Annotated in this window: 53 protein-coding genes and 1 pseudogene; 27 read left to right on the forward strand and 27 right to left on the reverse strand. The window is 71.7% G+C overall.

The features are described 5' to 3' along the window. Positions 1-95: 95 nt before the first annotated feature. Positions 96-1,097 (forward strand): Rossmann-fold NAD(P)-binding domain-containing protein, encoded by a 1,002-nt coding sequence (locus tag OG730_RS03540; protein ID WP_327302756.1) that lies wholly within the window; start codon positions 96-98, stop codon positions 1,095-1,097. A gap of 21 nt (positions 1,098-1,118) precedes the next feature. On the opposite strand, the gene OG730_RS03545 is transcribed toward OG730_RS03540, so the two are convergent. From OG730_RS03545 to OG730_RS03555, 3 genes are all read right to left on the reverse strand, one after another. Next, positions 1,119-1,334 (reverse strand): cation transporter, encoded by a 216-nt coding sequence (locus OG730_RS03545; RefSeq protein WP_327302757.1) that lies wholly within the window; start codon positions 1,332-1,334, stop codon positions 1,119-1,121. Beyond that, positions 1,331-2,368 carry an urease accessory protein UreH domain-containing protein gene (locus OG730_RS03550; RefSeq protein ID WP_327302758.1) on the reverse strand — a complete coding sequence of 346 codons (1,038 nt, stop codon included), beginning with the start codon at positions 2,366-2,368 and terminating at the stop codon, positions 1,331-1,333. The genes OG730_RS03545 and OG730_RS03550 overlap by 4 nt, the downstream gene beginning before the upstream one ends. A 99-nt stretch (positions 2,369-2,467) precedes the next feature. After that, on the reverse strand, positions 2,468-2,983 hold the full coding sequence (locus OG730_RS03555) for a hypothetical protein (protein ID WP_327302759.1): 516 nt from the start codon (positions 2,981-2,983) through the stop codon (positions 2,468-2,470). 172 nt (positions 2,984-3,155) lie between these two features. Here OG730_RS03555 and OG730_RS03560 point away from each other — a divergent pair, with 172 nt between their 5' ends. Then, positions 3,156-3,689: a hypothetical protein gene (locus tag OG730_RS03560; protein ID WP_327302760.1), complete on the forward strand. Its 534-nt coding sequence runs from the start codon at positions 3,156-3,158 to the stop codon at positions 3,687-3,689. Here the strand turns inward: OG730_RS03560 and OG730_RS03565 are convergent. The 3 genes from OG730_RS03565 to OG730_RS03575 all read right to left on the reverse strand — a co-directional run bounded on the left by OG730_RS03565 (position 3,668) and on the right by OG730_RS03575 (position 7,130). Next, positions 3,668-5,635 carry an NAD-binding protein gene (locus tag OG730_RS03565; RefSeq protein ID WP_327309138.1) on the reverse strand — a complete coding sequence of 656 codons (1,968 nt, stop codon included), beginning with the start codon at positions 5,633-5,635 and terminating at the stop codon, positions 3,668-3,670. The two genes, OG730_RS03560 and OG730_RS03565, sit on opposite strands and share 22 nt — an antisense overlap. Positions 5,636-5,728: 93 nt before the next feature. Further along, a complete protein-coding gene (locus tag OG730_RS03570; RefSeq protein WP_327302761.1) occupies positions 5,729-6,079 on the reverse strand; it encodes a hypothetical protein in 351 nt (116 codons plus the stop codon). Between the two features lie 151 nt (positions 6,080-6,230). Beyond that, entirely contained in the window at positions 6,231-7,130 is a 900-nt protein-coding gene (locus OG730_RS03575) for an alpha/beta hydrolase (RefSeq protein WP_327302762.1), read from the reverse strand. 80 nt (positions 7,131-7,210) lie between these two features. Here OG730_RS03575 and OG730_RS03580 point away from each other — a divergent pair, with 80 nt between their 5' ends. Then, positions 7,211-7,669: a MarR family winged helix-turn-helix transcriptional regulator gene (locus OG730_RS03580; protein WP_327302763.1), complete on the forward strand. Its 459-nt coding sequence runs from the start codon at positions 7,211-7,213 to the stop codon at positions 7,667-7,669. Positions 7,670-7,724: 55 nt separating this feature from the next. On the opposite strand, the gene katG is transcribed toward OG730_RS03580, so the two are convergent. Continuing rightward, on the reverse strand, positions 7,725-9,956 hold the full coding sequence (katG, locus tag OG730_RS03585; protein ID WP_327302764.1) for a catalase/peroxidase HPI: 2,232 nt from the start codon (positions 9,954-9,956) through the stop codon (positions 7,725-7,727). A 381-nt stretch (positions 9,957-10,337) separates the two neighbouring features. Here katG and OG730_RS03590 point away from each other — a divergent pair, with 381 nt between their 5' ends. Then, on the forward strand, positions 10,338-10,748 hold the full coding sequence (locus OG730_RS03590; RefSeq protein ID WP_327302765.1) for a Fur family transcriptional regulator: 411 nt from the start codon (positions 10,338-10,340) through the stop codon (positions 10,746-10,748). A gap of 127 nt (positions 10,749-10,875) precedes the next feature. On the opposite strand, the gene OG730_RS03595 is transcribed toward OG730_RS03590, so the two are convergent. Further along, a complete protein-coding gene (locus tag OG730_RS03595) occupies positions 10,876-11,331 on the reverse strand; it encodes a MarR family winged helix-turn-helix transcriptional regulator (protein WP_327302766.1) in 456 nt (151 codons plus the stop codon). Between the two features lie 93 nt (positions 11,332-11,424). On the opposite strand from OG730_RS03595, the gene OG730_RS03600 reads away from it, so the two are divergent. After that, positions 11,425-11,757 (forward strand): rhodanese-like domain-containing protein, encoded by a 333-nt coding sequence (locus OG730_RS03600; protein WP_327302767.1) that lies wholly within the window; start codon positions 11,425-11,427, stop codon positions 11,755-11,757. A gap of 35 nt (positions 11,758-11,792) precedes the next feature. Continuing rightward, positions 11,793-12,371: a YceI family protein gene (locus OG730_RS03605; protein ID WP_250738298.1), complete on the forward strand. Its 579-nt coding sequence runs from the start codon at positions 11,793-11,795 to the stop codon at positions 12,369-12,371. A gap of 78 nt (positions 12,372-12,449) precedes the next feature. Here OG730_RS03605 and OG730_RS03610 read toward each other — a convergent pair whose 3' ends face one another. Then, positions 12,450-13,037 (reverse strand): TetR/AcrR family transcriptional regulator, encoded by a 588-nt coding sequence (locus tag OG730_RS03610; protein WP_327302768.1) that lies wholly within the window; start codon positions 13,035-13,037, stop codon positions 12,450-12,452. 378 nt (positions 13,038-13,415) lie between these two features. Here OG730_RS03610 and OG730_RS03615 point away from each other — a divergent pair, with 378 nt between their 5' ends. The 6 genes from OG730_RS03615 to OG730_RS03640 all read left to right on the forward strand — a co-directional run bounded on the left by OG730_RS03615 (position 13,416) and on the right by OG730_RS03640 (position 18,814). Continuing rightward, positions 13,416-14,600 carry an aminotransferase class I/II-fold pyridoxal phosphate-dependent enzyme gene (locus tag OG730_RS03615; RefSeq protein ID WP_327302769.1) on the forward strand — a complete coding sequence of 395 codons (1,185 nt, stop codon included), beginning with the start codon at positions 13,416-13,418 and terminating at the stop codon, positions 14,598-14,600. Continuing rightward, complete coding sequence (locus tag OG730_RS03620; protein ID WP_327302770.1) at positions 14,590-15,102, forward strand: DUF6190 family protein; 513 nt, start codon at positions 14,590-14,592, stop codon at positions 15,100-15,102. Before OG730_RS03615 ends, OG730_RS03620 begins: the two co-directional genes overlap by 11 nt. A gap of 10 nt (positions 15,103-15,112) precedes the next feature. After that, positions 15,113-15,892 carry a dihydrodipicolinate synthase family protein gene (locus OG730_RS03625; protein WP_327302771.1) on the forward strand — a complete coding sequence of 260 codons (780 nt, stop codon included), beginning with the start codon at positions 15,113-15,115 and terminating at the stop codon, positions 15,890-15,892. Beyond that, positions 15,886-16,743 (forward strand): iron-containing redox enzyme family protein, encoded by an 858-nt coding sequence (locus OG730_RS03630; protein WP_327302772.1) that lies wholly within the window; start codon positions 15,886-15,888, stop codon positions 16,741-16,743. Before OG730_RS03625 ends, OG730_RS03630 begins: the two co-directional genes overlap by 7 nt. Continuing rightward, positions 16,740-18,053, forward strand: a complete 1,314-nt coding sequence (locus OG730_RS03635; protein ID WP_327302773.1) for a methyltransferase domain-containing protein — start codon at positions 16,740-16,742, stop codon at positions 18,051-18,053. The genes OG730_RS03630 and OG730_RS03635 overlap by 4 nt, the downstream gene beginning before the upstream one ends. A gap of 77 nt (positions 18,054-18,130) precedes the next feature. Then, complete coding sequence (locus OG730_RS03640) at positions 18,131-18,814, forward strand: DsbA family oxidoreductase (protein WP_327309140.1); 684 nt, start codon at positions 18,131-18,133, stop codon at positions 18,812-18,814. A gap of 74 nt (positions 18,815-18,888) precedes the next feature. Here OG730_RS03640 and OG730_RS03645 read toward each other — a convergent pair whose 3' ends face one another. The 4 genes and pseudogenes from OG730_RS03645 to OG730_RS03660 form a co-directional block, all read right to left on the reverse strand. Continuing rightward, positions 18,889-19,785, reverse strand: a complete 897-nt coding sequence (locus OG730_RS03645; protein WP_327302774.1) for a geranyl diphosphate 2-C-methyltransferase — start codon at positions 19,783-19,785, stop codon at positions 18,889-18,891. Positions 19,786-19,799: 14 nt separating this feature from the next. Further along, positions 19,800-21,107 (reverse strand): family 2 encapsulin nanocompartment cargo protein terpene cyclase, encoded by a 1,308-nt coding sequence (locus OG730_RS03650; RefSeq protein ID WP_327302775.1) that lies wholly within the window; start codon positions 21,105-21,107, stop codon positions 19,800-19,802. Between the two features lie 97 nt (positions 21,108-21,204). After that, positions 21,205-22,617: a family 2B encapsulin nanocompartment shell protein gene (locus tag OG730_RS03655; RefSeq protein ID WP_327302776.1), complete on the reverse strand. Its 1,413-nt coding sequence runs from the start codon at positions 22,615-22,617 to the stop codon at positions 21,205-21,207. Positions 22,618-22,814: 197 nt separating this feature from the next. Continuing rightward, a pseudogene (locus OG730_RS03660) lies at positions 22,815-22,937 on the reverse strand (pyridoxamine 5'-phosphate oxidase family protein); the annotation flags it as partial. A gap of 513 nt (positions 22,938-23,450) precedes the next feature. Here OG730_RS03660 and OG730_RS03665 point away from each other — a divergent pair. From OG730_RS03665 to xdhC, 3 genes are read left to right on the forward strand one after another with little or no spacing between them, the layout of a single operon-like run. Then, positions 23,451-24,962, forward strand: a complete 1,512-nt coding sequence (locus OG730_RS03665; protein WP_327302777.1) for a xanthine dehydrogenase small subunit — start codon at positions 23,451-23,453, stop codon at positions 24,960-24,962. Continuing rightward, positions 24,959-27,379, forward strand: coding sequence for a xanthine dehydrogenase molybdopterin binding subunit (xdhB, locus tag OG730_RS03670; protein ID WP_327302778.1), 2,421 nt, complete (start codon positions 24,959-24,961; stop codon positions 27,377-27,379). Before OG730_RS03665 ends, xdhB begins: the two co-directional genes overlap by 4 nt. 1 nt (position 27,380) lies before the next feature. Next, a complete protein-coding gene (xdhC, locus tag OG730_RS03675; RefSeq protein WP_327309141.1) occupies positions 27,381-28,247 on the forward strand; it encodes a xanthine dehydrogenase accessory protein XdhC in 867 nt (288 codons plus the stop codon). A gap of 57 nt (positions 28,248-28,304) precedes the next feature. On the opposite strand, the gene OG730_RS03680 is transcribed toward xdhC, so the two are convergent. From OG730_RS03680 to OG730_RS03695, 4 genes are all read right to left on the reverse strand, one after another. Further along, the gene (locus tag OG730_RS03680) at positions 28,305-29,498 is read right to left on the reverse strand and encodes an MFS transporter (protein ID WP_327302779.1); all 1,194 of its coding nucleotides are present in this window, start codon (positions 29,496-29,498) and stop codon (positions 28,305-28,307) included. A 38-nt stretch (positions 29,499-29,536) separates the two neighbouring features. After that, positions 29,537-30,046, reverse strand: coding sequence for a hypothetical protein (locus OG730_RS03685; RefSeq protein WP_327302780.1), 510 nt, complete (start codon positions 30,044-30,046; stop codon positions 29,537-29,539). 125 nt (positions 30,047-30,171) lie between these two features. Beyond that, positions 30,172-31,365, reverse strand: a complete 1,194-nt coding sequence (locus OG730_RS03690) for a serine hydrolase domain-containing protein (RefSeq protein WP_442814817.1) — start codon at positions 31,363-31,365, stop codon at positions 30,172-30,174. Positions 31,366-31,500: 135 nt separating this feature from the next. After that, positions 31,501-33,348: a glycoside hydrolase family 35 protein gene (locus OG730_RS03695; protein ID WP_327302781.1), complete on the reverse strand. Its 1,848-nt coding sequence runs from the start codon at positions 33,346-33,348 to the stop codon at positions 31,501-31,503. A gap of 159 nt (positions 33,349-33,507) precedes the next feature. Between OG730_RS03695 and OG730_RS03700 the strand changes: the two genes are divergently transcribed. From OG730_RS03700 to OG730_RS03715, 4 genes are all read left to right on the forward strand, one after another. Next, the gene (locus tag OG730_RS03700; RefSeq protein ID WP_327302782.1) at positions 33,508-34,662 is read left to right on the forward strand and encodes a LacI family DNA-binding transcriptional regulator; all 1,155 of its coding nucleotides are present in this window, start codon (positions 33,508-33,510) and stop codon (positions 34,660-34,662) included. Between the two features lie 129 nt (positions 34,663-34,791). Beyond that, positions 34,792-37,218: a polysaccharide lyase 8 family protein gene (locus OG730_RS03705; protein ID WP_327302783.1), complete on the forward strand. Its 2,427-nt coding sequence runs from the start codon at positions 34,792-34,794 to the stop codon at positions 37,216-37,218. A gap of 110 nt (positions 37,219-37,328) precedes the next feature. Further along, positions 37,329-38,036, forward strand: a complete 708-nt coding sequence (locus OG730_RS03710; protein ID WP_327302784.1) for a heparin lyase I family protein — start codon at positions 37,329-37,331, stop codon at positions 38,034-38,036. A 209-nt stretch (positions 38,037-38,245) separates the two neighbouring features. Further along, a complete protein-coding gene (locus OG730_RS03715; RefSeq protein ID WP_442814818.1) occupies positions 38,246-39,349 on the forward strand; it encodes an IS110 family RNA-guided transposase in 1,104 nt (367 codons plus the stop codon). 43 nt (positions 39,350-39,392) lie between these two features. On the opposite strand, the gene OG730_RS03720 is transcribed toward OG730_RS03715, so the two are convergent. Then, positions 39,393-40,283, reverse strand: a complete 891-nt coding sequence (locus OG730_RS03720; RefSeq protein ID WP_327302786.1) for a GNAT family N-acetyltransferase — start codon at positions 40,281-40,283, stop codon at positions 39,393-39,395. A 176-nt stretch (positions 40,284-40,459) separates the two neighbouring features. Between OG730_RS03720 and OG730_RS03725 the strand changes: the two genes are divergently transcribed. Both OG730_RS03725 and OG730_RS03730 read left to right on the forward strand, forming a co-directional pair. Further along, positions 40,460-40,726, forward strand: coding sequence for a hypothetical protein (locus OG730_RS03725; protein ID WP_327302787.1), 267 nt, complete (start codon positions 40,460-40,462; stop codon positions 40,724-40,726). Between the two features lie 75 nt (positions 40,727-40,801). Next, on the forward strand, positions 40,802-42,115 hold the full coding sequence (locus OG730_RS03730) for a hypothetical protein (RefSeq protein WP_327302788.1): 1,314 nt from the start codon (positions 40,802-40,804) through the stop codon (positions 42,113-42,115). Positions 42,116-42,169: 54 nt separating this feature from the next. Here the strand turns inward: OG730_RS03730 and OG730_RS03735 are convergent, their stop codons facing one another. From OG730_RS03735 to OG730_RS03745, 3 genes are all read right to left on the reverse strand, one after another. Then, positions 42,170-42,313, reverse strand: a complete 144-nt coding sequence (locus tag OG730_RS03735) for a hypothetical protein (protein ID WP_327302789.1) — start codon at positions 42,311-42,313, stop codon at positions 42,170-42,172. Between the two features lie 149 nt (positions 42,314-42,462). Continuing rightward, a complete protein-coding gene (locus OG730_RS03740) occupies positions 42,463-43,119 on the reverse strand; it encodes a fasciclin domain-containing protein (protein ID WP_327302790.1) in 657 nt (218 codons plus the stop codon). Between the two features lie 96 nt (positions 43,120-43,215). Then, positions 43,216-44,793 (reverse strand): molybdopterin-dependent oxidoreductase, encoded by a 1,578-nt coding sequence (locus tag OG730_RS03745; RefSeq protein WP_327302791.1) that lies wholly within the window; start codon positions 44,791-44,793, stop codon positions 43,216-43,218. Positions 44,794-45,118: 325 nt separating this feature from the next. On the opposite strand from OG730_RS03745, the gene OG730_RS03750 reads away from it, so the two are divergent. After that, a complete protein-coding gene (locus tag OG730_RS03750) occupies positions 45,119-46,405 on the forward strand; it encodes a class I SAM-dependent methyltransferase (RefSeq protein WP_327302792.1) in 1,287 nt (428 codons plus the stop codon). 19 nt (positions 46,406-46,424) lie between these two features. After that, positions 46,425-47,231: an alpha/beta fold hydrolase gene (locus tag OG730_RS03755; RefSeq protein WP_327302793.1), complete on the forward strand. Its 807-nt coding sequence runs from the start codon at positions 46,425-46,427 to the stop codon at positions 47,229-47,231. A 43-nt stretch (positions 47,232-47,274) separates the two neighbouring features. On the opposite strand, the gene OG730_RS03760 is transcribed toward OG730_RS03755, so the two are convergent. The 5 genes from OG730_RS03760 to OG730_RS03780 form a co-directional block, all read right to left on the reverse strand. Next, positions 47,275-47,793, reverse strand: coding sequence for a hypothetical protein (locus OG730_RS03760; protein ID WP_327302794.1), 519 nt, complete (start codon positions 47,791-47,793; stop codon positions 47,275-47,277). After that, positions 47,790-49,070, reverse strand: a complete 1,281-nt coding sequence (locus OG730_RS03765) for a molybdopterin-dependent oxidoreductase (RefSeq protein ID WP_327309143.1) — start codon at positions 49,068-49,070, stop codon at positions 47,790-47,792. Before OG730_RS03765 ends, OG730_RS03760 begins: the two co-directional genes overlap by 4 nt. A gap of 351 nt (positions 49,071-49,421) precedes the next feature. Beyond that, on the reverse strand, positions 49,422-49,676 hold the full coding sequence (locus tag OG730_RS03770; protein WP_327302795.1) for a hypothetical protein: 255 nt from the start codon (positions 49,674-49,676) through the stop codon (positions 49,422-49,424). Positions 49,677-49,731: 55 nt separating this feature from the next. Then, complete coding sequence (locus OG730_RS03775; protein WP_327302796.1) at positions 49,732-50,247, reverse strand: STAS domain-containing protein; 516 nt, start codon at positions 50,245-50,247, stop codon at positions 49,732-49,734. After that, complete coding sequence (locus tag OG730_RS03780; protein ID WP_327302797.1) at positions 50,240-50,674, reverse strand: ATP-binding protein; 435 nt, start codon at positions 50,672-50,674, stop codon at positions 50,240-50,242. The genes OG730_RS03775 and OG730_RS03780 overlap by 8 nt, the downstream gene beginning before the upstream one ends. A 385-nt stretch (positions 50,675-51,059) precedes the next feature. Here OG730_RS03780 and OG730_RS03785 point away from each other — a divergent pair, with 385 nt between their 5' ends. Genes OG730_RS03785 through OG730_RS03800 form a run of 4 tightly spaced genes read left to right on the forward strand, consistent with a single transcriptional unit; the run spans position 51,060 to position 54,677 of the window. Further along, positions 51,060-52,649: a PP2C family protein-serine/threonine phosphatase gene (locus tag OG730_RS03785; protein ID WP_327302798.1), complete on the forward strand. Its 1,590-nt coding sequence runs from the start codon at positions 51,060-51,062 to the stop codon at positions 52,647-52,649. 8 nt (positions 52,650-52,657) lie between these two features. Next, positions 52,658-53,719, forward strand: a complete 1,062-nt coding sequence (locus OG730_RS03790; protein WP_327302799.1) for a cobalamin B12-binding domain-containing protein — start codon at positions 52,658-52,660, stop codon at positions 53,717-53,719. Further along, positions 53,716-54,144, forward strand: coding sequence for an STAS domain-containing protein (locus OG730_RS03795; protein ID WP_327302800.1), 429 nt, complete (start codon positions 53,716-53,718; stop codon positions 54,142-54,144). Before OG730_RS03790 ends, OG730_RS03795 begins: the two co-directional genes overlap by 4 nt. A 41-nt stretch (positions 54,145-54,185) precedes the next feature. Further along, positions 54,186-54,677, forward strand: coding sequence for a MarR family winged helix-turn-helix transcriptional regulator (locus OG730_RS03800; RefSeq protein WP_327302801.1), 492 nt, complete (start codon positions 54,186-54,188; stop codon positions 54,675-54,677). Positions 54,678-54,758: 81 nt separating this feature from the next. Here OG730_RS03800 and OG730_RS03805 read toward each other — a convergent pair whose 3' ends face one another. Next, a complete protein-coding gene (locus OG730_RS03805) occupies positions 54,759-55,076 on the reverse strand; it encodes an STAS domain-containing protein (protein ID WP_327302802.1) in 318 nt (105 codons plus the stop codon). Positions 55,077-55,846 lie beyond the last annotated feature (770 nt).

Here is a 55,846-nt window from a genome sequence, read left to right on the forward strand (position 1 = left end):
GGGGACGGGCGGCGGCCGGGACAGCGGGGGCGCAGGCCCTGCGCTGTCGGCGAACCGGCCTCGGCATCCGGCGCGGGCGGTGCTTGGGTGGCACCATGGAGATCCTCATTCTGGGCGGAACGGCATGGCTGGGCCGGGAGTTGTCCCTGCAGGCGATCGAACGCGGTCACCAAGTGACCTGCCTGGCACGCGGCGAGAGCGGCTCCGTCGCGGACGGGGCCAGGCTCGTGGTGGCCGACCGGCGCGCCCCTTCGGCGTACGAACCCCTCCTGGACCGCGCGTGGGACGCGGTCGTCGAGGTGTCCTGGCAGCCCGGTTTCGTACGCGGGGCGCTGGCCGCGCTCGCGGACCGGGCAGCGCACTGGACCTACGTCTCCTCAATCAGTGCCTACGCCTCCCACGCGGCCCTGGACGCCGACGAGTCCGCGGCCCTGCTGGCCCCGGTCGACACCGACGAGGCCGACCGCCCGGTGTACGGCGAGGCCAAGGTCGCCTGCGAGCAGGCCTCCGCGGCCGGCGTCGGCGACCGGCTCCTGATCGCCCGCGCCGGCCTGATCGGCGGCCCGGGCGATCACAGCGACCGCTCCGGCTACTGGGCGGCCCGCGCCGCCGCCGATCCGGTGGGGCCGATGCTGGTCCCCGACGAACCGGACCTCGCCACCCAGGCCGTCGACGTACGGGACCTCGCCGGCTGGCTCCTGGACTGCGCGGCGAAGGGAACCACCGGCACCTACGACGCGGTCGGCCCCGTGGTTCCCTTCGCGCGGTGGATCGAACTGTCCCGCGCGGCCGGAGGCCACACCGGTCCGGTGGTCCGCGCCGGCTCCGAGTGGCTGCTCGCCCACGGCGTGGCCGAGTACATGGGCCCCGGTTCGCTGCCGATGTGGGTGGTCGAGAAGGGCTGGGAAGGCTGGGCGGCACGGAGCGGGGCGGCGGCGCGCGCGGCGGGCCTGCGCCAGCGCCCGCGCGCCGAGCTGCTGGCCGACACCCTGCGCTGGGAGCGCGCTCGGGGCCTGGACCGGACCAGGCGCGCGGGCCTCGGCCCCGGCCGCGAACGCGAACTGCTCGACGACCTCGCGGCCGGGGCCGGGGCATAGGCCGGCTGGGGCCCGTTCGGGCTACCGCGCGCGTTCCGCCCGGTATCCCGCGGCGGCGATCGCCGCGATGACGGCGGCCGGATCGACGGGCCCGTCCGTGTCGACGACGGTGCGGCCCGTCCGCGGGCTCGTCGCGCTGGCGGCGACTCCCGCCAGCTCCTCCACCTCGTCGTCGATCAGCAGGCCGCAGCTGTTGCAGTGCATGCCGGTCACGGTGAACTCCATGCGTTCCTTCACGAGGTGGCCTCCCGGCTCTCGAAGGTGATCCGGCCGCCGTACATGCCCATGCCGCAGCTGTACTCCAGCGTCCCCGGCCGCCGGGCGCCCAGGTCGATGCCGGTGGTCCCGGTCGTGGGGAGGATCTTCTGGATGCCCAGGTCGGGGATGACGAACGCGCGGACACAGCCGCCCGTCCCCCGCGTGGCGACGACCAGGGTGGTGGGGACTCCGGCCTTCGCCGTGACGGCGGCCGGGGCGTAGGCGTTCGTACGGGCCCGGATGGTCACGGTCTGGGTGCCGTCCGGGTGGAGCACCACCGTCTCGGGCGCCACCTCGGCGGCGACCGCCGCCGGGGCCGCGGTGGGCCACCAGCCGCCGAGCCGAAGCCCGCCGCCCAGGGTCCACACCGCGACGAGCAGCACGACGGCGGCGGTCGCCAGGGTCAGCCGCCCCTGCCACAGCCGGGCCGCGGAGCGCAGGAAGAAGCCGAGGGCGGCGAAGAGCGGGCCGGTCCCCAGGACGAAGCCGGCCATGACGGCCGCTCCCGCGAGCGGGCCGCCGGAGGTGACGGCGAGGAGTTCGACGCTCAGGGTCACCCCGCAGGGGATCAGCACGGTCAGGAAGCCGAGTACGGCCGGGGTGGTGACGGCCGTGCTCCGGGCCGAGCGGCGGACCCGCCGGCCCCAGGAGGCGGGTGTGCGCGGCACGAAGCGGCGTACCGCGCGCACCCCGAACATGTCGAGGGCGAACAGGAGCATCAGCACGCCCGCACACAGCATCAGCACGGCCCGGGTGCGGGGGCCGGGCTGGACCGCGGCTCCGATCAGGCCGAGGGCGGCGCCGAGGAGGGTGTGGGACAGGAGCTTGGCGCCGAGGAAGGCCCCGACGGGGGCGAAGAGGCCGCTGCGCCGCCACCTCTCCTCAGACCGCTCCGTGGACCGGCGGCCGACGGCCCCGGCGAGCAGACCTCCCTGAACGGCGGCGCAGGAGGCGCCGCCGGCGAACAGACCGGTGGTGACACCGGTGACGAACAACGCGGTGGACGAAGCCATGGGGAACGGACTCCCTGTACATCGAGTGCGGCAGTGGATCAGGACACGGCGAAGCACCCCGGTCGCCCGGTGCACGGGCGGGTACGGGTGCGGGACCGGTCAGGTCCGGCTGACGCAGAGGGAGTCGAGATCGGGCGCTCTCGGGCGGGAGCGTTCCGGGGACGGTGCGGGGCCCGGGTGACCGGGAACCACGGACTGCGTCCCCCATATGGCCGAACCCGCGAGATCTCCCGCGGGACCCGCCGGCACGGTGGGCGCGTACGCCGAGGCCAGCGGGCAGTCCTGCCCCGAGGCGGAACAGCCCCCCTCGCTCCCCGAGCCCTCGGCCGTGCCCGCGGCGGCGCTCTCCGGGCCCCGGTCGATGGCGTGCATCCCGGCCATCGCGGGCGGCCCGTCCATGGCGTCCATGGCGGGCGGCTCTGCCATCGCGGACATCCCCACCATCGCGGGCATCCCGGCGATACCGGCCGTCCGGGCCGTCCCGGCCGACCGCGCGCCCGCCGCGTGCCCCGCGAACGCGGGGTGCGTGAACAGCCCGCCGCACACGAGCAGCAGCACCGCCACGACGCCCGCGACGACGGCCGAGGCGCGGCGAAGGGGGCGTATGGGCTGCATGTCCGCGATGCTACGACAGCCGCCCGGCGCCCTCCCGAACCGGGGCGGCGCAAACCCGTCCGACACCCGTCGCGCCGGCCGCTCCGCCGTTACTGTGTGGCCATGGAGACCTCCACCACCGCGCGGGTGAAGTCCACCGGCGTTCACGGCGACCGGGCCTGAGGCCCCCGCCATGGATGCGCCCCTCCACGGCGCCTGGCTGCGGACCGGGATCAGCCGGGACGGCGGCCCGCTCCGGGAAACCGAGCACGTCGTATGGCTCCAGACCGACACCCTCTACGCGGACAGCCGAGGGTTCGCCGGAACCACCTCGTACGACGGCCGCCGGGTCACCTTCCACCACCACGTGGGCGCCCCCGGCCACGACGTCGGAGTCCTGCGTCCCGACGGCAACCGCCTGGTCGAAATGGGCACCAACCCCGACGGCAGCACCTTCCTGGAGGTGTGGTCCCCCCTGCCGTACGCCCAGGGCCCCACGGGCTGCTGGTTCGCCGCGGGCACCCAGACCGTGCGGGTGGGCCACCACGTGGTGCACGTCGACGCCGCCGGGCACGGCTCGCACCACGTCCTCCTGCGCACCGACCCCGTCCCGTCCGGGCCGCCGGCGCCGACGGACCAGACCGATCAGCCCGATCAGGCGGACCGGCAGTACCAGGGGCACCAGGAACACCAGGGGTACCGGGCTCAGCCGGACGAGCCCGCCTGACCCCCTCCGGTGTCCGCGGCGCCGGCCGTACGGGCCTGCGCGCGGCCGAGCAGTTCCGCCAGGCCGCGCCGGGTGGCGGCAATGACCACCCGGTCCTGCGGCCGCAGGACGTAGCCCGGGCGCAGGGCCCACACCAGGGCGGGCTTGCGGGCATCGTCGTAGCCCGGCTGCGTCCCGAGGTCGGGGCGGCGGTTGGCCGGGGCCGCGGAGTCCAGGGCGATCACCCGCCAGGAACCGGGCCGGAACGATTCCTCGATGGTGCGGCCCTCCAGCAGCGGATGGCCGGCCACCTCCAGCGCCGCGAACACGAGCACCCTGCGCTCCACCGGGATGGCGCCGAGCACCCGGCGGCCCATCATCGCCCCGGCGAACGCGGGCGCGGCCAGATGGGAGACGCTGCGGCTCCGGGTGAGGGCCGCCGGGTGGGCTTCGCGCAGGGTGCGGTAGACCGCGGTGGCGAACTCGTTGTCGTACAGGCGCATCACCACCCGTACGTCGGGCTTCACCGAGCGGGCGTAGAGCGCGGCCTCCAGGTTGGTGGTGTCCGAGCTGGTCACCGCCAGCAGGGCGTGGGCGCGGTGGATCCGGGCGGCCTCCAGGACCCCCTCGTCGGTGACGTCGCCGACCACCACGGGCACGTGCAGCCGGCGCGCGAGGGCGATTCCGCGGGCCAGGGGGTCGGACTCCACGCACACCACGGGGATCCCCAGCTCCCGCAGCCGCGCGAGCACCCGGGTACCGACCTTGCCGAGGCCGAGCAGCACGACGTGGCCGGAGAGTCCGCGCGGCGGCCTGCGCAGGGCCGTCGCGGTGCGGAAGGCGCCCAGGGCTTCGAGGGCCGCCGCGACCAGGATGGGCAGCAGGAGCAGCCCCACGAACCCGGCCAGGATCTGCAGGAGTTGGCGTTCGGGCGGCTGGTCTAGCGCGGGGTCGTTGATCGCGAAGACGTCGAGCAGGGTCAGGTAGACGGCGTGCAGCGGGGCGTCCCCCGTGACCAGGGAGGAGGCCACGGCGAGGGCGCCGACGGCGGCCGTGATCCCGGCGAGCGACCAGCGGAGCCTGCGGGAGAAGAGCGAACCGACCGGCAGGGAGACCTGGTTGAGCCGTCGGCCGTCCGGCGCGGGCGTCGCGTGGGAGACCGCTTCGAGCGCGACGATCCCGCGCCCGGTGGCGGCGGCCACGGACCGGTCGTCCGGGAGCAGTTGGGGTCCCCGGTCCCCGCCGATCTCCGATCCGTCCGCGCCGGCCGGATCGACGGAGGTGGCGGACAGCAGGGCCAGGGTGCACAGGCCCGGGTCGGCGACCTCGCCGCGGCCGGGGGGCGTGCGTTCGACCGCGCGCAGGAGCAGACCGTCGGCCTGGATCACCTTGCTGGTGCCCGCCACGGCGGAGGCGGCGAGTGCGGGGGCGGCCGTATCGGCGTCGGAGAGCACGGTCGTGGCGGAGTCCAGCGCGCGCAGGTCGATGCCTGGTTCCGCGACGAGCGCGGCCTGGTCGAGCAACTCCTCGAGGTGCTGGCCGAGTTTGCGGTTGTAGAGGCGGATGACGAGCCGCAGCCTGGGGTTCAGCCGGCGGGCCACGAGGGCGGCCCGTACGTTGGTCTCGTCGTCCTCGTAGACGAGGGCCAGCGCGGCCGCCCGGGCGACCCCGGCGGCGGCCAGGGCCTCTTCGTCGGGGGCCGGCGCCTCCAGAACGCGCAGTTCGGGTACGGCCGCTTCCCCCGCGCCGGCCCGGTCCCCGGCGGCCGTACGGATCCGCGCGGCCGGGAACCGCCCCAGCAGCGCACGCCCGGCCCCGACCCGGGCGCGGGTCCGGTCCTGCCCGGGGACCGCTCCGGGGCGCACCTCGCGAGCGGCCGGCACGACCAGCGTCACCCGCTCCTCGTACACCTCGCGGAGTTCGGCGGCCAGCCGGTGGGCGAGCCCGTCGTCCCCGCACACGACCATCAGGTCGGCGGATTCGGTCGGTTGGGGATGCGCGGAAGGTGAGGACACCTCCCCAGCATGCCGTGTCGGCCGCCGCGGCCCGGCGCCGGTCCGTCAGTGGATGACGGTGAAGCTGCGCCAGGGCAGGGCCTCGGGGGCGGTGACGTTCGAGAGGGTCGTGGCCACGTAGGTGCCGTCGCGCGGGTCGAGCTTGCGGCAGTCTTCCGTCTGGTACAGGACCACGTCCACGAGGGTGTTGTTCTCCACGTGCGTCGCCCCCTTCGGCAGGGCGATCCGGTGGCAGCCCTTGACCGAGGTGTTGCTGTAGCTCACCTCGACCGGCGAGTCGTGGCCGCGGAATTCGAGCATCCCGACGGTGCTCCGGCCCAGGCCCGAGCAGGCGGTGGCCGTCAGCAGCAGCGCTGCCGTTCCCGCGATGATGCTGATACGCCTGCTGTGGGACATGGCGCGGTCCTCGTCTGTGCGGTGATGGCGGTCCTACGCACAGACTGCCCCGGCGCGCCGCGCACGGCTCCCGCTGCTCGGCCGTCCGGGTGAACGCGGCGCGCTCGCCCGGGTGCCCGGTTCCATGGCGAACGGTTCCATGATGAACGGCTCAGGTGCGGGCCAGCGCGTCGGTGACGAAACGTGCGGCGCGGTCCAGGGCCGCGTCGGCCTCGTCCAGCATGCCCTCGAAGGTCTGGAAGACGTGGGGGACGTCGGCGGTGACGTCGAGCTGGACGCCGACCCCGGCCGCTGCCGCCCGGACGGCGAACCGGGTGGAGTCGTCCAGCAGGACCTCGTTGGCACCGGCCTGGAGGAGCAGCGGGGGCAGCCCGGTCAGGTCGGCGTGCAGGGCCGGGCTCAGCAGCGGCTGCGCGGGGTCCTGTCCGGCCAGGTAGTGGCCGAAGACGACGGCCAGTTCCGCGCGGGTGAAGAGCGGGTCGGCGTCGTGCTTGGTGGTCATGGACTCGCCCGAGAGGGTGGCGTCCAGGCCCGGCGAGAAGGCGACCGCGGCGGCCGGCATCGGCAGTCCGGCCTCGCGGGCGGCCAGCAGGGTGGTGACGGCCAGACCGCCGCCGGCGGAGTCCCCGGCCAGGACGATCCCCTCGGCCGGGGCGCCCCGGTCCAGCAGGTCGCGGTAGGCGGCGAGACCGTCCTCGACGGCCGCGGGGAAGGGGTGCTCCGGGGCGAGCCGGTAGTCCACCGAGACGGCGCGGACCCCGGTCCGGCGCACCAGTGCGGCGGTGAGCCGCAGGGCGGTGTCGGGCGAGCCGGCGACCCAGGCCCCGCCGTGGAAGTAGAGGATCGTCCCGGCGGCGGCGCCGCCCTCGGGCTCGACGGTCAGGGCGGGAAGCCCGCCGAGGACGGAGGGCGTGACGACCACCCCGGCCGGAGCCGGGCCCGCGGTCATCTGGGCCTCGAAGTCCTTGCGCAGCCGCTCCGGCGGGAGGCTGCCGTCGAAGGGGGCCTGCCGCATCAGGGCGTCGATGGCCGTGCGCTGTGCCTTGCTCATGGGATCCTCCGGAGGAAGCGATGTTCTTCACCAGGAACTATATTCCTAGGAATATCATTCTCGAGAATCTGGAGCAAGGCATGACCGACCCGACGCAGGTGTTCATGGACCTCGTCCGCTACGAGACCAGGCTCTACAACGCGCTGGGCGAACGGCTGCGCGCGGAGCACGGCGTGACGATGGGGCAGTTCGAGTTCCTGCGCATCATCGACGGCCGGGAGGGCTGCCGGGTCAACGACCTGGCCGAGGAGGCCGCCATCACCGTCGGGGCGACCAGCAAGGGGGTGGACCGGCTGGAGGCCCTCGGCTGGGTGGTCCGGCGGCCCCATCCCGCCAACCGCCGCTCGTCCCTGCTGGAGCTGACCCCCGAAGGCCGCGAACGGCTGGCCGCCGCCACGCCCACGTTCGAGGACGGCCTGCGTTCCTGGCTCACCGGGCCGCTGACGGCCGGCTCGCTGGAGGGGTTCGCCGCCACCCTCGCCCTGCTGCGCGGCACGCTGCAGGACGCCTCGGCGGGCACGCCCGCCGGCGAGGCATAGGAAACGGCCCGGGCCGGCCGCGGGGTGCGCGGCCGGCCCGGGCCGGATGCCGGGATCAGACGAGGTCGAACCGGTCCAGGTTCATGACCTTGTCCCAGGCGGCGACGAAGTCCTTGACGAACTTCTCCTTCGCGTCGTCGCTCGCGTAGACCTCCGCGAGCGCGCGCAGCTCGGAGTTCGAGCCGAAGACCAGGTCGGCCCGGCTGCCGGTCCACTTGACCTTGCCCGAGGCGTCGTCACGGGCCTCGAAGGCGTTCGCGTCCTCGGAGGTCGGCTTCCAGGTCGTCCCCAGGTCGAGCAGGTTGACGAAGAAGTCGTTGGTGAGGGACCCGGGGGTCGCGGTCAGGACGCCGAGAGACGACTGCTGGTGGTTCGCCCCGAGCACCCGCAGGCCGCCCACCAGGACGGTCATCTCGGGGGCACTGAGGTTCAGCAGGTTCGCCTTGTCGAGCAGCAGGTACTCGGCCGGCAGCCGGCTGCCCTTCCCGAGGTAGTTGCGGAACCCGTCGGCCAGCGGCTCCAGCGCGGCGAACGACTCCACGTCGGTTTGCTCCTGCGAGGCGTCCACGCGTCCCGGCGCGAACGGCACCCGGATCTCGACACCGGCGTCCTTGGCGGCCTGCTCGACGCCCGCGCCGCCCGCGAGGACGATCAGGTCGGCCAGCGAGACCTCCTTGCCCCCGGTCTGCGCCGAGTTGAAGGAGCCCCGGATGCCCTCCAGGGTGCGCAGTACGCCTCCCAGCTCGTCGGGGTTGTTCACCTCCCAGCCGCTCTGCGGCTGGAGGCGGATGCGCGCGCCGTTGGCGCCGCCGCGCTTGTCGCTGCCGCGGAAGGAGGAGGCCGCCGCCCAGGCGGTGGAGACGAGCTGGGGCACCGTCAGGTCCGAGGCGAGGACCTTGGCCTTGAGGGCGGCGACGTCCGCGTCGTCGACGAGGGAGTGGGTCACCGCGGGAAGCGGGTCCTGCCACAGCAGGACCTCGGAGGGGACCTCGGGTCCGAGGTAGCGGACGATCGGGCCCATGTCGCGGTGGGTCAGCTTGTACCAGGCGCGCGCGAAGGCGTCCGCGAACTCGGCCGGGTTCTCGTGGAAGCGCCGCGAGATCTGCTCGTAGGCCGGGTCGACGCGCAGCGACAGGTCGGTCGTGAGCATCGTCGGGGCGTGGGTCTTCGACGGGTCGTGCGCGTCGGGTACGGTGCCCGCCCCCGCGCCGCCCTTCGGTCGCCACTGGTGGGCGCCGGCGGGGCTCTTGAAGAGCTCCCACTCGTAGCCGAAGAGGATGTCGAAGAAGGTGTTGTCCCAGGTGATCGGGGTGTTCGTCCAGATCCCCTCGAGACCGCTGGTGATGGCGTCGCCGCCCTTGCCGGTGCCGAAGGAGTTGGCCCAGCCCAGGCCCTGCGCCTCGATCGGGGCGGCCTCGGGGTCGTCGCCGACGCTCTCCGCCGGGCCCGCGCCGTGGGTCTTGCCGAAGGTGTGGCCGCCCGCGATCAGGGCGACGGTCTCCTCGTCGTTCATCGCCATCCGGCGGAAGGTCTCGCGGATGTCGCGGGCCGCGGCGAGCGGGTCCGGGGTGCCGTTGGGGCCCTCCGGGTTGACGTAGATGAGGCCCATCTGGACGGCGCCGAGGGGGTTCTCCAGCTCGCGGTCGCCGGTGTAGCGCTCGTCGTCGAGCCAGGTGGTCTCGGGGCCCCAGTAGACGTCCTCGTCCGGCTCCCAGACGTCGGCGCGGCCGCCGGCGAAGCCGAAGGTCTCGAAGCCCATCGTCTCCAGGGCGACGTTGCCGGTGAGGATCATGAGGTCGGCCCAGGAGAGGCTCTGGCCGTACTTCTTCTTGACCGGCCACAGCAGCCGGCGCGCCTTGTCGAGGTTGCCGTTGTCCGGCCAGCTGTTGAGGGGGGCGAACCGCTGCTGACCGGCTCCGGCGCCGCCGCGGCCGTCGCTGATCCGGTAGGTGCCGGCGCTGTGCCACGCCATGCGGATCATGAACGGGCCGTAGTGGCCGAAGTCCGCGGGCCACCAGTCCTTCGAGGTGGTCAGCACCTCGGCGATGTCCCGCTTGACCGCCGGGAGGTCGAGCGTGCCGAAGGCCGCGGCGTAGTCGAACCCCTCGCCGAGGGGGTTGGCCACGGCGGGGTTCTTGGCGAGGATCTTCAGGTTCAGCCGATCCGGCCACCACTGGCGGTTTCCGCCGCCCTGGGTCGGGTGCGGGGCCCGCTCGTGCGCGACCGGGCAGCCACCGCCGCCCTCCGCCTTCGCATCGGTGACGATTGCGTCATGGTTCTCAGACATGGGAATCCTTCCGGACCGGACCGGGGGTCACGGTGATCAGGAACTGCATGTAATGGAACATTTCTGGGGCACGGGAACCCGGTGACGGGCCCCGGTTTCACGGTCGTCCTGACGCCGGGGCGGTCACCGTCGCGGACGGTCTCACGTCCAGTCTCACGCTGCTCCGGACCGTTCCTGTCCCTTGGCTGTCAACGCGTCCGATCCTACGATGGACGCAATCCAAGTCAAGAACGACACCAACCCCGAATCGCGTCGGATCCCGGACCGCAGGCGGTAAGTTCCGGGACGTCCCCGCCGGGCCGTCCCGTCGAACCGCCCCGGCGAACCGCCGAACCGCCCTGCCGAACCCGTCCCCTCCGAAAGTGAAAGTGGTGAGCCTCTATGAGTGACCTGCTGGAGCGGCTGCGCGAGCGCGGCTGGCGGATGACCTCCCAGCGACGCGTGGTCGCGGAGGTGCTCGATGGCGACCACGTACACCTCACGGCCGACGAGGTGCACGCCCGCGCCGTGGAACGGCTGCCCGAGATCTCCCGGGCCACCGTCTACAACGCCCTGGGCGAGCTGGTCTCCCTCGGCGAGGTCATGGAGGTCACCACCGACGGCCGGGCCAAACGGTACGACCCCAACGCGCACCACCCGCACCAGCACCTGGTGTGTTCCGGCTGCGGCCTGATCCGGGACGTCCACCCCATCGGAGACCCGCTGGCCGGCCTCCCGGCCGCGGAGCGGTTCGGCTTCACGGTGTCCGGGGTCGAGGTCACCTACCGGGGACTCTGCGCCTCCTGCGCATGACACGGGCCGGGCCCGCCGCGCGATGCGGCGGGCCCGGCCGATTTCGCCCGTACGGGCATCCGCGCACGGCGCACGAGGTGGACGCCCGCTCCGCCCGGCACGGCGGGGCGCGGCACGCGGCCGGGCGTCAGCCCAGCTGGATGCCGGAGTCCGGCTGGGCGACCTTGAACAGCGCCCGCGCGATCACCGCGGCGTCCTCGTCGGTGAGGTGCGCGGAGAAGTGCTTCTGGATGCTGCGCATGTAGACCGGGGCCGTCGCCCGGTGGGCCTCGGCCCCCGCCGGGGTGATCACGGCCCAGGAGGACCGCTTGTCGTGCGGGTCGGGCAGCTTGTCCACGAGGCCCGCGCGCACCATCTCGTCGATCAGACGGCTGACCCGGGTGCGGCTGAGCACCACCCGGTTGGCCACCTCCTGCATGCGCAGCCCGTGCTCCCCCGCCGCTTTGAGCTCGAGCAGTACGTCGTACCACGTCAAGGGGATCCGGCCGTCGCGCTGCACGTCGCCCTCGATGGCGCGTACGGCGGTGTTGTGCGCGAGGAGCATCGCCCGCCACGCCTCGAGTCGATCATCCCGTTTGGTCACACCGCGATCCTACTCCCATTGCGTGCGCCCGCACATACTTGTTAAGGTGCGTGCGTACGCACTTATTGATCCTTGATTTTCGGAGGCTGGCACATGGCGGTTCAGAACCTCTCCCGTGACGAGGTCAAGCAGAAGCTCGACAGCGGCAAGGCCGCGGTCGTCGAGGCGCTGCCCGAGCAGTACTACAAGGAGGCGCACCTGCCGGGGGCGCTGCTCCTCCCCGTCGACGACGTCGACCAGCTGGCCCCCGGCCTGCTGCCCGACAAGGACGCCGAGGTCATCGTCTACTGCACCGGCACGACCTGCTCCAACTCGGGGATCGCGGCCGAGCGCCTCGCGGAGCTCGGCTACTCGAAGGTCTTCACCTACAAGGACGGCAAGGAGGACTGGATCGGGGGCGGGCTCCCGACCGAGTCCGGCGTCTGAGCACCACGCCCACACCCGAGCAGGAGGAACGGACGATGACCAGTAGCGCGACATCCCCGACCCGCACCGTGGACGGGGTCGAGCTCCCGGCCGTGGGCGACTGGAAGGTCGACCCGGGGCACGCCGAGGTCGGCTTCCTCGGCCGGCACTTCATGCTCACGAAGGTGCGCGGCCGGTTCACCGGCGTCGACGCCACCGTCTACATCGGCGAGCGGCCCGAGGACAGCAAGGTCACCGCGGTGATCGACATGGCCAGCGTCAACAGCGGGGACACGGCCCGGGACGACCACCTGCGGTCCGCCGAGTTCTTCGACGTGGCCGAGCACCCCCAGGCGACCTTCACCTCGACGTCGGTGAGCTGGAACGGTACGAGCGGCACGCTCGCCGGCGATCTCACGATCAAGGGGTTCACCCGCCGCGTGGAGCTCGACGTCGACTACCTGGGTCACGCCAAGGACCCGTGGGGCAACGACCGCACGGTCTTCTCGGCGCGCGGCAAGATCAACCGCGAGGACTGGGGCCTGACCTGGAACATGGCCCTGGAAACCGGCGGGTTCCTGGTCTCCAAGGAGATCGAGCTCTCGCTGGAGATCGAGGCGGTCAGGGAGGTCTGACGTCCCGCACGTCGACCCGCCGGTCCCGGTACGGCCTCCGCCGTGCCGGGACCACCTCTGCCCGAACCTCCGTCCCGCTCAGGCCTCCAGGACCCGCCGCACCATCTCGCCGAGCGCGCCCCGGATCCGCCCGGGGGTGAAATCGCTTCTGCGCAGCGCCTGTTGGAGGTCCGCGTCGACCATGGCGAGCAGCAGGTGCGAGGTGCCCTGGGCGTCCAGCTCCGGCCGCGCCTCGGCCAGCAGGACGGACAGGTGGCGCTGCCACAGGCAGTAGGAGCCGATCTGGTACCGGACCCCGGGCGCGGTGGTCTCCGAGAGCCGCACCAGCTCCAGGTTCGTGTCGAGCAGGTCCAGGTACGTGTCGAAGAAGGCGGTGATCCGCGTGCTCGCGTCGGCTCCGGGGCCCAGGGGCGGCGGCCCGAACAGCATCCTGCCCTGGAGTTCGCTCTCCTGGGCGTCGAGCAGGGCCACGGCGAGCCCGGACTTGCTCCCGAACCGGCGGAACAGCGTTCCCTTGCCCACGCCCGCGCGCGCCGCGATGGCGTCGAGGGACACGTTCTCGACGCCGTGCTCGCCGAAGAGTTCGGCGGCGACCGCCAGGATGCGGTCACGATTTCGCGCCGCGTCCGCCCGCTCGCGGACCGGCTTCCGGATGAGTTCGGTCACTTCAGGTGACCCTCTGGTCATGCTGTGTCTTCGTCCGTGACGTCGTAGGTCCGTCGGTCGTCGCGAGTGTACCCATCTCGGACATCGCGCGCGCCTGGTGGGCAGCGACCACACCTAACCCCCAACTGCCGTTCTTCGCCGTTTGTTTGCTTGCCCGCGTGAACACCATGTGTCAGGGTCGTTGCCGAAACGGACCGCAGTCCGCTTACGGGGGACCACCATGACACAGCTCAAGGGCCGCCGCACTGCGTTCCCTTCAGGAGCCGGCCGCCCACGGGAGAGTTCCGTCAGCCCGAGCGGCAGCTGATCCCGCCCACAGCGAGCACAGCCGAGCGCGCACCACTCCCCCTGGCACGCCCGCCCCCGACCGGAGGAAGCATGACCACGCACCCCAGCCCGACCGGCCCGGACCATCAGCTCCTCGACCTGACCCAGCACGAGATCCAGGCGCTGCGCACCAGGTTCAACCTCGCCGACGCCCACACCCACCAGCAGCAGTCGGACAGCCAGCGCGAGATCGTCGCCCGGCTGCCCGAGCTCTGGTACGAGGCGGAGCGCGGCCTGCAGGCGACGGCCGAGGAGCGCTTCATCGAGGCCTTCTTCACCCTGCACCGCCAGGACACCGCCCTGGCCAAGAACAAGACCCTGCTGTCCTACGCCGCTTCGATCTCGACGATGGTCGCCGGCATGTACCTCAAGCGGCAGCGCAAGTCGGTCACGCTGGTCGAGCCCTGTTTCGACAACCTCTACGACGTGCTGAACAACATGGGCGTGCCGATGTACCCGATCGAGGAGTCGGCGCTCCACGACCCGGACCGCATCTACTCCGAGCTCAAGCGCCTGGTCCGCACCGACGCCCTGTTCCTCGTCGACCCGAACAACCCCACCGGCTTCACGCTGCTCCAGCACGGCCGCAAGGGCTTCGAAGAGGTGGTCCGCTTCTGCAAGGACCACAACAAGCTGCTGGTCATCGACTTCTGCTTCGCCTCGTTCACGCTCTACGACGAGAAGCTCGCCCGCTTCGACGTCTACGAGCTCCTCGAAAGCTCCGGCATCTCCTACCTGGCCATCGAGGACACGGGCAAGACCTGGCCCGTCCAGGACGCCAAGGCGGCCATGATCACGGCCAGCGACGACATCCGCGAGGACGTCTACAACCTGCACACCAGCGTGCTGCTCAACGTCTCCCCCTTCGTGCTCACCATGCTGACCCAGTACGTCCGGGACTCCACCCGCGACCAGCTCGGCTCCGTCCGCGAGGTGCTCACCCAGAACCGCGAGGCGATACGCAAGGCCATCGACGGCACGATCCTGGAGTACCAGGAGCCCGTCGCCGGAGTGAGCGTCGCCTGGGCGCGCATCAACCACCCGGAGCTGACCGCGACCGAACTGCAACGGCTCCTGGCCGAGGCCGAGGTGTACGTCCTGCCCGGCCGGTTCTTCTACTGGAGCCAGCCCGACCGCGGCGAGGCCTTCGTCCGGTTCGCCCTCGCCCGCGACCCGCAGGTGTTCTCCGACGCCATGGCCCGGATGCGCGAGGTGCTCGACCGCCATGCCGTCTGACACGCACGTCCGTGAGGAGTACGCCGACGCCGCGCTCTTCCTCGGCATGAACGGCGAGGACGAGGACGTACGCCGCGCCTGCAAGGCCTTCTTCGTGGAGCGGCTCGACGGCCGGATCGTCATGAGCCTGGAGCAGGTGGGCCGCTGCGACGACGTCATCTGGGGCTTCTCCCGCGAACTCCAGGACGCCTACTACCCGTTCATGGACAACCTGCACACCGTGATGGACATCCGGCGGCTCGGCTACGAGGAGGCCGACGTCCTGCGCGCCACCGGCGCGGAGCTGCCCCGGTCCCTGCCGGTGCACGAGCGGCTGCTCCTCGGCATGGTCGAGGGCCGGGGTGGGCTGCTGCATACGGCCAGCCCGCGCCTCGCGGCCACGACCGGGTTCGCGCTGCGCGCCGTGGCCGACGCCGACGGACCGGAAGCCCGCTTCCCCGAGCCGCTGGAGAGCCTCTACCAGCAGTCCCTCGCCCTGCGCGTGCCCGCCCAAGCCCTGTGACGGAGGACCGATGATCACCGGAATGACCACCGCGCTCGTCACCCCGGTCGACGCGGCGGGCGAGATCGACGAGAAGAGCATGGCCCGCCTGATCGCGACCGTACGGCCTTACGCGGACGCCCTGTTGCCGGCGTTGAGCACCGGCGAGGGGGGCTCCCTGTCGGACCGTCAGTGGCGGGACACGCTGACCGCCGCCGTCCGGTACGCCGACGGGCTGCCCGTTCTCGCCGGCATCCTGCGGCCCACCACGGCCGGGGCCCTGGACCTGGCCCGCGGCGCGGGCGGGCTCGGCGCCGCCGCGGTCGTGGTCACCACCCCGTACGGGGCGGACGTGACCCAGGAGGAGATGCTCCGCCACTTCGAGGCCGTGGCCGCGGCCGGACTTCCCGTGATCGTCTACCACGAGTCGGCCGTCTCCGGGAACACCCTCGAACTCTCCACCCTGCTGCGCGTCTGCGCGCTGCCGGGGGTGGCCGGGGTCAAGGACTCCGCCGGGGAACCCGAGTTCACCCGCGCGCTGATCGCCGCCGGCCCGGGCGTGCCCGTGGTCCAAGGTCTCGAACACCTGCTGCTGGAGTCCGGGCCCGTCGCAGGCTGCGTCGTCGCGCTGGCCAATGTCGAACCCGAGCTCTGCAAGGCCCTGTTGACCGACCGCGGCGCGGACCGGGCGGCGCAGCTGCACGCCGCGTACGCACGGTACGGACTGGACCGGGACGACTGGTACCGCTCGCTGAAGACCGAACTGCTGCGGCGCGCCGTGATCGAGACCGACCGGGAGGTCCCGTGCTGAACGTGACACCGAAGCCCGCCAACAGCCCTGACAGCCCCGACAGCCCGCACAAGCGGCTGTTCCTCCACAACCGCGCCCTCCAGACGTCCACCGTCCTGGCCCGGATCGAGGAGCTGGAGGCCGCCTGGATCGAGCCCCTCGTCGAGGACCTCGCCGACCGCACGCCGCCGCTCGCCGGCCGCGCCGAGTGGAAGGAGCGCCTGGACGGACTGCTGGCCCTGGAACGCGAGGGCAGCCCGGCCGGAAGCTATCTCGCCGAGAAGGCCACCCGGGCGCAGTTCGCGCACGTGGTGCGGGAGTTCGCGCTCGACGGACTCACCGAGGCGCAGAACTTCTTCCCGGCGGTACCCCGGCTGCCGGTCCGGGCGCAGATGGCCGTGATACGGGTGCTCATCGACGAGTTCGGCTGCGGAAACCTCCAGCAGACCCACTCCAAGCTCTACCTCGACCTGCTCGCCGAACTGGGGCTCCCCCAGGAGCTGGAGAGCTTCCTCGACACCACCGGCGACGAGACGTACGCGTTCCTCAACGTCTTCTACTGGCTCACCCAGCGCGCCGCGGACGTCGAGTACTTCCTCGGCGCGCTCGCCTACCTGGAGGCGAGCATCCCCGACGCCTTCCGGGTGCAGGCGCGCGCCTGCGCCCGGCTCGGGATCGCGCGGGGCAGGTACTACACCGAGCACCTGCACATCGACACCTTCCACATGCGCGAGATGCAGACCGCGATCAAGGAGTACGAAGCGGCGCGCGGTCTCGACGCGACGAAGCTCTGGATCGGGGCGCGGCTGCTGTCCGGGCTGATCGGGGGCGCCTTCGACGCCGCCGTCGAGCGCGCGCGGGAGGTGGCATGAGCGACGCCGTGCTGGAAGAACTGCCGGGCGACCGGGTGCGGGTCCGGGTCGCGGGCCGGGAGTTCGTGATCGACGCCGCCTGTACGCACCGGCTCGGCCGGCTCGTCCACGGTCAGGTCAACGCCCGCACCCTGCGCATCACGTGCCCGCTGCACGGCACCGGCTTCGACCTCGCCACCGGCTGCCCGGTGGCCAGCCCGTCGGCGGAGCCGCTGGCGGTGCACCACACGGGCGTGCTCGGGCAGTTGTACGAGCAGCAGGAGGTCTGGCTGCCCGCCTCCGAGCGGCTCCTCGAATGGGACGACGGCTTCCACGACCTGATGCTGGGCGACCGGCTGCGCATGGCCGCGTACAAGGCGGCGATCACCGAGGCCGTGCGACCGGGCGCCACCGTCCTGGACCTGGGGACCGGTACCGGCATCCTGGCCCAGTGGGCGCTGGAGGCGGGAGCGGCCCGGGTCTACGGCATCGACCTCAACGAGAAGATCCTCCGGACCGCGACGCGGCGGCTCACCGAAGCCGGGTTCGGGGACCGCTTCCATCCGCTGCGCGGGTTCTCCTTCGACATCGAGCTGCCCGAGCGGGTGGACCTGATCATCTCCGAGATCATGGGCAACCTCGCCGACAACGAGAACTGCGTCGCGATCCTCGACGACGCCCGCCGCCGCTTCCTGCGGCCGGGCGGCGCGATGCTTCCGGTGGCCGTGGAGAGCTATCTCGTACCGGTCGCCGCGGAGGCGGCGCACACGGCGGTGCGCGACGGATCGCCGCAGGACGCCGGGGGTCCGGCCGAGTTCGCCGAGCTGCTGAAGGGGCGCGGGGCACGGGACGCCTTCGACCTCTACTACGACGCGATCATCCCCGTCGGCGGCCAGCTCTCGGCGCCGCGGCTCGTGCGCCGGTACGCCTTCGAGGGGACGCACGGCGCGCACGAGACCTCGTACGAGGTTCCGCTCGTGTACACCGTCCAGCGGGCGGGGCTGTTCACCGGCTTCAAGGGCTACTTCGTGGCCACCCTCTCGGACACGGTGGCCCTGGACATCTCCGGCGACGAGGTGGCGGCGCAGGATCCGCGGGCCCGTACGACCTCGGACAGCTGGAAGCACGCCTACCTGCCGGTGCGGGACGCCGTGCCGGTGCGGCCGGGCGACCGGATCGCGCTCACCCTCTCCAGGCGGCACCCGGCCGACAGCGGATCCGGATCCTTCGGGCAGGTCTACGCCTGGGAGGGCGCGGTCGTCTCCGGGGACGTCACCGTGGCCCGGTTCGCGCACAGCACCCGGCCCGACCAGGAAGGATCGATCCCGTGACCACGACGACCACAGCTACGGCAGCGACCGCGGCGACCACGACCGGCACGACGGGCAGCACGCTCACCGACCCGCGGCTGCCCGCGACGCCCGACACGATCAGCGTCTACACCGATCTGAACTGCTCCTTCGCCCACGTGGCCGTGCACCGGCTGCACGAGACCCGGCGCGAACTGGGTCTCGAGGGGCGGATCTGGTTCGACTTCCGGGCCTTCCCCCTGGAGCTGTTCAACCGGGAGGTCAACGCCCGCCCCGGCGTCGACTCCGAGATCTCGGTGCTCGGCGCGCTCGAACCGGAGGCCGGCTGGCGGCTGTGGCAGGGGCCCGACTGGACCTACCCGGTCACCACCCTGCCCGCGCTCGAAGCGGTGCACGCGGCCAAGTCCCAGTCCATGGAGGCCAGCGAGCGGCTCGACCGCGCGCTGCGCCGGGCCTTCTGGGCGGAGGGCCGCTGCATCTCGATGCGCCACGTCATCCTGGACGTGGCCGCCGGGACGGGCGCCGTCGAGGTGGACGGGCTCGCGCACGCCCTGGACACGGGCTCGGCGCGGGCCGCCGTGACGGCCCAGTACGAGTCGGCGCGCGAGGGCCGGGTCAACTGCAGCCCGCACGTGTTCCTCCACGACGGCACCGACATGGCCAACCCCGGCATCGAGGCGCACTGGGTGAACGGCGACTTCGGCGAGGGCTTCCCTGTGATCGACCGGGACCGCCCGGAGGTGTACGCGGAACTCCTCGCGCACGCCGCGCGGCTCCTCTGAGGCCGCGCCCGGGTCCGGGCCCGCCGGGGGGCGGGCCCGGACCCGGGCGGTGTCGTCAGGCGCCGGCGGCTCCGTCAGACGCGGTCGGCCGCGATCAGGAGGTACTGGAAGGAGCCGTCCTTGTAGGACTCGATGAACGCCTCCTCGATGCCGGTGACCAGCGAGGACGTGGCCCGCAGCTCCCAGTAGGGCAGGGTCGCCGGAGTCAGGTCGATGACCGCCTGCGGCACGAGGCGGTTGTCCGCCATGGAGCGCAGGTACTCCCGGCGGGAGTGGATGTTGCACTCGAAGTGGGCGTTGATCTGGGAGACCCACTTCGAGGGCTGGCCGTACCGCGGGTTCCAGCAGCCGGTGATGGTCACGTACCGGCCGCCGACCTTCAGGACGCGGGAGTGCTCGGCGAAGAGGTCGTCCAGGTCGACGTACATGCTCGACTCGTTGTTCCAGGACCCCGCGGCCTGCCCGGTCTCGAAGGGCGTGCCGAGCATGTTGCAGACACGGGCCCGCACGTGGTCCTCGATGCCGAGTTCACGGGCGCGCTGGTTGGCGAAGTCCGCCTGCTTCGCGGAGAGGGTGACGCCCTCGACCTTGGCTCCGAAGCGCTGGTGGGCCATCACCATCGAGCCGCCGCGGCCGCAGCCGGCGTCCACGAGCGTGTCCTCGCGGCCGATGGGACCCAGGTGGTCCAGGAGGAGTTCGGCTTGCGCCGACTCCAGCCGGTGGAGCTCGGCGACCAGCTTCTTCTCGTACGCGCCGTCGTCGGCGTCACCGAGGGCGGCGTGGTCCACGTCGCCGATGCCGTAGTGGTGGTGGTACAGGCCGTCCACGTCGCCGAGGCGCAGGTTCACGGGCCTGGCCTCGTTGTTCCAGTAGCGGGCGATGTCCCCCTGGTAGGGGGTCGCCGGACCCGGAATGACCACGGGGGCCGGGGCGGTGCCGTTGGAGGTGGTGGTCAGGTCGATGCTGGTCACTAAGAGGTCCGTCCTTACCAGAAGTCGGGCAGGCTGTAGCGATAGGTATTGGTCTGGTGCCAGTAGTGGTTGCCGTCGACCCAGACGGCGACTCCCCGCAGGAAGCGCAGCACGCTCGGGACGGGGCAGGCCGCGGCCAGGGCGGCGGCCTCCGCTTCGAAGGCGTGCATGAGGTCGTTGTGGACCTCGACCGCCTTCAGATAGCCCTCCTTGTCGGAGGTCCCCTCCCGCTCGGCGATCACCACGGGAAGGTTCATGTGCCGCCCCGGGGCCGCCAGTTCCTTGGTGTAGGAGTACAGGTCGTTGACGATGGTGGTGGCGTTCCCGGCGAGTGCGATGACCCGTTGCATGGCCGCCTGGGCGTGCAGGTCGGCCGGGAGTTCGTACCCGCCGACGGTGTCCGTGATGGTGGGGCAGGGGCGGAAGTTGTTGAACTGCCGCATGGCCAGGTACTCCCACACCTCGGGGACGTACTCCGTCTGGCTCCAGGCCGCCTCGGCGAGGTAGCCCAGGTGCAGCCGGGCCATGTCGTGCCGGTAGCGGTCCGCCTGCGAGGGGCTCGCCTGCCGGAGGAAGTACTCCATGGCGGAGCGGTAGGCGCGCCGGGGCGCGTCCGACCCGAGGGACTCCGCCCAGGCGGGCTCGTACTCCTTCGTCGTGTGGAGGGGGTCGATCGCGGTGTGCGCCAGCAGGAGTCGTCCGCCGAGGCCGATCGGCGAGCCGCCGTGGTCCTCGCAGTAGCAGTCGTCGACGGCGTTCTCGGCGACCATCAGCCGGGTGGCGACCATCAGGTGCTCGATGGTGGGGGCGTCGGGGTGGCAGGCCACCATGTAGCGCCCGACGTGGAAGCCGTCGAACTGGTTCTCCCAGGCATCGGGGAACAGATCGACCTCTTCCACCGCCCAGGCCTTGATCCGGCGGCTGACCTCCTCCACCCGCACCGGGTCCGGCTCCGGCACGGGGTGGTGGTAGAGGCCCGGGATCGGATGTCCGGCCACGGGGGTCGTGGGGACCGCCGGCTCCGGATCCGGCGCGGGGGCGGGCGGCGCGGGGGCGGGCGGCGCGGGGGCGGGCGGCGCGGGTACGGGCGGCCCCTCCCGGCGGGCCGGGTGCAGGCCCTCCGTGCCCAGGCCGCTGGGTCCGCCCAAGAGCCGTTTCAGGGCGGCGCTCGGTGCGGGTGGAGCGATGGACGGCGACGGGGCGGGCGGGGCGGGCAGGCCTCCGGATGCGGGGACCTTGACGCCGCCGAGGACGTGGGCCCCGAACTGGGCGGCGGCGCCGGGCAGGCTCGACTGCAGAGGGGAAGGCCCGGGCTCGGGCATCCGTAACTCCTTGAGGTGGGTGGTCCGTCCCGGATCCCGGGCGCGCTCGGCCGGCCCGGGAGGCTCCGGGCCGTCGTCGTACGGGTCCGCCGGCCGGTCAGTCGCTGCGGCGGGCGATCTGGACGTTCTCCAGGACGCCGAGGGCGTCGGGCACCAGGATCGCGGCGGAGTAGTAGGTGGTGACGAGGTAGGAGATGATCGACTTCTCGTCGATGCCCATGAACCGGACCGACAGGCCGGGCTCGTACTCCTCGGGCAGGCCGGTCTGGCGCAGTCCGATGACGCCCTGGTTGTCCTCGCCGGTGCGCATGGCGAGGATGGAGCTGGTGTTCTCCTTGGTGATGGGGATCTTGTTGCAGGGCAGGATCGGGACCCCGCGCCAGGCCGGGACCTGCTGTCCGCCCACGTCCACGTGGTCCGGGTAGAGCCCGCGGGCGTTCATCTCGCGGCCGATCGCCGCGATCGTGCGAGGGTGGGCGAGGAAGAGCTTGGTGCCGCGGCGGCGGCAGAGCAGCTCGTCCATGTCGTCCGGGGTGGGCGGGCCGGAGTGGGTCTGGATCCGCTGCTTGAAGGCGGCGTTGTGTAGCAGCCCGAACTCCCGGTTGTTCACCAGCTCGTGTTCCTGGCGCTCGCGCAACGCCTCGATGGTGAGACGGAGTTGCTCCTCGGTCTGGTTCATCGGCCCGTTGTAGAGGTCGGCGACCCTGGTGTGGACCCGCAGGACGGTCTGGGCGATGGAGAGTTCGTACTCGCGCGGCTTCGACTCGTAGTCGACGAAGGTACCGGGCAGTTCGGCCTCGCCGGTGTGGCCGGCCGACATCGCGATCTCGGCCTCGCCGTGCTTGTTCTGCCGCTGCAGGGGCAGCGAGCTGAACCGCTGGATGTGCTCCTGGAGGTGCGGCGCCCCGGACACGATGCCGGCGAAGTCGGCGCGGGAGAGGGTGAGCAGGGTGCCGGGGGTCTCGGCGGTGGCCGTGTAGTCCCACCGGGCGTCGGAGTCGAGCAGGGCGTTCTCGCCGAACCGGTCGCCGTCGGCGAGCACCGCGACGGAGATCTCGTCGCCGTACTTGCCGGCGGAGGTCTGGCTGATCCGGCCGTGGGCGATCAGGTGGATCTCCTCGGCGGCCGCGCCCCGCTCGACCAGCACCTCACCGGCACGGAAATCGCGCTGGACGCAGCGGCCGGCGAGCGCCGTCAGCACTTCCTCGTCGTCGAAGCCGCGCAGCAGGGCGAGTTCGCCGAGTTCGCGCGGGATCACCTGGACGCGGGCACCGTCCTGGACGAACTCGATGCTCCCGTCGCCGACGGTGTAGCTCAGCCGGCGGTTCACCCGGTAGGCGCCGCCCTTGGTCTCCACCCAGGGCAGCATCCTCAGCAGCCAGCGGGAGGTGATCTCCTGCATCTGCGGGGCGGACTTGGTCGTCGTGGCAAGGTTGCGGGCGGCCGACGTGCCCAGGCTGGATTGCTTGGGCGGATCCAGCTGTGCTTCCGGGCTGGTGTCAACGGTCATCGGTCGAGCTCTCCTTCATCGGCTTCCTCAGCGGGAAAGCAGGACGAACGCCTGGGCGTCCGTCCAGATCCCGGGGAACCGTAACGGCGGAGATCACTGGTCGACCGTGAAAAAACGTTGCCGTTGCTTCGTTCCGGTGATCCTGCCGCTCACGGGGTTTGATCGCCGGACCAACGATTTCAAGCCGGGGCGGCACAGCCTGACCGTCGGTTGGCGAGAATGTTGCGGAAGCTGTCCGCCCGGCGGTTTCCGGGGCGGTCCGGGATCACGAGGGTGGTGTCGTCCAGGACCTTGGCGAAACCGGCCGGGTCGCCCTTGGGCTCCTCGAACGCTCCGGTGTCCGCAGCCACTGACCCGCCCCCGCCTGCTCGTCCGCGGCCTTCCGCCGCTGCCCTACCGCGACTATGCCACTGGTTCCGCGTACGAAAGGAGGGCCCGCCCGAGCAGCGGTCTTCAGGGAATCGTCCCCATTGATGCTTGACCGATCAACCTTCGGCACGTAACTTCTACCGCACCAACTCGTGAGCCACTGGAAGGGGGCGAAGCCGGATGTCCACCATCTCCGCACCGCTTCGCCTCACCCACCAGACCGCTTGGGCTCCGGGTCGAGTAGCACACGGCTGCTGAAGCGGCCCTTCCCCGGCGTGCCCTCTCGTGGCCCCGGCGGTTTTTCGTACCACCCTCTCCTTCACCACCCCTGCCACTCTTACGGCACTTCGTTGCGTGCCGATTTGTCGCGCTCCCGGTTATCGAGCCGCGACCACAACGAGAAAGCTCCTGCACATGGCGACTAGGACAGTCCGATCGAACGCGCCCCGAAACGGGGACGTACCGTGGTAGCGGCGCGCATCACGGTCAACGGGAAAGAAACACCGATCGCTCCGGCAGCGGCCCACACCACGGTGCTGGACTTCCTGCGCGACCGCGGCCTGACCGGCACCAAGGAGGGCTGCGCCGAGGGTGAGTGCGGCGCCTGTTCGGTGCTCGTGGCCCGGCCCGGGGTGAACAAGCCCACCGACTGGGTGGCGGTCAACGCCTGCCTGGTTCCGGCCCTGGCGCTCGACGGTCAGGAGGTCGTCACCTCCGAGGGCCTCGCCACCGTCGACGCGTCCGGCGCGGCCACCGCGCTGCATCCCGTACAGGAGGAGATGGCCGTCCGCGGCGGCTCCCAATGCGGTTACTGCACACCGGGGTTCATCTGCAGCATGGCCTCCGAGTACTACCGGCCGGACCGCTGCGCACACGCGGACGCGACCGGGGACCCGGCCGCGACTGGGCACCCGGCCGAGGCCGCGGACACGGCTCATGACGCCGACTCCGAACACGGTCCGAACGGTTTCGACCTGCACGCGCTGAGCGGGAACCTCTGCCGCTGCACCGGCTACCGACCCATCCGTGACGCGGCGTTCGCCGTGGGCGCGCCCGCCGAGGACGATGTCCTGGCGCAACGGCGCGAGCAGTCCCCGCCGGAGGCCGCCGCCACCGAATACACCCAGGACGACAGGGTGTTCCTGCGGCCCGGCACCCTGGCGGAGACGGTGCGGCTGCTCCGCGAGCGGCCCGGGGCCGTGGTGGTCGCCGGCAGCACCGACTGGGGCGTGGAGGTGAACATCCGCTCCCGCCGGGCTGATTGTGTGGTCGCCGTCGACCGGCTGCCCGAACTGCGGGAGCTGCGCGTCGAGTCCGATCACATCGAGATCGGAGCGGCTCAGACGCTCACCGAGATCGAACGCCGCCTCGACGGCAGCGTCCCGCTCCTGGCCGAACTGTTCCCGCAGTTCGCGTCCCGGCTCATCCGCAACAGCGCGACCCTCGGCGGCAACCTCGGTACCGGCTCCCCCATCGGCGACAGCCCGCCCGTGCTGCTCGCGCTGGAGGCCTCGCTGCTGCTGGCCGGCGCCGACGGCGAGCGCGAGGTCCCGCTCGCCGACTACTTCACCGGCTACCGGCAGAGCGTGCGCCGCCCCGGCGAGCTGATCCGCGCGGTGCGCGTCCCGCTGCCGCTGTCGCCGGTCACGGCCTTCCACAAGATCGCCAAGCGGCGCTTCGACGACATCTCCAGCGTGGCGGTCGCCTTCGCCCTCGACATCGAGGACGGGATCGTCCGCAAGGCGCGCATCGGCCTGGGCGGCGTGGCCGCCACTCCGATCCGCGCCCTCACCACCGAGGCCGCCCTGGAGGGCAAGGCCTGGACGGCCGAGACCGTCGAGGCCGCGGCCCGGGTCCTGCGGGCCGAGGGCACCCCGATGGACGACCACCGCGCCAGCGCCCTCTACCGCTCCGCGATGCTCGGCCAGAGCCTGAACAAGCTGTACGCGCAAACCACCGAGGCGGTGTCGTCATGAGCCAGTTGTCCGAGCGTCCCGAAAAGCCCGTCGTCGGTCTGTCGATGCCGCACGAGAGTGCGAACCTGCACGTCACCGGAGCGGCGCTCTACACCGACGACCTGATCCACCGCACCAAGGGCGTCCTGCACGCCTACCCGGTCCAGGTGATGAAGGCCCACGGCAGGATCACGGCGCTGCGCACCGAGCCCGCGCTCGCCGTGCCGGGCGTGGTCCGCGTACTGACCGGGGCCGACGTGCCCGGCGTCAACGACGCCGGGATGAAGCACGACGAACCGCTGTTCCCCGACACGGTCATGTTCCACGGCCACGCGGTCGCCTGGGTCCTGGGCGAGAGCGTGGAGGCGGCCCGGCTCGGTGCGGCGGCGGTCGAGGTGGAACTCGACGAAAGGCCGTCCGTGATCACCTTGCGGGAGGCCATCGAGACCGGGAGCTTCCACGGCGCCCGGCCCCGGATGGAGACCGGTGATGTCGGCGCCGGCTTCGAGGACTCCGCGCACGTGTTCACCGGGGAGTTCCAGTTCTCCGACCAGGAACACTTCTATCTCGAAACGCACGCGGCGCTCGCCCTCCTGGACGAGAACGGGCAGATGTTCGTCCAGAGCAGCACCCAGCACCCCTCGGAGACGCAGGAGATCGTCGCCCACGTACTCGGCCTGCACAGCCACGAGGTGACCGTGCAGTGCCTGCGGATGGGCGGCGGCTTCGGCGGCAAGGAGATGCAGCCGCACGGATTCGCGGCCGTCGCCGCGCTCGGCGCCAAGCTCACCGGCCGGCCGGTCCGGGTACGGCTCAACCGGACCCAGGACCTGACCATGTCCGGCAAGCGCCACGGGTTCCACGCCACGTGGAAGATCGGCTTCGACACCGAGGGCCGCATCCAGGCCCTGGACGCCACCCTGACCGCCGACGGCGGCTGGAGCCTGGACCTGTCCGAGCCCGTGGTGGCCCGCGCGCTCTGCCACATCGACAACACCTACTGGATCCCCAACGCCCGCGTCGCCGGCCGCATCGCCAAGACCAACAAGGTCTCCAACACGGCCTTCCGCGGCTTCGGCGGACCCCAGGGCATGCTGGTGATCGAGGACATCATGGGCCGGTGCGCGCCGCTGCTCGGCCTGGATCCGATGGAGCTGCGCGAGCGCAACTTCTACCGGCAGGGCCAGTCGACGCCGTACGGGCAGCCGGTCCCCCACCCCGAGCGGATCTCCGCCATCTGGCGGCAGGTCCGGGAGGACGCCGCCCTGGCCGATCGGGGGCGCGAGATCGCGGCCTTCAACGCCGCGCACCCGCACACCAAGCGGGCGCTGGCGATGACCGGGATCAAGTTCGGCATCTCCTTCAACCTCACCGCCTTCAACCAGGCCGGTGCGCTGGTGCTGGTCTACAAGGACGGCTCCGTCCTGATCAACCACGGCGGCACCGAGATGGGCCAGGGCCTGCACACCAAGATGCTGCAGGTGGCCGCGACCACGCTCGGCATCCCGCTGCACAAGGTACGGCTGGCCCCGACGCGCACCGACAAGGTGCCCAACACCTCGGCGACCGCCGCCAGTGCGGGGGCGGACCTCAACGGCGCCGCCGTGAAGAACGCCTGCGAGCAGATCCGCGAGCGGCTGCTCCAGGTGGCCGGCACGCAGCTGGGTACGAACGCCTCGGACGTGCGCATCATCGAGGGCGTCGCGCGCGCCCTGGGCATCGACAAGGAGCTGGCCTGGGACGACCTGGTCCGCACCGCGTACTTCCAGCGGGTCCAGCTCTCGGCGGCCGGCTTCTACCGGACCGAGGGCCTGCACTGGGACGCGAAGGCGTTCCACGGCTCGCCGTTCAAGTACTTCTCCTACGGGGCCGCCGCGACCGAGGTGGAAGTGGACGGCTTCACCGGTGCGTACCGGATCCGGCGCGTGGACATCGTCCACGACGTCGGCGACAGCCTCTCGCCGATGATCGACATCGGTCAGGTCGAGGGCGGTTTCGTCCAGGGCGCGGGCTGGCTGACGCTGGAGGACATGCGCTGGGACTCCGGCGACGGCCCGAACCGCGGTCGCCTGCTGACCCAGGCCGCGAGCACCTACAAGCTGCCGAGCTTCTCCGAGATGCCCGAGGAGTTCAACGTCAGGCTGATGGAGAACGCCACGGAGGAGGGCGCGGTCTACGGCTCCAAGGCGGTCGGTGAGCCCCCGCTGATGCTGGCCTTCTCGGTACGGGAGGCCCTGCGGCAGGCGGCCGCGGAGTTCGGGCCCGCCGGAATCAGCGTGGAGCTCGCCTCGCCGGCCACACCGGAAGCGGTGTACTGGGCGATCGAAGGAGCCCGCCGGGGCGGGCGGGCCTCCAAGGGCAACGGGGTCCTCTCCGATGCCGATGCCGATGGCGGTACCGGTGCCGATGCCGATGCAAGCGCCTTGAGCAATGTCTGACATGAGCTGGGTCGCCGCGGTCGCGCGGTTGCGGGCACGCCGGGAACCCGGCGTGCTCGTGACCGTAGCGACCGTGCGCGGCCACGCGCCCCGCCGGGCCGGTGCCAAGCTGGTCGTGGGGCGGACCGAGACCTGGGGGTCGATCGGCGGGGGCAACATCGAGGCCGTCGCCATCGACCGGGCCCGCGAGCTGTGCGGCGCGGCCGATCCGCAGACGGAGCTGATGGAGTTCGCCCTGAACGACAAGGTCACCAGCCGGCACGGCGTGCAGTGCTGCGGCGGAGCCGTCACGGTGCTGCTCGAACCGCTGCCGGTGGTCCAGGCGGTGGCCGTCTTCGGCGTCGGGCACGTCGGGCTGGAACTGGCCCGGATCCTGGCCCGTCAGGACCTCGACCTGCACCTCGTCGACAGCCGCCCCGACATGCTGACCGAGGAGCGGCTCGGTGTGCTGGCCGACGCGGTGGCGCAGGTCCACGTCCACCACACCCCGCTGCTGCCGGAGACGGTGCTCGGGGAGCTGCCGCCCGGCTCCCACGTGCTGATCATGACGCACGATCACGCCGAGGACGCCGCGCTGTGCGACGCCGCCCTGCGCACCGACGGTCTCGGCTCGATCGGTCTGATCGGCTCGTCCGCGAAGTGGTCGCGGTTCCGGCAGCGCCTGGCCACGGAGGGCGGTCATGACGCCGGCACCATCGACCGGATCACGAGCCCGATCGGACTGACCGAGATCACGGGCAAGGAGCCCGCCACGATCGCGGTGAGCGTCGCGGCGGACCTGCTCCGCACCTTCGAACAGGACCGGCACTGGGCGGTCCCTAACACCCTTGCCGAGGTGCCGTACCCCACGGTCGCCGGCAGCGCGTGAGCCCTCGCGGGCGCACGCGCCGCCGGCGGCCGGGCCGGGCCGGGTGGTTGCGTACGCTCAGTTCGCGGCGGCCCGCGCCGGGCGCCTGAGCAGGTAGCCGGCCGCGGCCAGGACGAGCACCGCCATACAGGCGATGAACACCAGTCCCGCGCCCTCCAGCCCGAGGGGTCCCTCCAGTAGGCCCACCCCGATCACGGGCAGCGAGATGCCCGTGTACGCCACCAGGAACAGCGTGGAGATCACGGCCGCCCGCTGATCGGCGGGAGACGCCCCGGCCACCGCGGACAGGGCCCCGCGGAAGGCCAGCCCCTGCCCGAGCCCGCCGACGAGGGCGCTCAGCACCACCAGCGCCAGCAGGTCCCACCACAGCGCGCCCGCGAGCAGCGCCAGTCCGGCGAGGAGCACGGCGCACCCCAGCGGCAGGGACCGCTCGACCCCGACGCGGCCGACGGCCAGCTGCCCGGCGGTGGAGGCGAAGAAGGCCAGGGCGACCACCAGCCCGCTCACGGCCCGGTTGTGCACGTCCAGGGACTCCGCGAGGAACGCCGGGCTGACGGAGGTGAACACCCCGAACAGGGCGAAGCCCACGAACGCGGCGGTCGCGGCCGGCCCGAACACCGCCCGCACCTGTGGGGGCAGCGCGGGCCGCTGCGGTCGTACGGTGCTGAGCGCCCGGCGCTCGCGCACGGTCTCCGGGAGGAGCAGCAGGACGACGGCCGCGGCCGCCACGAGCCCGAGGTGCACCACGAACGGCAGGTACAGCGGCCAGGAGGCGTACTGCGCGAGGACCCCGGCGAGCAGTGGGCCGCAGCCCAGTCCGCCCATGTTGGCGGCCGTCGCGACGAAGGTGGCCCGTGAGGCGCCGCCGGGCGGTGCCAGCTCCATCACGTACGCCGTGGCGGCCCCGGTGAACAGGCCGGCGGACAGACCGGACAGCAGCCGTCCCGCGTACAGCCAGGGCATCCCGTCGGCGCACAGGAAGCAGACGGCGCTCGCCGCGGCGAAGCCCAGTCCCGCCAGCAGCACCGGCCGCCGGCCCACGGCGTCGGAGGCGTTGCCCGCCAGCAGCAGGACGCCGATCACCCCGAAGGCGTACACGGCGTACACCACGGTCACCATCAGCGCGGAGAAGCCGAACTTCTCCTGGTAGAGCCCGTAGAGGGGGGTCGGCAGCGTGGTGCCGGCCATGCAGACGGCGAACACCGCCCCGCTCAGCAGGGTCGGGCTCCACCCTTGTCGATCAAGGTCCATGCCGCCGACCGTATCCCGTGGGGAGCCCGGGGCCCGCGTCAGTACACCAGCTTGTAGGTCACGTCCTTGGGGACGGGTTCCGGTGCGGTGTCGGTGTAGAGGAGCCGGATCGTGGTGAAGCGCCGCAGGTCGGGGTGGTCGGGCCAGGGCTGTGGATCGCCCAGGGTCACCGTGACCGGGTAGGCGCGGAAGCGGCCGGCCGCGCAGTACGGGCGGCAGTCGTTCACCATGTCGGTGCCGGTGGCCGTGGCGCTGCGCGGACCCCAGGTGTTCCAGCGGAGCCCGACGAGCCGGTTGTTCCCGTCGCCACAGGCGAGGAGGTACTCGGCGGGGCGCATCTGGGCCTGCGAGGAGCAGTCGACGACCACGACCGGATCCTGGGCCGGGTCCCGGGCCGGGTGGGCGACACCGGCGCCGGTGCGTGCGGACGAGGTCGCGGAGGCCGGGAGCACGGCGGCCGTCATCGCCGCCACCGCGCACAGCAGGGTGGCCGTCCGCACCGTGCGCCGGGATGCGTGTGCGGGGCGGCCACCTGCGGAAACGTTCACGGAAGACCTTCCTTGCCCTTGCCGCTCTGCCCGGCACCGGCACCACCGGGGTCTTCCCAGCTTCCCCCATGGGGGTGCGGCGCGCACCCGCGGGAACCGCGGGCGCACAGCTCACCTGCACAGCCTCACTTGCGCAGCAGGGCGCAGACGAAGTCCTCCTGGACCTCCCGGACCTGTTCGAGCAGGTCGGGGTTGATGGTGAGGGAGGTCTGCGTGGTGATCGAGAAGGTCAGCGAGCGCCGGCCGTCCGCCGTGGCCGCGACGAGCTGCGTGTAACCGGCCGTGTTGCCGGTGTGGCCGTAGACCGTTCCGCAGCGGGTGGTGTAGCGGAAGATCGCCAGGCCCGCCTCGGTGCGGCCGGGGCCGGGGGGCTGGGACAGGGCGCCCGGGATGAACCGGAACTGCTGGCGCCGGGTGCGCTCCGAGACGAGGGCGCCGCCCGCGTAGCCCCTGATGAACGCGGTCAGGTCCTTCGGCGTCGAGACGATCCCTCCGGACGCCCAGGCTCCCGAGGCGCCCACGGCCTCGCTGACGTCGACGGGTCCTTCGTCCGGATCGATCTGGTATCCGTGCAGGAAGGGGGTGGGCAGCCGGTAGCCCTGGGGCAGGCTCGTGGCCCGCAGGCCCAGCGGCTCGTAGACGAGCTCGCGCAGCAGCGTCTCGTACCGGCGTCCGGTGGCGGCCTCGGCCATGAGGGCGACGGCGATGTTGTCGGAGTTGGAGTACGCGTAGCGGCTGCCCGGCGGGAAGCCGAGGTCCTCGTCGGCGACGAAGTCCAGCAGGCGGCGGGAGTCGAAGCGGTGCCGGGGGTCCTCGGAGATGATGTCGATGAACCCCTGGGAGGACGAGTAGTCCGGCAATCCACTGGTGTGATTGAGAAGTTGACGGAGCGTCACGTCGTGCCAGGCTTCCGGCTGCCCGGGCAGCACCTCGCCGATCGTGTCGTCGAGCCGCAGCCGGCCGCGGTCGACCAGGACGAGGGCCACCGCTCCGCTGAAGGCCTTGGCGACGCTGGCGATCCGCATGTGGTCCGTGGCCCGCGGCGGCCGGCCGCTCCGCACGTCGGCCACGCCCGCCCGGTAGACCTCCGCACGGTCGCCGTCGCGCAGGACGGCGATGACCCCCGGGGGCCCGTCGGGCCGCTCGACCAGCTCCCGCAGCTCCTGGTGGAGCGCGGCCCCGGGAGGCGGATTGCGGTCCGCTCCGGCCTGGGCGGGCTGCACGGTGACGGCGAGCAGGGCGCCGCACGCGGCGGTGGCGGCGGCCAGGCGCAGCGACGGACGGATCCGACCGGAGTGGCCGTGCGGGCGTCGGGACACGGAGGTACCTCCCGGGGAAGACGGACGCGGTGGCCCACCATGGCAGGGCCCCCACCACCTCCGGCGGCGACACGGCCGCAGGCCGGTGAGCCGTGGCCCATCCGGCCCTGCCGGGCTCGCGCGGCGCCGGCCCGGCTACCAGACCGGAATGGGCGCGGGCGCCTCCGTGCCGAGGTCCGGTGCGTCGCGGAGTTCCACGGTGGTCCCGGGGCGGTGGAGCTCGAGGATCACCAGGGTGTTCTCGCCGGCGCGCCACAGGGGACCCGGTGCGTACAGGGTCTTCTGCGGGCCGCGCTCCCAGAACCGGCCCAGGGCGAAGCCGTTCAGCCAGACCATTCCCTTGGTCCACCCGGGGAGGGCGATGAACGCGTCGGCCGCGGAGTCCAGTTCGACGGTGACCCGGTGGAAGGACGGGCCGTCGGCGAGCTCGCCGTGGCCGAAGTCTCCGTGGCCGAGCTCACCGTGGCCGAACGCGAGTCCTGTCAGGTCGTCGAGGGGCAGCGGCCTGATCTCCCAGCCGAACTGGTACTGGTTGTCCAGTCTCACTCCGTCGCGGATGCCCTTGCGATCGGCCAGCAGGGGACCGTAGTTGATCCGACCCTGGTTCTCCACCAGGATGTCGAGCTCCGCTCCCCCGTCGGGCACGGCGACGGTCAGCGCCGCCGACGGCTCGTCCCGTTCAAGCAGCCCGATCTCCCGCCCGTCCAGAAAGACCTGGGCCCGGTCGGCGAGCCCGTCGATGCGCAGGGCCGATTCGGGCAGGGGTCCCCGCAGGCGGGTCCGGTAGTGGATCAGGCCCAGGGACTGGCCGGCTTCCTCCATGGTCAGCGGTTCGACGTGGTGCACGGGCTTGGACAGCACGTCCAGGGAGTCGGCCAACGAGACGCACCCGTCCACGGAGAGCACTTGGGGCACGACCCGCGGGGGCAGAGCGGGGAGTTCATGGGTGACGGGGGCGGTGTGGCGGCCGATGACCTCGCGGAAGAGGTGGAACTTCCGGGTGAGTTCACCGGCCTCGCCGACGGGGGCGTCGTAGTCGTAGCTGGTCACGTCGGGCTGGTAGGTGGTGCCATCGTGGTTGGCGCCGTTCCACCAGCCGAAGTTGGTGCCGCCGTGTCCCATGTAGATGTTCACCGAGGCGCCCGCGGCGAGCAGGCTGTCCAGGGTGGCGGCGGCGTCCTCCGGGTCGCGCGTGTGGTGCGGTTCGCCCCAGTGGTCGAACCAGCCGTGCCAGTACTCCACGCAGACCAGCGGCCCTTGCGGCTGGTACGTGCGCAGGGTCGCGAGCGAGCTCTCGGGGCGGGAGCCGAAGGTCCCGGTGGTCAGGACACCGGGGATGCGGCCGCCGAGCTGGAACCCGTGGTCGGCGCCGTCGGTGGTGAACAGCAGGCAGTCGATGCCGCGGCGGACCAGGCCGTCGCGGAGGTGCTCCAGATAGCCGGTGTCGTTGCCGAAGCTGCCGTACTCGTTCTCGACGCCCACCGCCACCACCGGCCCGCCCCGGCTGCCGAGGAGGGGGACCAGGACGGGGGCCAGGGTGTCGAACCACGCGTCCACGGCGGCCAGGTACGCGGGGTCGCGGCGGCGCAGCCGCATCGTACGGTCGGCCAGCAGCCATCCGGGCAGCCCGCCGAAGTCCCATTCGGCGCAGATGTAGGGGCCCGGCCGGACGATGACGTCCAGGCCGAGTTCACCGGCGGTCCGGATGAAGGCCGCGACGTCGTTCGCCCCGTCGAAGGTGAACGCGCCGGGGCTGGGCTCGTGGACGTTCCAGGCCACGTAGGTCTCGACGGTGTTCACGCCCATCGCGCGCAGGCGCAGCAGGCGGTCGGCCCAGAGGCCGGGGTGCACCCGGAAATAGTGGATGGCCGCGGAAACGACCTGGTGCGGGCGGCCGTCGCGCAGGAAGCCCGTCTCGTCCGTGGTCAGCGTCGTGACCGGATGCGTGACCGGATTCGCGATCGGCGGCTGCGGTGGCTTCACGTGTGCGCTCTCTTTCGGTGACTTCCGGTGACTTCCGGTGGTGCTGGACTCGTCGGTGGACAGGGGCTCCGGCAGAAGGAAGACCCCGCATAGAAAGCGCTTTCTACGGGCCCCTGATCACGCTAGGCTGAAGCAGCCCGAGGGGTCAAGGGAGATCACATGCGGGAGCGGGTGGAGGAGCGGCACAAGAGGGTGCTGCGGCTCGTGCGGGAGCACGGGAGCGTACGGGTGTCCGACCTCGCCACCGAGCTCGGGATCTCCGTGGAGACCGCGAGGCGGGACGTCGCGGCGCTCTCCGACGCGGGGCTCGTACGGAGACTGCACGGGTCGGCACTGTGGCCGACCGCGCGGCTGAGCCCCCGTGAGGCACGCCTGGCCCGCGAGCTGCCCCCGCCACCCGCACCCCGCGGGCTCGTGCTCGGGATGGTGGTCCCGGCGGCCGGGTACTTCTATCCCTCGGTCATTCGCGGCGCCCGGGACGCGGCCGCCGACGTCGGCGCCCGGCTGCTCGTCGCGACCACCGAGTACGACAGGGACCAGGACAGGACGCGCATCGACACCCTCATCGAGGCGGGCGCCACCGGCCTGCTCCTCACCCCCAGTTGGGGCGTGGACGGCCCGGACCCCGGTGACCTCCAGGAGCTCGCGGACCTGCCGGTCCCCGCCGTGCTGGTGGAGCGGCAGGTGCCCGCGGGCTCGCCCGGAGCGGAGATCGACCGGGTCGGCTCGGCCCACGCGGACGGCGCCGCCGCCGGCGTCCGCCACCTGGCGGCCCTCGGCCATCGCCGCGTGGCCCTGCTCTCCCGCGCCACTCACACCTCGCCCGCCCTGCGGCAGGGGTACCGCGCCGCGGTCGGGTCTCTCGGGCTGCCCGAGGACGACCTATCCCCGGCCGGAGGGCTGGGGCCGGGCGGGGCCGACGGCTTCGAGCGGCGCCTCGACAGGCTGCTCGACCTCGCTCGCGCGGGCGAGGTCCGCGCCGCACTCGTCCACCCCGACTCCGCCGCGATCGACCTGCTCCAGCGGCTGGCCGAGCGGGGTCTGCGCGTGCCGGAGGAGTTCTCGATCGTCTGCTACGACGACGAGTTGGCGACGCTGGCGAACGTACCCCTGACCTCGGTCGGACCCGTCAAGGGGGCGGTCGGCGAAGCGGCGCTGAACCTGCTGCTGCGCCGGCTGGAGAACCCCGGGGCCGAGAGCTCGCACGTCGCGCTCCTGCCGCGGCTGAAGGTGCGGAACTCCTGCGGCACCCCGTACTCCGTCGTGGACGGGGATCGGCTCGGCGGTCGGCCGACCCGAACGACGCGTCGGTGACCGCTTCTTGACCGAATGGGAGCGGAGCATTGACTTCCGGTCACCGGAATCGAAGTCTGGCCAACCAGCGAGACCACCGCCGCACCGCATTCCACCGCACCGGAATCCCCGCACCAGATTGGGTCCTCCATGACTGCTTCCGCCTGGCCCCGTCGTACCTTCCTGCACGCGGCGGGGGCCGGCACCCTCGCGCTGGGGCTCACGGGGTGGACGTCCCTTCCGGCCACGGCGGCCGCCGCAGCCCCCGCCGCCACCACGGAGGAGTTCGCCGGACTGCGCGCGAAATGGCGGGACCTGATCCTCGGCACCGGGTTCAGTCCGACGGCCGAACCCTTCAAGACACTGCTCGCCAACCTCGGCTCCAGCGCCCGTGGTCACCTCTCCACGATGACCCCCGCCGCCGGGTCGCTGTGGCCCGGCCTGATCTGGACCGACCCGGATCCGGACCTCGACGCCGAGTCGTACGCCTTCTCCGCCCGTGTGAACGACAGTTACACCAGGCTGAACGTCATGGCCCAGGCCTTCTGCCAGCCCGGGACCGGGCTCACCGGTGACACCGTCCTGCTCACGGCGATCATCACCGGCCTCGAACACCTCGACGCCGAGGTGTACCGCCCGGCCACCGTCCCGTACGGCAACTGGTGGAACTGGCAGATCGGTTCGGCGCAGGCCCTCATGGACACCTGCGTACTGATCCACGACCACCTGACGCAGGACCAGAGGGCCAGGTTCTGCGCGGCCGTGGACCACTTCCTCCCCGATTCGGCCGTGGCCTCGTACAGCGGAACCAGCACCGGCGCGAACCGGGTCGACCTGTGCCGCGGCATCCTCCTGCGCGGGGTCGTCGGCGAGAGCTCCGACAAGATCGCCCTGGCCGCCCGGGCCCTGGCCCCCGTCTTCCCGTACGTCACCACCGGCGACGGCTTCTACGCCGACGGCTCCTTCATCCAGCACACCTCCGTCCCGTACATCGGCGGCTACGGCTCGGTGCTGCACGACGGCGTGGGCCGGATCCTCGCGCTGCTGCGCGGATCCGCCTGGGAACTGAACGACCCGAACACCCAGCTCTTCCTCGACACCGTCGAAACGGCCGTCGCCCCGTTCATCTACAACGGCCTGATGATGGACAACGTCTCCTCCCGGGGCATCAGCCGGCAGGGCACCAACGACCACCTGCGCGCCCACGGCCTCCTCGCCACCCTCGTCCTCCTCGGCCAGGGCGCCTCCCCGGAGGAGAACGCGCGGTGGCGCGCCATGGTCAAGGGCTGGCTCCGGCGCGACTACCACTACCCCGCTCTCGCGAACCCGGGACTCAGCCTCATCCGCGCGTCCTTGCTGCAGGGCCTGCAGGACGACACCTCGGTCACCGCGGCTCCCGAGCCCGTCGGGCACCGGCTGTTCCACAACATGGACCGGGTCACCCACCGGCGCCGCGGCTGGGCGGCCTCGGTCAGCATGGCGTCCCGGCGCATCGCGCACTACGAGTTCGGCAACGGCGAGCACGCCCGCGGCTACCACACGGGCGCCGGCTGGCTCTCCTGGTGGGGCAGCGACTTCGGCCTGGAGCAGTACTCCGACGCGTACTGGCCGACGGTCGACCCGTACCGGCTGCCCGGCATCACCGCCTCCCGCAAGCCCCTCTCCGACGGTCAGGGCGGCAACTGGGGCGGCCCCCGTCCGGACGCGGCCTGGGTCGGCGGCGCCACCGACGGCGAGTTCGGCGCCACGGGCCAGCACCTCAAGGGTCTGGCGAGCACGATGAGCGCCAGGAAGTCCTGGTTCTGGCTGGACGACTCCATCGTCTGCCTCGGCGCCGGCATCGCTTGCACCGACGGATTCCCCGTCGAAACCACCATCGACAACCGGCACCTCGGAACCACCGGCGCCCCCGCGCTGACCGTCGACGGCGGGCGACAGCCCGCGGCGCAGGGCTGGTCGGCCACCTTCGAGGACGCCGGGTGGGCCCACATCGAGGGCCAGGCCGGCTACGTCTTCCCCGGCGGCGCCAAGGTCTGCGCCGTACGCGAGGAACGCACCGGCGCCTGGAAGGACATCAACACCGGCGGATCCGCCGACCCGATCACCCGCCGGTACCTGACCCTGTTCACCGACCACGGCACCGACCCCACCGACGCCGGTTACGCCTACGTGCTCCTGCCGGGCGCGAGCGCCCGGACCACCGAGCACCGCTCCTGCGACAGGGGCTGGCTGAAGATCCTCGCCAACACCGCCGACCAGCAGGGCGTGCGCGTCTCCAGGCTCGGCTTCACCGCCGTCAACTTCTGGACGCCGGGCACCGTGGACGGGATCACCACGAGCGCCCCCGCCTCCGTCCTGATCCGGGAGAACCGGAACGGGACCGCGACCGTCGTCGTCTCGGACCCCGCCCGGCAGGCGACCTCGCTGGAGGTCAGCTGGAACCGCCGCGTCTCCAAGATCCTCTCCAAGGCGTCCACCGTCACCGCGGCCACCACCGGCAACGCCCTGACCCTCACCTTCGGCGACCTCACCGGCCAGGCCGGCGGCCCCCAGACCGTCACCGTCCGGCTCGGCTGAACCGCCGGCCGCGAGGGCCCGCCACCACGGGCGGGCCCTCGCACGGCCGGGTTGACAACGTTGCCAACCCGGCTTCTCCCCCATCCCGCCCGCTCCCCCAGGAGGACTCCATGCAACGAAGCAACGTCCGACTCCTCGCCCCCACCGCCATGGCCGCCGCGCTCACCTTCGCGACGACGTCACCCGCGCACGCCGCGGTCGAGTGGGACGGCGACGCGGACAACGGAGGGACCGCGGTCTTCGCCTCAGTCGTCTGCGATGACCCCTCGTACGTCTACCAGCCCGACTGGAACGACGGCCGCGGCAAGATCTTCGCGTTCACCAAAGCGGTGGGCTCCGAACGCTGCGAGGGGCTCGGCATCGCCGGCCGGACCCTCACGGACGGCAGGACGTACTGGTTCGGCTGGGAGTCCATGACCAAGACGGGGAACGCTCAGACCGTGTTCCAGTGGAAGTCGTGGGGCACCGACGCGGAGCAGGACCAGAACTATCCCGTGCTGATGAAGGTGGAGGACAGCCTGCTGAAGATCTGGTACGTCGCACCGGGCGAGCAATGGATCGCCGCCGGGAGCGTCCCGTGGACTCCGGGCACCTGGAACAAGATCGAGCTCGGCATCGACGCCCGGTCGTCCACCAGCGGTTCCTTCTCGCTCTACGTCAACGGCCAACTGGTGGCCGACCGACACGACGTGCGGACCTGGGACCTCAAGGGCAACGTACCCCGCTGGGGGACGTACGGCTCGACCATCACCGGTGTCGAGTCGGTCAACTGGGTCGACGGACTCACCATGGGCAGCACGCGCGGCGACGTCGACTGACAGTGAGGATGTACGGGAGCGTTCCCCGGCGGGGTCTGACCCAACGACTGACTGACTCAGGGTCCTCAACTGGATCTGTCGGCTCCGGCCGGGGGACGCTCACGTGCATCCGCCGGACCGGGGGACGTGACTTCATAAGAGCCTGGCCAGAGGCCCCATCACTGTCTTGTCCGCCCTCCCGGCCGGCGGGTGCCATCCTGCCCGGTCGAATGGAGAGGACGGCACGATCCACGATGGCACAGCATGAGGTCGAGGTCACCGGCGGCGTCGACACCCACAAGGACACCCACACCGCGGCCGCGATCGACTCGGCAGGGCGGGTGCTGGGGTCGGCCCAGTTCCCAGCCTCCACAGTCGGCTACCGCACACTGCTGACCTGGCTCCGCTCCTTCGGTGCCCTGCTCCTGGTCGGGGTGGAGGGCACCGGTGCCTACGGCGCCGGCCTGTCCCGCTACCTGCGCGAGAACGACGTCACAGTGGTCGAGATCGACCGGCCAGACCGCAAGACCCGTCGCTGGCAGGGCAAGTCCGATCCGGTCGATGCCGAGGCAGCAGCCCGGGCCGCGCTCGCAGAACGCCGCACTGGGACCCCGAAGTCCCGTGATGGCCGTGTCGAGGCCCTGCGGGCCCTGCGGGTCGCCCGTCGCAGCGCGGTCCAGCAGCGGGCCGACGCCACCCGGCAGATCAAGACCTTGATCATCACCGCGCCAGAGGGAGTCCGCACCATGCTGCGGCACCTGAACGACAAGGACCTGCTGACCATCTGCGCGGGTTTCCGCCCCAGCCTCGACCAGGCCGGCGACCCGGTCACCGCGACGAAGATCGCCCTGCGCTCCCTCGCCCGCCGCCACCGCGACCTGGGCCAGGAGATCGACGAACTGAACGAGCTGATAGCCCCGCTCACCCAGGAGATCAACCCGGCCCTGACCGAGCTCAACGGCGTCGGCCCGGACGTCGCCGGCCAGCTGCTGGTCACCGCGGGCGACAACCCCGACCGGCTCCGCTCCGAGGCGGCCTTCGCGATGCTCTGCGGCGTCGCCCCACTGCCGGCCTCATCCGGTCGCACCCATCGACACCGCCTCAACCGTGGCGGCGACAGGGCCGCGAACGCGGCCCTCTACCGGATCGTTCTCTGCCGCCTGCGCTGGGACCAGCGCACCAAGGACTACATGGAACGACGCACCAAAGAAGGCCTCTCCAAGAAGGAGACCATCCGCTGTCTCAAGCGGTTCGTCGCCCGCGAGATCTTCCGCGTCCTGACCGCTACCCATGCCGCAACAGCAACCTCAAGTCACCTCACAACCCCTGCTTGACATCCATAAGAGCATCCCCCGGGGCGGGCCGGGGTACCGGGCGTCAGAGGAAGTGGCCGCTGGCGAGGTAGGGGGCCGGTTCGGGCATGCCCCGGAGGGCGAGATAACCCTCCTGGCCGATGTCGAGCCGTGCGGCCAGACCGACGTCGACCGCCCAGTGGTTGGCGGTGGTGATGCAGTTGACGAGCGTGTCACCACGGGAGGCGGCGAGGGCCTCCCACAACAGGTCCTGGGCGGTCCGCGGCTCCGCCGCTGCGAGGAGCACGGCCCGGTTCTCCTCGTCGTCGACGTACGCGTATCCCGGCCGGCGCAGGTCTTCGGACACGACGAGTCTGAGGCGGTCGAGCATGTAGGCGTGGTCGGGACCGTGGCCGGCCCCGCGGATCCGCCCGTCCAGCCGGTCCATCCAATCGAGGTCCTCCGGCCGGCCCTCCCGGAGCCCTTTGACCACGGGCAGCGTGGACCGGTCGACCGTACCGACCATGCGCATCTGCGGGTGGAGCAGGAAGCCCGCCCGCCGGTACCGGCGCGTCGCCCCGGGGTGCACCGATGAGGAGAACAGCCCCGGTCGGCCGTCGGCGTGCGCCAGGGCGGCGTCCATCAGCCGCCTGCCGATGCCCCGGCCCTGGTACCGGGTCAGCACCCCGTAGGTGGCGAGGTACCACACGCGCCCGCGGTTCTGTGAGATGGCGAACCCGATGACGCCGTTGTCCTCGCCCGCATCGACCGCGACCCAGCACCCCGCGGGATCGGTCTCCAGGTAGAACCGCATCCGCTCGATCCACTGCTTCGATCCGGATTCCGAACGGGGCTGGACCTCCGGTTCGCTGACCCTTCTGCTGCTCTGGTCGGCCTCGAAGAACAGCACCGCGGAGGCCCGCTCCGCCGACGGGAGGTCTTCCTCGCGCGCCGGCCTGACCTGTACCGAATCCATTCCCCTACGCTACCGGCCGGCTCCACCGAGGTGATCGCGTCCGGTGGAGGTGGGTCATTCGGGTGTCCACCGACCGGTGGACAAGAAGCTCAGTCCGCCGGACGTCATGCCCGACACACCCCGACGCGCGGCTGGAACGCTTCTGCGCGGAATCCGAGCAGAACGGCCTTGCCCTCATGCTGACCAACGAACCGGCGCTGTGGACAGCGCCGGGGTCCGGTCGTCAGCCCACGCGTGACCACGAATTCAGGATCCACGCCGGGGGCGAGGCGGCCGGAACCCTCCGGTGGGCCAACGGCACGTACCAGAAGAACACGTGCACGCTGGAAGGCACTTATCGGCTGGCCTGGGACCCGTACTCCGAACAGGACGGACCGGGCGGGGAGTTCCGCTACCTCGCCGTGCTCGTGAGCCCTACGGCGGGCGACGCCAGGGCGCTGTGATCCGCCGAGGACGACCAGGTGCCGTTCGCGTTCGACGTCAGACGTAGGCTGCTGTCCGCGAACGAGGGGGAGACGATGACTGACGACCGCAAGACGACCGTGCCCGTGTGGACGCTGGCGACCGCTGATGTCCGAGTGCCGGGCTTGACCGCGGGCGAGTCGATGACGGCGGAGCGCCTGGCTGAACTGCGCGGGGTGCTGGCCGTCCTGGCCGACGAGCCGATCGTCACGCTCGAGGTGCACCCGCTGCCCGCCAAGATCGAGCGCGGCCGCGGCATCCCGCTCGACGCCGCCAGTCCTCTGGCGCGGCACCTGTCACAGTTCATCACGCGATCGGCGCGGAGTTCCCTTACGGTGGCCAGAGCGACCGGTTCCGGTGAGGGCCTGTACGTCATGGTGGTCCCGGCGAAGGTCGCCACCCAGTTGGGGCAGGGCATCCTTCGCCCGATGGTGCCGAAGGGCGGGGCGGGCGGTGCCATCTTCGGTGACTTCGTGAACGCGACGGGCAAGATCACCTCCAAAGCGACGTTCATGCCGGTCGGAGGAGCGGCAGCGGCGGGCACGGTCGGCGGAGCCGGTGCGACCGCCGGTGCCGCGGCCGCCGGCGGCACGGCGCTCACCGTAGCCGCTCCGCTCGTGCTCATGGCCGTGGCGGTGGGGGTGAGCGCGCACGCCGACCAGAAGCGCCAGCAGGCCATCGAACACATCACGAAACTGCTGGAGCGACTCCAGGAGGAGAAGCTCGACGACGAGCACAGCGAACTCGACGGCTGCCGCGATGCCATCGACAAAGCCACCGCCATTCTGCTCGACCAGGGCACGCTCGGTGCCTCGCTGGGAATCGACTCGGCGGTGCACGCCATCAACACGGCGCTGGGCAAAGCCGACCGCCGCCTTGCCCGATGGCAGAGCGCGCTGGACGGACTGCCCGAGGGCAAGCCCGTCGAACTCGGCACGTTGACCAAATCGTTCCCCGGCGTCGACGAAGACGGCGGCACGTTCCGCACCCACCTCGAACTCGCCTCCCTGGCTGTCGCGCTGAAGCGGCGGGTGGTCGTCCTCCAGGCCGTCGAGCACGCCCAGAGGGACGCCGGGAATCCGTTCGAGCACTTCACCCGCGCACTCAAGCGCGATCAGCAGCGCCTCGACGAACTGGAGTCGGGCATCGCCGGTGTCCTGGTATGCCTGTCGGCGCTGGAACTGGCACGCCCGAACGGTTTGCGACCGGTCTTCACGACCGGTGAAGTCGAGCGCCTCCTGAGCGCGGCCCACCGGATTCACCAGTTGGGTGACGGCGTCACGGTCAACAGCCGCGCGACGGACGTGGCCATCGAGATCGCCCGCGCCAAGGACGGCTCGGTGGTCGTGTTCCCCGCGCTGCCCGCGTAGGCGCGAGCGCGCTCGGGGCAGCCGGTGGGGGCTGGTCTCGGGGCGGTGTCCGCGTCAGTGGGCGGACCCTCCGAATTCCGCGTGCTGCGGGTGAAAGGCGTACTCCGCCTCGTCCTGTGACGGCGGGGCCGGAAAGGCGATCTGCCGTGCCTCCGCCCGCGCTTGCGCCAGGAGGTTCTCGAACTCTTCGTCGGTCATGGGGCTCACCTCGCAGAACTTTCTACGTAGGTGATTCGTAGCGGGACCGCCGCAGGATTGGCCCGCAGGTCCGTCGGCCGCCGACCCGCTGCGGGTCGGACCCCTCGGCAACAGGTCCGACCCGTGAATACCCGGGCAGCAAGCGGGGGTTACTTGGGCATCAGGACGGTGTCGACGATGTAGACGTTGGCATTGGCGGTCTTGACGTTGCCGCAGACCACGTTGGAGGTGTCGTTGACCTTGTAGGTCTCGCCAGAGCCGGTGGTGGTGAGCTTGGTCTTCTCCAAGGTGTCGAAGGAGCCCGACTCCAGCTGCTTCGGGGTCAGCTTCTCGCCGACGACGTGGTAGGTGAGGATCTTGGTGAGGGTGGCCTTGTCGGCGAGGACCTTGTCGAGGTCGGCCTTCGGGATCTTGGCGAAGGCCTCGTTGGTCGGCGCGAACACCGTGATGCCCTGGGCGTTGTTCAGGGTGTCCACGAGCCCGGCCTGCTTCACGGCCGCCACCAGGGTCGACAGCGCCGGGTTGTTGGACGCCGCGGTGGCGACCGGGGCCTTGGCCATCCCGTCGAAGGAGCCGGCGCCATCGGCGGGAACCCCCGCACAGGCCGGACCGAACGGCTTGTCCCCTGCCATCGACGCGTCCGGCGTCGCGGGCTGCGAGGCTGCGGGAGCTCCACTGCTCTTGTCCGCGGAGGATCCGGAGGCGGAGTCACTGCCGGAGTCGGAGCAGGCGGCCAGAGCGAAGGGCAGAACGGCCGCGGCGGCCACAGCGAGAGCGGTACGACGGAAACGAAGCGTGCGGGGCATGAGGGAACTCCTGTTGGTGTGCGAAGGGTTGAGCAGGGAGAGAAGGTCTGGGCTGCCGGTTGCTTCCCGGCCGGTCCGGGGGCGGGTCGGGGCGGGTCAACCCGCGGTGACGAAGACGCTGTGCCAGCCGCTGGCGCCGTCGGGGATGGTCCGGGTGCGTTCCTCGGTCTGGACCCGGCCGGTTCCGTCGGTGGCGCGGACGGTGAGGGTGTGGCCGCCGGGTGTGGTCTTCCAGGGGTAGGACCACTGGCGCCAGGTGTCGGCGGTGGCCTGGGGGGCGAGGTCGGCGTCCTGCCACGGTCCGTCGTCGATGCGGACTTCGACGCGCCGGATCCCGCGGTGCTGGGCCCACGCCACGCCGGCGACCGTGACGGTCGCGCCGGTGGGCCGGGCGAAGGGCTTGGGGGTGTCGATGCGCGCCTGCGTCTTGATCGGGGCCTTGCGGGCCCACTTGCGCTTGACCCAGTACGCGTCGTAGGAGTCGAAGGTCGTGAGCTCGATGTCCTCGATCCACTTGCAGGCGGACACGTAGCCGTAGAGACCGGGGACGAGCATGCGGACGGGGAAGCCGTGCTCGAACGGCAGCGGCTCGCCGTTCATGGCCACGGCGAGGATCGCGTCGCGTCCGTCCATGACCTCCTCGACGGGCGAGCCCAGCGTCATCCCGTCGACCGAGCGGGCGATCAGCTGGTCGGCCTTGCCGCCCTTGGACGGCGGTGTGACTCCGCACTCGCGCAGCAGGTCGTCCAGGCGCACACCGAGCCAGCGGGCGTGGCCGATGTAGGGGCCGCCGACCTCGTTGGACACGCAGGTCAAGGTGATGTCCCGCTCGATGAGCGGACGGTCCAAGAGGTCCTGGAAGGTATAGGTGCGGGAACGGGTGACGCCCTTTCCGTGGACGCGGAGCCGCCAGGTGTCGCTGTCGATCCTGGGGACGACCAGAGCGGTGTCCACGCGGTAGAAGTCCTTGTTGGGGGTGGTGAAGGAACTGATGCCCTCCGCCTTCAGCTGGACTCCCCTCGGGAGGGGCTGCGCCGGGGAGGAGGGGGCGGGCAGCTTGACGGCGGACCGGGAGGCGACGGCGCCCCGGGCGCGCCGGCCGGTCAGGGTGCGGCCCAGGGCGCCCGCGCCGGTCGCGGCGACGGCGGTGACGGACGCGGCGATGAGGAAGCCGCGCCGCGACCAGCCATCGGCGCCGGCCTCATCGGCAGGTGTCGAGGCGAGTTTTCCGGCGAGGAGGTAGAGGACCGCGGCTCCCGCGGCGGCGCCCGCCATCGAAGGCAGGACGTCCGCGATTCCGCCCGTGTCGGGGCGGCTCAGCGCGGCGACCGCGCCGATGACACCGAAGAGGAGGACCCCGGCCGCTCCGGTGCGCCGGTGGCGCAGGGAGAGGATCCCGAGGACGACGCCGAGGAAGCCGAGGGCGGCGAGGATGCCGAGCTGGAGGACCAGCTTGTCGTTCTCGCCGAAGGTGCGGATCGCGAAGTCCTTCACGGCGGCGGGCGTCCTGTCGATGGCGGCGCCGCCGACCACCGTCACCGGTCCGGCCTGCGGCCGCACCACGGATGCCACGACCTCTGCCACCGCCAGGGCCGTGTATCCGGCCAGGAGGCCGGATACGGCGCCCAGTGCGCCGCGGAAGAGGGACTTGCGGAAGGTGCTCACACCCTCCATTCGCTGTGCTCCGTCCGGCGGATTGGTCCCTTCCTCGAAGAAGCGCTCCCGCGGGGACGCAATGGGCACTGCGGGCGGCGGTTTCGACCGCCACCCGCGGCGGCCTTGTCCGCGAAGAGGCAATCCACACACGCGCCCGCGACGAAGGAGGTGCGAGAACACCAGCGGACAGGGGCCGGCTCCCCTCTCTGGGCGAAAGGCGTGCGATGGCATCGGCTTGCACGAGCACCCCCGATCGCCTGGGCGGGGAGCTCCGAAGCCGGCTTCGGATCCGATCCCGTTCCCTCGACGTCCGCCAGATCCTCCTCATGGAAGGGACCGCCCGATGAGGCCCGCCGCCGTTCGCCTCGCCGAACTCCTCGCCCACTTCTTCGACGGCCCCCTCCCGGTGCGGCTGCGTGCCTGGGACGGCAGCGAGGCCGGGCCGGCCGACGCGCCGCTGGTCGTCCTGCGATCCCCCGACGCCCTGCGCCGCCTGGTGTGGCAGCCCGGCGAACTCGGCCTCGCCGAGGCCTACGTCACCGGAGACCTCGACGTCGAGGGTGATCTCGCCCACGCGCTCGGCCGGGCCGGCAGGTCCGTCCGCGAGCAAGGCATCCGCCGACCACGTCCGGCCGCACTCGCCGCGGCCACCGCGCTCGCCGCGGGACTGGGCGCCGCCGGCCCACCTCCCCGGCGCCCGCACGGCCGCGCCCGTCTCGGCGGCCGCCCACACAGCACCTCCCGGGACCGCGCCGCCATCAGCCACCACTACGACCTGTCCAACGAGTTCTACGCCGTGCTGCTCGATCGGACGATGGCGTACTCCTGCGCGTACTGGACGCGCCCCGCCGGCGCCTCGTACGGTCTGGCCGAGGCCCAGGCCGACAAGCTGGAGCTGATCTGCGGCAAGCTCGGGCTCCGCGAAGGCGACCGGCTCCTGGACGTCGGCTGCGGCTGGGGCTCGCTCACCATCCACGCCGCCCGGGAGCACAAGGCGAGGGTCACGGCCGTCACCCTGTCCGCCGCCCAGCGGGACTTCGTCACCGCCAGAGCCGTCGCCGAAGGCGTGGCCGATCTGGTCGACGTCCAGCTCCGGCACTGGCGCCACATCGACGGCGGAGGGTACGACGCGGCCGCCGCCGTGGAGATGGGCGAGCACGTCGGCGACGCCGAGTACCCGCTGTTCGCCTCGATGCTGTACGCGGCGCTGCGCCCCGAAGGCCGGCTCCTCGTCCAGCAGATGTCCCGCGGAGCACACGTACCCGGCGGCGGTCCCTTCATCGAGACGTACATCGCTCCGGACATGCACATGCGTCCCCTGGGCCGGACCGCGGACCTGCTGGAGTCGGCCGGCCTGGAGGTCCGCTCCGTCGAATCCCTGCGCGAGCACTACGCGACCACCATCGATGCCTGGCGCGCCAACATCGAGGAACGGTGGGGCGACATCGAGGACCTCGTCGGGGAGACCACCGGTCGGGTGTGGCGGCTGTACCTGGCCGGCGCCTCCCTCGCCTTCTCCGAACGCCGCATGGGAGTAGACCAGTTCCTCGCCGTCCGGCCCACCCGCGAGGGCAACTCGGGGATGCCCGCCACCCCCGGAACCCGGTTCGCGCGGGACGACCGGTCGTGACGGGCGTCGACCGGCCCGGATGCGCCGCATACGCTTCCCGGACCAGCGGCCTCCTTCCCCGGCCGTCCCCTCGACGCGGAACGGCAGGTCGGGCGTGAACCTCCTGGGCCACACCTCGCACGACACCACGGCGGCCCTGGTCCCGGTCTTCGGTCACCGCCTGCCGCGGGAGGCCACGGCGGCGGTACTCCTCCTGCACGGGGGCCGCGCGGACGCCCTCGGGCCGCCACCACGGCTCAACCTGCCCGGACTGCGGATGCGGCCCTTCGGCGCGGCGCTGCTCCGCGACGCGTTCCACGACGATGTCCTCGTCGCCCACGTCCGCTACCGCTACCGCGGATGGAACGGACCGAACGCGCACCCGGTCGCCGACGTACGGCGGGCACTGGACGAACTGCGCGCACTCACCGGTCCCGTTCCGGTCGTCCTCGTCGGGCACTCCATGGGGGGCCGGGCGGCCCTGCGGGCGGCGGCGGACCCCCAGGTCAAGGGAGTCGTCGCCCTGGCGCCCTGGTGCCCGTCCGGCGAGCCCACCGCCCATCTGCACGGCCGCACCGTCATCGCCCTGCACGACGGGGCCGACCGTGTCACCGGGGCGGCCGACACCTGGTCCTACCTCACCCACGCCCAGTCGGCCGGAGCCCGGGTCCTGGGCATCGCAATGCCCCGCGGCGGCCATTCGATGATCCGGGACGCCCGCCGGTGGCACCGCATCACCACCGAAGCCACCCGCGCGGTCCTCGGAGACTCCGTGCTCGCGTCTGGGGGTTCGTGGACCGGCAGCCCCCGCCCGGCCCGGGACCTCCCCGCCGCCGTGTCGTGGTGACACCCGCGACCCGCGCCGCACCGATCGGTGGGGGGCGCCGCGTTCACTCGGGACGGGGAGAATCACCCGCTCGTGGTCGCGGGCGCAGCCAGGTCCGTACGAGGAGGACGATCGCCGATGCGATGAACAGGGCGGCGGTGATGAGGAGCCAGCGGGCGAGGAACCCGTCGGCGGGCAGCGCGGTGTAGGCGGTGTAGTGGCCGCCCTTCCGCAGGATCAGCGGCCACCACACCAGGAACAGCACGCCCGAGACGAAGGCCGGGACCCGCAGGTGGTTCACGCTCGCTTTCGGCGTGGTCGCGTCGGTCGCGCCGCGGCTCCGGCAGAGTCGCTGGGCGGCTCGGTCGGTGAGCGAGTAGGCGGGGAGCAGGACCATGTCGTGGAGGACGGCCGCTCCGACGAACCAGAGGACGACGCCCATGGTGTCTCCCTTGAGGAGGCGGACGCCGGCGTAGAGGGTCAGGGCGAAGCAGGCCAGGGTGAGCAGGAGGTGCAGCGGGGAGGCTCCGTAGCGCCTGCGGAACGCGGAAGCCGTGGCCGTGCTCTTGGGCGGGGTGCTCATGCCGGTTCTCCGAAGGTGAGGCGGGTGACCCACTTCGTGTTGTGGACGCCGGGGGCCGCCGGGATGATCACGCGGGCCGGGTAGCCGTGGTCCGGCGACAATTCGGCGCCGTTCACGCGCAGCGCGAGGAGCGAGCGGTCATCGCGCGCCTGGTTGGCGGCCAGGACCACCGAGGAGAAGGACCCGCCGCGCTGGGCCGATTCCACCAGGACCTGCGGGGTGTCGGTGCCGAGTCCGACGAGAGCGGCCAGATCGGTGAGGCGGACACCGGACCACCGCTGGTCGGGTGTCGACCAGCCTTCCACGCACGCGATCGGCAGATCCGCCTCCCGCTGGGGCAGCGCCAGCAGCATGTCTCGGGTCAGGACCTCCTGGCGGCCGCCACCGCGGACGGTGAGCCGCCAGGCGGGGCCGATGTCGCTGGGGCGGATGCCGCTGGAGGCCGCCGTCTTGTTGATCTGGAAGCCGTTCGGTCCGGTGCCGGGGTCGCGGCCGTGCGGGGCCAGCAGCGCGGTCTTGCGCCACCACCCTCCGATGCTCTGGCCGGCCGTGACCGCCAGGAGGGCCAGCGAGCCGGCTCCCACCATCGCGAGCGCTCCGCGTCGGGAGATCGTCGGGGGTGCCGGGTTCGGGGAGACCAGACCGGCGGCCTCCGGCGATTCGGGTGCGGGCTGCCAGGCCCGGCCCGCCCGCACCGCCCGGACGGCGCGCGGCAGCCGGAAGGAGACGTGGACGACGAACGCCGCCATGAACACCCAGGAGCCGTAGAAGTGCAGCACGTAGAAGGAGCCGGGGAAGAGGTAGTCCAGCTGGATGTTGAGGATCCCGGTGGCGAAGGTGAACCCGGCTCCGCCCACCAGCAGGAGCAGCGACAGCCGTTCCAGGCCGTGGGCGGCCGACCGGACCGGTGGCCACTCGAACAGTTTCGGGATGACCGACCACAGCTTCGCGAGGAGCACCGGGACCAGGACCACGCCGAGGACGGTGTGCACCCCCTGGGTCAACCGGTACAGCCAGTACGGCGAGGTCGGCCAGGTGAACAGGTAGAAGCCCAGCCAGCCCTTGTCCGGCGTCTGGTCGTTGCGTGCGGCGAGGTCGGGGTTGTACGCCGCGTACGACAGCAGGCCCGTCACGAACAGGATCACGACTCCGGCCAGCAGGAGGAGTCCGAGCACACCGGTCAGCCACGGCCCTCGCAGGGGACTGCGCCAGAACCCCGGTCGGGCCGGGCCCGGCGGCGGGCCCGCGGCGCGCGCCCGCTCCGCCGTCTTCCGCACCCGCCGGGAGAGCGGGACGCGCACGGCCGGGCCGGCCTTCGCCGACGCGGACTGCCGTGCACCATCGGGCTGGTCACTTTCACCGCTTGCGTTCACCTGGTACGACTCCCCGCGCTTCCGGCTCATCGGGCATGAGCCCCCTCCGGGAGAACATCCCGCGCCGGTGCCCGTCACCGGCCGGTGACACGCAGGCGCAATCCTTACGGCGCACGGACCGCCGACGCTGGGCCGTCCCCTTGGTGACACTGCCGCCGTCCCCGGCGACCATGTCCCGTGCCGCCTGTTCCGCGATCTCGCGCACCACCCGGTCGGCGACCGTGGTACTCGCCGACGGCGTGACCGTGCCGATGTTCAGGGGGTGTCCCCCTCCCAGAGGAAGGGGCCTGCGGGATCGGCTTCGGAGGGCTTGTACAGAGAGCGGCCGCCGGGTCCGAAGAGGCCTCGATCGGTGATCAGGAGCGCTCCTACCGCGCGTTGCTGCGGGGACAGGTCGGTGATGTCGTAGAGCTGGCCGTCGAGGGGGCCGCCGAGCAGGTTCACGTACAGGCGTCCGGGCAACGGGGCGGCCCACCGGCCGTCGTCGCCGCAATACACTCTCGCGTCCATTGTGGTCACCTCACGCGCCTGCCCCCTCCAGGGCCCCGCAAGCGGGTGAACTGGCTCACCCACCCCAGGCGAGAGCCGCTTCGATGCTGTCGGTGACGGGGAACAGGGCGCGGGCTTGTGTGAGTTCCAGGACGCGTGCGAGGGAATTGGGCAGAGGGCCGACTAGAACCAGGGGGCTGCTGCGCCGGAGGCGGAACATCTCGTTCAGCATGGAGGAGTCGGCGAAGGTCACGCGGCTGACGTCCAGGACGATGCGCCGGATGTCCGGATCGGTGATGGCGGCGGTGCCGGCCTCTTGAACGGCCCGTAGGGTCCGCTGATCGAATTCACCGGCGCAGACGATGACGCGTGCCCCGTCGTCGCGGTCCGGGAGCGCCAGGACTTGCTGCGCTCCTGGTGCTTTCTCATCGGCGTCGGGCCTGGGGCGGCTGCTGGCGAGGAGTCCGGCCTGGTTGAGTTCGTGGACGATGAGCCAGGCGAGGTCGTCGGGGTTCGGAGCGTCGGGGTGAACCGCGGCAAGGTATGCGGCAATTCTGGTGGCGACCACTTTGGCTGTTTCTGCATCACTCATGCGCGCCTGTCTGCTGCTTTTCGGCTGTCCCGAACGCCCCGTACGTCGCGTCCGCGCTCTTCAAGCGCTGGGTGGCGGTGATGGTTTTCCCACCGCCTGGGAGGGGGGTGATGTCAACGCGTTCGGCAAGGAGCTGGATGAGGGGCCATCCGTAGCCGCCAGGACGGCCGTGGGCCGTGGGGTGGGGCCATGGGTGGTCGGGGTTCGCGTCGCTGACGGCCAGGTGGAGGGCGTCGTCGGTGATGGCGGCGTGGAAGTGGGTGATGCCGCCGCCGTGGCGGATGGCATTGGTGACGAGTTCCGAGGTGAGCAGGAGAGCGTCTGTGGCAGGGACGCTGTCGGGGCTGATGCCCGCGCGCGTGAGGAGCTCGGTGACCCGGTGGCGGGCGGAAGCCGCCGTGGCGACAGCCGACTGTGCACCGTTCATGGTGTGCTCCGGACGGGGGGTGTTGTCGGCTGCCGCAGACGCGTTCATGCCGCTATCGCCTGCCCTTGATGGTGGAGGTCATGCGCCGCGCCGATCTGGTTCGGCCGCGGGTGAAGGTAGTCAGCATTTCATTGCGTCCTGGACGCTGTCCGCCCATCGGGATACAGGCCTGAGGTTGGTGGCCTCGAACCGGTTCGGGACGGCGTGGTGCGGGAGGCGCGGTTGCCAGGAGGGTGGCGGATGGAGGATGGTTGCCGGAAGGCAAGTAACTTTCTCCGAGACTATGAGGTGAGGGGTTCGCGCAGCGGGCCTCAACGATTTGGTGATTCCCACCCAGGAAGCGGCCCCTTCGGCGCGCGCGCCGTGGAGTGAGGCCCCCTACCCCGTGCTTGTGGCAGACGACCAGGGAACCCTGGTGCTGGTCAACGAGGTTGCCGGTCTGCTTTTCCCCCTGGCCCGCGCAGGGACGTCGATCGCGGACACCGTGCCCGCGTGGCTGTCCGAAGCCCACACCCGCTGTCTCGCCCCGGCACGTGCCCGGCCTTCGGCAGCTGAAGCCGGCGCTCTGGTGCAGGGTCCGGTCGGCGACCGTTCGTATGAAGCACATCCGACGTGCCCCGGTGACGGGACGGTGGTGTGGTGGCTCGTCGACGACACCGACCACCGTCTGGCCCGCGAGGCCCTGCGGATGGAGCGCAAGCGCACCGCCTTCCTGGGCGAGGCGTCGAATGTGCTGCTGTCCTCGCTGAATCTGGAGCGGTGCATGGACGTCACGGCTCAGATGGCCGCGGAGCACCTGGCCGACGCGGCTGTGGTCATCGCGCCCTCACGCGGCCGTGACCTGCCCATCGTGTCCTGCGTGCGCGGCGGGATGCCGAGGGCGTCGCGGGTTGCCGCGCAGCCCGAGGCCGTACCGGGTCTGGCGGAAGCACTGCAGGGGTTCCCGCCCGTCCCCTCGCGCTGGATCGACCCGTCCACCGCCCCGGCGTGGCTGGTCCCGGAGGAGTTCGGCACGGTGGGGTCGATGGTGATCACACCGCTGCCCGGCCACGGAGTCCCCGCGGGAGCGCTGGTCCTGCTGCGCCGCTCGGGCGGTAGCGGATTCACCGAGGGCGAGGAGGTGTTCGCCGGCCTCTTCGCCGCCCGAGCGGGCGCCGCCATGTCAGCCGCGCGCCTGTATGCGGAGCAGGCGTCGATCAGCGAGACGCTGATGCGCGAACTGCTCCCGCCATCCCTGCGTCAGGTGGCGGGAGTCGAGTACGCGGGCAGCTACCGGCCTTCCCTGGACCATGAGCGGGTCGGTGGGGACTTCTACGACGTCCACCCCGCCGCCGTGGCGGGCGACGCGTCGCTGGTCGTCCTCGGCGACGTCTGCGGCAAGGGCCTGGAGGCCGCTGTGATGACGGGAAAGATCCGTAACACCCTGCACGCCCTGCTGCCCATGGCCGATGACCACCCGCGGATGCTGAACCTGCTGAACACCGCGCTGCTGAGCACGCACAACGCGCGCTTCGCGACCCTGGTTCTGGCCTCCGCGGTCCGCGAGGCCGGCTCCGTCAAGCTGCGGCTGACCAGCGCCGGCCATCCCGCTCCGCTGATCCTGCGCGCTGACGGAACCGTAGAGGAGGCCGCGACCTACGGCACGCTGGTCGGAGCGCTGCCGGCCGTGACCGCCGAGACGGCGGAGGTGACGCTCGCCCCGGGCGAGACCTGCGTGCTCTATACCGACGGGATCACCGAGGCACGAGGCGGACCGCTGGGCGGGGCCATGTTCGGTGACGCGCGGCTGCAGCGGGTGCTCGGGGAGTGCGCGGGGATGCCGGCGGAAGCGGTGGTGGAGCGGGTGCAGATGCTCGCCTCCGAATGGGTCGGCAGCGGCCGTCACGACGACATGGCCGTCGTGGCGATCTCCGCGCCCCGAACCAACCACCTCAGTGCCGTAAACGGGCACACGCGGGGCAGGTTCACGGCGTGACAACCCACATGACAAGCACGGAAGCCCTGGCGGCAGGGCTTTGGGACGCGGCCCTGGAGGGCGACGAGCGGGCCGCGGTCACCGTGGTCCGCCAGGCCCTGGACGAAGGAGCCGCACCGCAGGACCTCCTCTTGAACGTGATCGCCCGGGTGCAGGGCCGCATCGGAGAGCAATGGGCCGCCAACCGGATCAGCGTCGCGCAGGAGCACGCCGCCACCGCGATCAACGAGCGTGCCATAACCGTCGTCGCCGAACATCCGGCCGCCCTTACGGAGATCTCGCGGGGGCGGGTCGTGGTGGCGTGCGTGGACGGGGAGTGGCACGGGCTGCCGGCCCGGCTCGTAGCCGAGGTCCTCAAGCTCCGGGGCTGGCAGGTGGACTACCTCGGCGCCCACGTCCCCACCCCGCACCTCGTCGCGCACATCCACCGCACCGGGGCGGACGTCGTCGCCCTGTCCAGTTCGATCCCCACACGGCTGCCCACCGCGCACGCGACGATCACCGCGTGTCAGGCTGCCGGGGCTCCGGTCCTCGTGGGGGGTGCCGCGTTCGGGCCGGACGGTGAGTACGCCCGCCTGCTGGGCGCGGACGCGTGGATGCCGGACGCCCGTGCGGCCGCCGACCTTCTCGAGCGCCGGCCCCTGCCGCGGCCCCGTTCCGACCACCAGCCCATCGATGACCTGCCGCACCTGGCCGACCAGGAGTACACCCTCGTCGCCCGCAGTCGCCCCCAGCTCGTACGGACGGTCTTCACCGGCCTGGAGAACAGATTTCCGGCGATGCGCGGCTACAGCGAGGCCCAGCGGGAACGCACGGCCGAGGACTTGGCTCACATCGTGGAGTTCCTCGGTGCCGCCCTCTACACCGGCGACGCCGAGCTGTTCTCCCGCTTCCTGCTGTGGACCGCGGGCATCCTCGAAGCCCGCGGCGTCCCTGCGCGGAGTCTGCCGCCGGCGCTGGACGTACTGGCAGGTGAGCTGAAGGACTTCCCTCGGGCCACCGACATGCTCCGCCTGGCCGTCACGCGCCTGACCCCTGTCCCTCTCACCGTTGGCGGAGCCGCCGAATGATCCCCGTACCCGGGCCGCTGCGCCTCACCCGCACCGACACGGCCGGCGCCGTGCGCATCGAGCTGCACGGCGACTTCGACCACCAGGATGCCGACCGCCTCCTGGACGCCGTCTCCGCGGTCTTGGCCGGCCCGCGCACTCTGCGTGATCTGTACGTGGACTGCACGGACATGGCCGGCGTCGACTCCAGCGGGCTGGCGGTCCTGCTGATGATCCGCCGGCGCGCGGACGCCGCGGGCGTACGCTTGCACCTGGAGGGGCGGCCGCCGGCCCTGGAGCGGATACTCCACGTCACCGGCACCCTCGACTACCTCACCAACCCACACGCGAGGAGCCGGTCGGCGGCCTCGACGCCCGAGAGAACATCCGCCGGTACGCAGGAAGCTATAAAGTCCCGCTCCAGCGGGCAGGACCCCAGCACTTGACCGGCACCGGCGGGCGGGCCGCTCGCACGGAGGGAATACCCATGCCTGTACCGGCCTTCGGGCCCCGCGGCATCGACCCGGACGCCGCGCGCTCGGTCAGCGACATCGCCGAACTCCTCGACGTCGTCTACGAGAACACCCGCCAATCAGCACCCGCGGCACCGGTCTCCACCACGCAGCTGCGCCTGATGTTCCTCCTCGACCGCCGACCCGGCATCCGCATGAGCGCCCTGGCCCAGCTCCTCGGCGCCGCCGCTCCCTCCGTAACCCGGCTCTGCGACCGGCTGGAAGCCACCGGATTCCTACGCCGCCACCCCGGCCCCGGCGACGGCCGCGAGCTCACCCCCCGGCTCACCCCCGCCGGGGAACGACACCTCGCCCAGATACGGGAAAAGCGCCAGCAGACACTCGCCCAAGCCCTCGACACCATGAGCGCCGACACCCGCCAAGCACTCGCCACCGGACTCGCAGCACTCCAGCTCGGCATCACCGCGACCACACGCTCCCCCCAGCAGGACGACCCCACCGCCTGAGCACCCGTCCCCGCGACCTGCCCCACCGTCCCGGCCACATAGCCCGCCCGGCCTTCCGCCGCCCCGGCTCGGCGAGGTCGACTACAAGGTGAGCGCCACCTCGACGCTGCCGACCACGGTGAAAAGCTGATCCGCCGAGGTGAGCTCCAAGAGCCGGGCCACCTGTGGGTTCAGGGGGCCTGCCAGAACCATGGGACGGCCGGTGCGCCACAGGCGGATCAACTCGTTGAGCATGGAGGAGTCGGCGAACGTGATCCCGCTGACGTCCAGCACGATCGTGCGCACCGGATCGGCGAGCGCACCCGCGACCGCCTGACGAAGAGGTTCGAGGGTGTCCTGGTCGAACTCGCCCGAGCAGGTGATCACGCGGACACCGTCGATGTCCGGTCGGACCCTCACACACGGTTCCAAGGGGGGCCTCCTCTTACCGGCTTGTCGGGGAGGCCGAGGAATACGGCCCATCACGCAGACGGGCTTGGCCGTCGGCATCGAGACGGCCGAACGACTTCTCTGCGTACGGAGGGGCCCTGGTGCCTTTGCACCAGGGCCCCGAAGGAACTGACCACACCATCTACCGGCCCTGATACCGCGCCGGCCTTGTGGGTCCGCGACCTGAGCGCTGTCGGGGACGCGGGGATCGCGATTGCTCGACCGGAGACCACCTCACTATCGATGTCCTGCGGTACCCGGGCTCACATGCTGCCCGGGCGATCCTGATGGTGCCTCGACTCCTCCGTTCATCCCTCTGGGATCACTCGCCAAACCGGTACTGCAGTACTGCTCCTGCTGGTCCTGCTGGTTGTTGCGAACTGCCGCGGCCTCTCAGAGCACCGCTCTCCGGCAGCCAGCCCCGTTGCCCATCGTGCGTCTGCTCTGGCTTGGAACCCCACTGCCGAACTTCCCGGTGCGTGCGCCCGCAGCCGACGCCTTCACCGAGGTGCTGCTCTCACTGACTTCGCTGCTGGGTACTGCCACCTGCGTCAACTGCGGCACTGCTCGCGGCGACCCCTGATCACTGCGGGCCACCCGGTCCGGTCATCAGTCCCGTCGCCGCCCTACAACAACTCTGGCTTCGACACTCCATGACCGCACCGCACCACCGAACTGCAACTACCTGCACTCGTGTACTACTGCCTGGCAGTTCGTCTCTGCCGGGCCCCTCGACCTCT

The organism is Streptomyces sp. NBC_01298, from assembly GCF_035978755.1.
Lineage (GTDB): Bacteria > Actinomycetota > Actinomycetes > Streptomycetales > Streptomycetaceae > Streptomyces.

What these genes read in the sequence shown, in the direction of transcription:
- OG730_RS03540 (WP_327302756.1), top strand. Translation starts at nt 96, where the DNA reads ATGGAGATCCTCATTCTGGGCGGAACGGCATGGCTGGGCCGGGAGTTG.
- OG730_RS03550 (WP_327302758.1), bottom strand. Translation starts at nt 2,368, where the DNA reads ATGGCTTCGTCCACCGCGTTGTTCGTCACCGGTGTCACCACCGGTCTG.
- OG730_RS03555 (WP_327302759.1), bottom strand. Translation starts at nt 2,983, where the DNA reads ATGCAGCCCATACGCCCCCTTCGCCGCGCCTCGGCCGTCGTCGCGGGC.
- OG730_RS03560 (WP_327302760.1), top strand. Translation starts at nt 3,156, where the DNA reads ATGGATGCGCCCCTCCACGGCGCCTGGCTGCGGACCGGGATCAGCCGG.
- OG730_RS03565 (WP_327309138.1), bottom strand. Translation starts at nt 5,635, where the DNA reads ATGGTCGTGTGCGGGGACGACGGGCTCGCCCACCGGCTGGCCGCCGAA.
- OG730_RS03570 (WP_327302761.1), bottom strand. Translation starts at nt 6,079, where the DNA reads ATGTCCCACAGCAGGCGTATCAGCATCATCGCGGGAACGGCAGCGCTG.
- OG730_RS03575 (WP_327302762.1), bottom strand. Translation starts at nt 7,130, where the DNA reads ATGAGCAAGGCACAGCGCACGGCCATCGACGCCCTGATGCGGCAGGCC.
- OG730_RS03580 (WP_327302763.1), top strand. Translation starts at nt 7,211, where the DNA reads ATGACCGACCCGACGCAGGTGTTCATGGACCTCGTCCGCTACGAGACC.
- katG (WP_327302764.1), bottom strand. Translation starts at nt 9,956, where the DNA reads ATGTCTGAGAACCATGACGCAATCGTCACCGATGCGAAGGCGGAGGGC.
- OG730_RS03590 (WP_327302765.1), top strand. Translation starts at nt 10,338, where the DNA reads ATGAGTGACCTGCTGGAGCGGCTGCGCGAGCGCGGCTGGCGGATGACC.
- OG730_RS03600 (WP_327302767.1), top strand. Translation starts at nt 11,425, where the DNA reads ATGGCGGTTCAGAACCTCTCCCGTGACGAGGTCAAGCAGAAGCTCGAC.
- OG730_RS03605 (WP_250738298.1), top strand. Translation starts at nt 11,793, where the DNA reads ATGACCAGTAGCGCGACATCCCCGACCCGCACCGTGGACGGGGTCGAG.
- OG730_RS03615 (WP_327302769.1), top strand. Translation starts at nt 13,416, where the DNA reads ATGACCACGCACCCCAGCCCGACCGGCCCGGACCATCAGCTCCTCGAC.
- OG730_RS03620 (WP_327302770.1), top strand. Translation starts at nt 14,590, where the DNA reads ATGCCGTCTGACACGCACGTCCGTGAGGAGTACGCCGACGCCGCGCTC.
- OG730_RS03625 (WP_327302771.1), top strand. Translation starts at nt 15,113, where the DNA reads ATGATCACCGGAATGACCACCGCGCTCGTCACCCCGGTCGACGCGGCG.
- OG730_RS03635 (WP_327302773.1), top strand. Translation starts at nt 16,740, where the DNA reads ATGAGCGACGCCGTGCTGGAAGAACTGCCGGGCGACCGGGTGCGGGTC.
- OG730_RS03650 (WP_327302775.1), bottom strand. Translation starts at nt 21,107, where the DNA reads ATGCCCGAGCCCGGGCCTTCCCCTCTGCAGTCGAGCCTGCCCGGCGCC.
- OG730_RS03655 (WP_327302776.1), bottom strand. Translation starts at nt 22,617, where the DNA reads ATGACCGTTGACACCAGCCCGGAAGCACAGCTGGATCCGCCCAAGCAA.
- xdhB (WP_327302778.1), top strand. Translation starts at nt 24,959, where the DNA reads ATGAGCCAGTTGTCCGAGCGTCCCGAAAAGCCCGTCGTCGGTCTGTCG.
- xdhC (WP_327309141.1), top strand. Translation starts at nt 27,381, where the DNA reads ATGAGCTGGGTCGCCGCGGTCGCGCGGTTGCGGGCACGCCGGGAACCC.
- OG730_RS03680 (WP_327302779.1), bottom strand. Translation starts at nt 29,498, where the DNA reads ATGGACCTTGATCGACAAGGGTGGAGCCCGACCCTGCTGAGCGGGGCG.
- OG730_RS03700 (WP_327302782.1), top strand. Translation starts at nt 33,508, where the DNA reads ATGCGGGAGCGGGTGGAGGAGCGGCACAAGAGGGTGCTGCGGCTCGTG.
- OG730_RS03705 (WP_327302783.1), top strand. Translation starts at nt 34,792, where the DNA reads ATGACTGCTTCCGCCTGGCCCCGTCGTACCTTCCTGCACGCGGCGGGG.
- OG730_RS03710 (WP_327302784.1), top strand. Translation starts at nt 37,329, where the DNA reads ATGCAACGAAGCAACGTCCGACTCCTCGCCCCCACCGCCATGGCCGCC.
- OG730_RS03715 (WP_442814818.1), top strand. Translation starts at nt 38,246, where the DNA reads ATGGAGAGGACGGCACGATCCACGATGGCACAGCATGAGGTCGAGGTC.
- OG730_RS03720 (WP_327302786.1), bottom strand. Translation starts at nt 40,283, where the DNA reads ATGGATTCGGTACAGGTCAGGCCGGCGCGCGAGGAAGACCTCCCGTCG.
- OG730_RS03725 (WP_327302787.1), top strand. Translation starts at nt 40,460, where the DNA reads ATGCTGACCAACGAACCGGCGCTGTGGACAGCGCCGGGGTCCGGTCGT.
- OG730_RS03730 (WP_327302788.1), top strand. Translation starts at nt 40,802, where the DNA reads ATGACTGACGACCGCAAGACGACCGTGCCCGTGTGGACGCTGGCGACC.
- OG730_RS03735 (WP_327302789.1), bottom strand. Translation starts at nt 42,313, where the DNA reads ATGACCGACGAAGAGTTCGAGAACCTCCTGGCGCAAGCGCGGGCGGAG.
- OG730_RS03740 (WP_327302790.1), bottom strand. Translation starts at nt 43,119, where the DNA reads ATGCCCCGCACGCTTCGTTTCCGTCGTACCGCTCTCGCTGTGGCCGCC.
- OG730_RS03745 (WP_327302791.1), bottom strand. Translation starts at nt 44,793, where the DNA reads ATGGAGGGTGTGAGCACCTTCCGCAAGTCCCTCTTCCGCGGCGCACTG.
- OG730_RS03750 (WP_327302792.1), top strand. Translation starts at nt 45,119, where the DNA reads ATGAGGCCCGCCGCCGTTCGCCTCGCCGAACTCCTCGCCCACTTCTTC.
- OG730_RS03755 (WP_327302793.1), top strand. Translation starts at nt 46,425, where the DNA reads ATGCGCCGCATACGCTTCCCGGACCAGCGGCCTCCTTCCCCGGCCGTC.
- OG730_RS03760 (WP_327302794.1), bottom strand. Translation starts at nt 47,793, where the DNA reads ATGAGCACCCCGCCCAAGAGCACGGCCACGGCTTCCGCGTTCCGCAGG.
- OG730_RS03770 (WP_327302795.1), bottom strand. Translation starts at nt 49,676, where the DNA reads ATGGACGCGAGAGTGTATTGCGGCGACGACGGCCGGTGGGCCGCCCCG.
- OG730_RS03775 (WP_327302796.1), bottom strand. Translation starts at nt 50,247, where the DNA reads ATGAGTGATGCAGAAACAGCCAAAGTGGTCGCCACCAGAATTGCCGCA.
- OG730_RS03780 (WP_327302797.1), bottom strand. Translation starts at nt 50,674, where the DNA reads ATGAACGGTGCACAGTCGGCTGTCGCCACGGCGGCTTCCGCCCGCCAC.
- OG730_RS03790 (WP_327302799.1), top strand. Translation starts at nt 52,658, where the DNA reads ATGACAAGCACGGAAGCCCTGGCGGCAGGGCTTTGGGACGCGGCCCTG.
- OG730_RS03795 (WP_327302800.1), top strand. Translation starts at nt 53,716, where the DNA reads ATGATCCCCGTACCCGGGCCGCTGCGCCTCACCCGCACCGACACGGCC.
- OG730_RS03800 (WP_327302801.1), top strand. Translation starts at nt 54,186, where the DNA reads ATGCCTGTACCGGCCTTCGGGCCCCGCGGCATCGACCCGGACGCCGCG.